The organism is Paenibacillus hemerocallicola (assembly GCF_006265175.1).
Lineage (GTDB): Bacteria > Bacillota > Bacilli > Paenibacillales > NBRC-103111 > Paenibacillus_AB > Paenibacillus_AB hemerocallicola.
Window position 1 is genome coordinate 1 of sequence record NZ_VDCQ01000051.1, and the last position, 57,407, is coordinate 57,407.

Annotated in this window: 53 protein-coding genes and 1 pseudogene; 34 read left to right on the forward strand and 20 right to left on the reverse strand. The window is 56.2% G+C overall.

The annotated features are described in order from the left end of the window. Positions 1-471: eCIS core domain-containing protein (locus FE784_RS28075; RefSeq protein ID WP_218103826.1), on the forward strand; the 471-nt coding region annotated here is incomplete at its 5' end. Positions 472-573: 102 nt separating this feature from the next. Next, positions 574-840, forward strand: a complete 267-nt coding sequence (locus FE784_RS28080) for a DUF7667 family protein (RefSeq protein WP_342779141.1) — start codon at positions 574-576, stop codon at positions 838-840. Positions 841-860: 20 nt separating this feature from the next. On the opposite strand, the gene FE784_RS28085 is transcribed toward FE784_RS28080, so the two are convergent. From FE784_RS28085 to FE784_RS28110, 6 genes are all read right to left on the reverse strand, one after another. Next, positions 861-2,423: an MDR family MFS transporter gene (locus FE784_RS28085; protein ID WP_139605572.1), complete on the reverse strand. Its 1,563-nt coding sequence runs from the start codon at positions 2,421-2,423 to the stop codon at positions 861-863. 61 nt (positions 2,424-2,484) lie between these two features. Then, the gene (locus FE784_RS28090) at positions 2,485-3,219 is read right to left on the reverse strand and encodes a polymer-forming cytoskeletal protein (protein ID WP_176706579.1); all 735 of its coding nucleotides are present in this window, start codon (positions 3,217-3,219) and stop codon (positions 2,485-2,487) included. A 22-nt stretch (positions 3,220-3,241) separates the two neighbouring features. After that, a complete protein-coding gene (locus FE784_RS28095; RefSeq protein ID WP_139605574.1) occupies positions 3,242-3,976 on the reverse strand; it encodes a hypothetical protein in 735 nt (244 codons plus the stop codon). 19 nt (positions 3,977-3,995) lie between these two features. Continuing rightward, a complete protein-coding gene (locus FE784_RS28100; RefSeq protein WP_218103827.1) occupies positions 3,996-4,619 on the reverse strand; it encodes a YhbD family protein in 624 nt (207 codons plus the stop codon). Between the two features lie 549 nt (positions 4,620-5,168). Beyond that, positions 5,169-5,597 carry an NUDIX hydrolase gene (locus FE784_RS28105; protein WP_139605576.1) on the reverse strand — a complete coding sequence of 143 codons (429 nt, stop codon included), beginning with the start codon at positions 5,595-5,597 and terminating at the stop codon, positions 5,169-5,171. Between the two features lie 35 nt (positions 5,598-5,632). Further along, complete coding sequence (locus FE784_RS28110) at positions 5,633-6,613, reverse strand: YpdA family putative bacillithiol disulfide reductase (RefSeq protein WP_139605577.1); 981 nt, start codon at positions 6,611-6,613, stop codon at positions 5,633-5,635. 241 nt (positions 6,614-6,854) lie between these two features. Here FE784_RS28110 and FE784_RS28115 point away from each other — a divergent pair, with 241 nt between their 5' ends. From FE784_RS28115 to FE784_RS28125, 3 genes are all read left to right on the forward strand, one after another. Then, positions 6,855-7,928 (forward strand): Gfo/Idh/MocA family protein, encoded by a 1,074-nt coding sequence (locus FE784_RS28115; protein WP_139605578.1) that lies wholly within the window; start codon positions 6,855-6,857, stop codon positions 7,926-7,928. 333 nt (positions 7,929-8,261) lie between these two features. Continuing rightward, positions 8,262-9,128, forward strand: coding sequence for a DUF695 domain-containing protein (locus tag FE784_RS28120; protein WP_139605579.1), 867 nt, complete (start codon positions 8,262-8,264; stop codon positions 9,126-9,128). A 16-nt stretch (positions 9,129-9,144) separates the two neighbouring features. Beyond that, positions 9,145-9,723, forward strand: a complete 579-nt coding sequence (locus FE784_RS28125; RefSeq protein WP_139605580.1) for a histidine phosphatase family protein — start codon at positions 9,145-9,147, stop codon at positions 9,721-9,723. A 439-nt stretch (positions 9,724-10,162) separates the two neighbouring features. Here FE784_RS28125 and FE784_RS28130 read toward each other — a convergent pair whose 3' ends face one another. Further along, positions 10,163-11,179, reverse strand: coding sequence for a LacI family DNA-binding transcriptional regulator (locus FE784_RS28130; protein WP_139605581.1), 1,017 nt, complete (start codon positions 11,177-11,179; stop codon positions 10,163-10,165). Positions 11,180-11,427: 248 nt separating this feature from the next. Here FE784_RS28130 and FE784_RS28135 point away from each other — a divergent pair, with 248 nt between their 5' ends. The 13 genes and pseudogenes from FE784_RS28135 to FE784_RS28195 all read left to right on the forward strand — a co-directional run bounded on the left by FE784_RS28135 (position 11,428) and on the right by FE784_RS28195 (position 21,111). After that, complete coding sequence (locus FE784_RS28135) at positions 11,428-11,754, forward strand: UxaA family hydrolase (RefSeq protein ID WP_139605582.1); 327 nt, start codon at positions 11,428-11,430, stop codon at positions 11,752-11,754. Continuing rightward, entirely contained in the window at positions 11,751-12,914 is a 1,164-nt protein-coding gene (locus FE784_RS28140) for a UxaA family hydrolase (protein WP_139605583.1), read from the forward strand. Before FE784_RS28135 ends, FE784_RS28140 begins: the two co-directional genes overlap by 4 nt. Before the next feature lie 41 nt (positions 12,915-12,955). After that, positions 12,956-13,750 carry an SDR family NAD(P)-dependent oxidoreductase gene (locus FE784_RS28145; RefSeq protein ID WP_139605584.1) on the forward strand — a complete coding sequence of 265 codons (795 nt, stop codon included), beginning with the start codon at positions 12,956-12,958 and terminating at the stop codon, positions 13,748-13,750. Positions 13,751-13,767: 17 nt separating this feature from the next. Next, a complete protein-coding gene (locus FE784_RS28150; RefSeq protein ID WP_139605585.1) occupies positions 13,768-14,430 on the forward strand; it encodes a cyclase family protein in 663 nt (220 codons plus the stop codon). Between the two features lie 2 nt (positions 14,431-14,432). Then, complete coding sequence (locus FE784_RS28155) at positions 14,433-14,648, forward strand: hypothetical protein (protein ID WP_139605586.1); 216 nt, start codon at positions 14,433-14,435, stop codon at positions 14,646-14,648. Continuing rightward, the gene (gene rbsD, locus FE784_RS28160) at positions 14,645-15,031 is read left to right on the forward strand and encodes a D-ribose pyranase (RefSeq protein ID WP_139605587.1); all 387 of its coding nucleotides are present in this window, start codon (positions 14,645-14,647) and stop codon (positions 15,029-15,031) included. Before FE784_RS28155 ends, rbsD begins: the two co-directional genes overlap by 4 nt. 44 nt (positions 15,032-15,075) lie before the next feature. Continuing rightward, positions 15,076-15,849, forward strand: coding sequence for an SDR family NAD(P)-dependent oxidoreductase (locus FE784_RS28165; protein WP_139605588.1), 774 nt, complete (start codon positions 15,076-15,078; stop codon positions 15,847-15,849). 125 nt (positions 15,850-15,974) lie between these two features. Beyond that, entirely contained in the window at positions 15,975-16,610 is a 636-nt protein-coding gene (locus FE784_RS28170; protein WP_139605635.1) for an SGNH/GDSL hydrolase family protein, read from the forward strand. A gap of 2 nt (positions 16,611-16,612) precedes the next feature. Beyond that, a pseudogene (locus FE784_RS28175) lies at positions 16,613-16,849 on the forward strand (Bax inhibitor-1/YccA family membrane protein); the annotation flags it as partial. Between the two features lie 163 nt (positions 16,850-17,012). Continuing rightward, positions 17,013-18,536: a spore germination protein gene (locus tag FE784_RS28180; RefSeq protein WP_139605590.1), complete on the forward strand. Its 1,524-nt coding sequence runs from the start codon at positions 17,013-17,015 to the stop codon at positions 18,534-18,536. Positions 18,537-18,551: 15 nt separating this feature from the next. Further along, the gene (locus tag FE784_RS28185) at positions 18,552-19,748 is read left to right on the forward strand and encodes a Ger(x)C family spore germination protein (RefSeq protein ID WP_139605591.1); all 1,197 of its coding nucleotides are present in this window, start codon (positions 18,552-18,554) and stop codon (positions 19,746-19,748) included. Positions 19,749-19,755: 7 nt separating this feature from the next. Continuing rightward, positions 19,756-19,986 carry a hypothetical protein gene (locus tag FE784_RS28190; RefSeq protein ID WP_139605592.1) on the forward strand — a complete coding sequence of 77 codons (231 nt, stop codon included), beginning with the start codon at positions 19,756-19,758 and terminating at the stop codon, positions 19,984-19,986. 12 nt (positions 19,987-19,998) lie between these two features. Continuing rightward, on the forward strand, positions 19,999-21,111 hold the full coding sequence (locus tag FE784_RS28195) for a GerAB/ArcD/ProY family transporter (RefSeq protein WP_139605593.1): 1,113 nt from the start codon (positions 19,999-20,001) through the stop codon (positions 21,109-21,111). A 90-nt stretch (positions 21,112-21,201) separates the two neighbouring features. Here the strand turns inward: FE784_RS28195 and FE784_RS28200 are convergent, their stop codons facing one another. From FE784_RS28200 to FE784_RS28235, 8 genes are all read right to left on the reverse strand, one after another. Beyond that, entirely contained in the window at positions 21,202-22,014 is an 813-nt protein-coding gene (locus FE784_RS28200) for a LutC/YkgG family protein (RefSeq protein ID WP_246132227.1), read from the reverse strand. Further along, positions 22,011-23,504: a LutB/LldF family L-lactate oxidation iron-sulfur protein gene (locus tag FE784_RS28205; protein WP_139605594.1), complete on the reverse strand. Its 1,494-nt coding sequence runs from the start codon at positions 23,502-23,504 to the stop codon at positions 22,011-22,013. The genes FE784_RS28200 and FE784_RS28205 overlap by 4 nt, the downstream gene beginning before the upstream one ends. Further along, positions 23,501-24,232, reverse strand: coding sequence for a (Fe-S)-binding protein (locus FE784_RS28210; protein WP_139605595.1), 732 nt, complete (start codon positions 24,230-24,232; stop codon positions 23,501-23,503). Before FE784_RS28210 ends, FE784_RS28205 begins: the two co-directional genes overlap by 4 nt. Positions 24,233-24,432: 200 nt before the next feature. After that, a complete protein-coding gene (locus FE784_RS28215; RefSeq protein ID WP_139605596.1) occupies positions 24,433-25,152 on the reverse strand; it encodes a FadR/GntR family transcriptional regulator in 720 nt (239 codons plus the stop codon). Between the two features lie 169 nt (positions 25,153-25,321). Next, positions 25,322-26,002: a C40 family peptidase gene (locus FE784_RS28220; protein ID WP_139605597.1), complete on the reverse strand. Its 681-nt coding sequence runs from the start codon at positions 26,000-26,002 to the stop codon at positions 25,322-25,324. 168 nt (positions 26,003-26,170) lie between these two features. Next, positions 26,171-27,889, reverse strand: a complete 1,719-nt coding sequence (locus tag FE784_RS28225) for an ATP-binding cassette domain-containing protein (protein ID WP_139605598.1) — start codon at positions 27,887-27,889, stop codon at positions 26,171-26,173. Beyond that, positions 27,886-29,631 carry an ABC transporter ATP-binding protein gene (locus tag FE784_RS28230; protein ID WP_139605599.1) on the reverse strand — a complete coding sequence of 582 codons (1,746 nt, stop codon included), beginning with the start codon at positions 29,629-29,631 and terminating at the stop codon, positions 27,886-27,888. Before FE784_RS28230 ends, FE784_RS28225 begins: the two co-directional genes overlap by 4 nt. Positions 29,632-29,910: 279 nt before the next feature. After that, the gene (locus FE784_RS28235) at positions 29,911-30,720 is read right to left on the reverse strand and encodes a helix-turn-helix domain-containing protein (protein ID WP_139605600.1); all 810 of its coding nucleotides are present in this window, start codon (positions 30,718-30,720) and stop codon (positions 29,911-29,913) included. 312 nt (positions 30,721-31,032) lie between these two features. Here FE784_RS28235 and FE784_RS28240 point away from each other — a divergent pair, with 312 nt between their 5' ends. The 4 genes from FE784_RS28240 to FE784_RS28255 all read left to right on the forward strand — a co-directional run bounded on the left by FE784_RS28240 (position 31,033) and on the right by FE784_RS28255 (position 36,840). Continuing rightward, on the forward strand, positions 31,033-32,505 hold the full coding sequence (locus tag FE784_RS28240) for a glycoside hydrolase family 88 protein (RefSeq protein WP_176706580.1): 1,473 nt from the start codon (positions 31,033-31,035) through the stop codon (positions 32,503-32,505). An 86-nt stretch (positions 32,506-32,591) separates the two neighbouring features. Next, positions 32,592-33,938, forward strand: a complete 1,347-nt coding sequence (locus FE784_RS28245; protein WP_139605602.1) for an extracellular solute-binding protein — start codon at positions 32,592-32,594, stop codon at positions 33,936-33,938. A 203-nt stretch (positions 33,939-34,141) separates the two neighbouring features. Further along, the gene (locus FE784_RS28250; RefSeq protein ID WP_139605603.1) at positions 34,142-36,328 is read left to right on the forward strand and encodes an ABC transporter ATP-binding protein; all 2,187 of its coding nucleotides are present in this window, start codon (positions 34,142-34,144) and stop codon (positions 36,326-36,328) included. Between the two features lie 2 nt (positions 36,329-36,330). Next, on the forward strand, positions 36,331-36,840 hold the full coding sequence (locus FE784_RS28255) for a DUF1854 domain-containing protein (protein WP_139605604.1): 510 nt from the start codon (positions 36,331-36,333) through the stop codon (positions 36,838-36,840). A 761-nt stretch (positions 36,841-37,601) separates the two neighbouring features. Here the strand turns inward: FE784_RS28255 and FE784_RS28260 are convergent. Further along, entirely contained in the window at positions 37,602-37,847 is a 246-nt protein-coding gene (locus FE784_RS28260; protein WP_139605605.1) for a hypothetical protein, read from the reverse strand. Positions 37,848-38,157: 310 nt separating this feature from the next. On the opposite strand from FE784_RS28260, the gene FE784_RS28265 reads away from it, so the two are divergent. The 5 genes from FE784_RS28265 to FE784_RS28285 all read left to right on the forward strand — a co-directional run bounded on the left by FE784_RS28265 (position 38,158) and on the right by FE784_RS28285 (position 43,378). Next, entirely contained in the window at positions 38,158-38,901 is a 744-nt protein-coding gene (locus FE784_RS28265) for an amidohydrolase family protein (RefSeq protein WP_246132228.1), read from the forward strand. Positions 38,902-38,928: 27 nt separating this feature from the next. Next, complete coding sequence (locus FE784_RS28270; RefSeq protein WP_139605607.1) at positions 38,929-40,266, forward strand: ABC transporter substrate-binding protein; 1,338 nt, start codon at positions 38,929-38,931, stop codon at positions 40,264-40,266. Between the two features lie 21 nt (positions 40,267-40,287). Then, positions 40,288-41,172 carry a carbon-nitrogen hydrolase family protein gene (locus tag FE784_RS28275; protein WP_139605608.1) on the forward strand — a complete coding sequence of 295 codons (885 nt, stop codon included), beginning with the start codon at positions 40,288-40,290 and terminating at the stop codon, positions 41,170-41,172. A gap of 14 nt (positions 41,173-41,186) precedes the next feature. After that, entirely contained in the window at positions 41,187-42,437 is a 1,251-nt protein-coding gene (locus FE784_RS28280; RefSeq protein WP_139605609.1) for an aspartate aminotransferase family protein, read from the forward strand. A 62-nt stretch (positions 42,438-42,499) separates the two neighbouring features. After that, positions 42,500-43,378: an amidohydrolase family protein gene (locus FE784_RS28285; RefSeq protein WP_139605610.1), complete on the forward strand. Its 879-nt coding sequence runs from the start codon at positions 42,500-42,502 to the stop codon at positions 43,376-43,378. A gap of 313 nt (positions 43,379-43,691) precedes the next feature. Here the strand turns inward: FE784_RS28285 and FE784_RS28290 are convergent, their stop codons facing one another. Further along, positions 43,692-45,044, reverse strand: coding sequence for an extracellular solute-binding protein (locus tag FE784_RS28290; protein WP_176706581.1), 1,353 nt, complete (start codon positions 45,042-45,044; stop codon positions 43,692-43,694). 180 nt (positions 45,045-45,224) lie between these two features. Here FE784_RS28290 and FE784_RS28295 point away from each other — a divergent pair, with 180 nt between their 5' ends. Next, positions 45,225-46,103, forward strand: a complete 879-nt coding sequence (locus FE784_RS28295) for an aldo/keto reductase (RefSeq protein WP_139605612.1) — start codon at positions 45,225-45,227, stop codon at positions 46,101-46,103. A gap of 9 nt (positions 46,104-46,112) precedes the next feature. Here the strand turns inward: FE784_RS28295 and FE784_RS28300 are convergent, their stop codons facing one another. Both FE784_RS28300 and FE784_RS28305 read right to left on the reverse strand, forming a co-directional pair. Further along, positions 46,113-47,717, reverse strand: coding sequence for a sensor histidine kinase (locus FE784_RS28300; protein ID WP_139605613.1), 1,605 nt, complete (start codon positions 47,715-47,717; stop codon positions 46,113-46,115). Next, the gene (locus tag FE784_RS28305; RefSeq protein WP_139605614.1) at positions 47,714-48,397 is read right to left on the reverse strand and encodes a response regulator transcription factor; all 684 of its coding nucleotides are present in this window, start codon (positions 48,395-48,397) and stop codon (positions 47,714-47,716) included. Before FE784_RS28305 ends, FE784_RS28300 begins: the two co-directional genes overlap by 4 nt. A gap of 122 nt (positions 48,398-48,519) precedes the next feature. Here FE784_RS28305 and FE784_RS28310 point away from each other — a divergent pair, with 122 nt between their 5' ends. From FE784_RS28310 to FE784_RS28335, 6 genes are all read left to right on the forward strand, one after another. Continuing rightward, positions 48,520-49,500 (forward strand): carbohydrate ABC transporter permease, encoded by a 981-nt coding sequence (locus FE784_RS28310; protein ID WP_139605615.1) that lies wholly within the window; start codon positions 48,520-48,522, stop codon positions 49,498-49,500. A 127-nt stretch (positions 49,501-49,627) separates the two neighbouring features. Then, positions 49,628-50,482, forward strand: coding sequence for a carbohydrate ABC transporter permease (locus FE784_RS28315; RefSeq protein ID WP_246132229.1), 855 nt, complete (start codon positions 49,628-49,630; stop codon positions 50,480-50,482). A gap of 42 nt (positions 50,483-50,524) precedes the next feature. Further along, on the forward strand, positions 50,525-51,676 hold the full coding sequence (locus FE784_RS28320; RefSeq protein ID WP_139605616.1) for an efflux RND transporter periplasmic adaptor subunit: 1,152 nt from the start codon (positions 50,525-50,527) through the stop codon (positions 51,674-51,676). Between the two features lie 13 nt (positions 51,677-51,689). Further along, positions 51,690-53,108, forward strand: coding sequence for an ABC transporter permease (locus FE784_RS28325; RefSeq protein WP_139605617.1), 1,419 nt, complete (start codon positions 51,690-51,692; stop codon positions 53,106-53,108). Continuing rightward, positions 53,089-54,516, forward strand: coding sequence for an ABC transporter substrate-binding protein (locus FE784_RS28330; RefSeq protein ID WP_139605618.1), 1,428 nt, complete (start codon positions 53,089-53,091; stop codon positions 54,514-54,516). Before FE784_RS28325 ends, FE784_RS28330 begins: the two co-directional genes overlap by 20 nt. A gap of 265 nt (positions 54,517-54,781) precedes the next feature. Beyond that, positions 54,782-55,597, forward strand: a complete 816-nt coding sequence (locus FE784_RS28335; protein ID WP_176706582.1) for a nucleotidyltransferase domain-containing protein — start codon at positions 54,782-54,784, stop codon at positions 55,595-55,597. A 95-nt stretch (positions 55,598-55,692) separates the two neighbouring features. On the opposite strand, the gene FE784_RS28340 is transcribed toward FE784_RS28335, so the two are convergent. Continuing rightward, positions 55,693-56,742: a hypothetical protein gene (locus FE784_RS28340; RefSeq protein WP_139605620.1), complete on the reverse strand. Its 1,050-nt coding sequence runs from the start codon at positions 56,740-56,742 to the stop codon at positions 55,693-55,695. Between the last annotated feature and the right edge of the window lie 665 nt (positions 56,743-57,407).

Below are 57,407 nucleotides of genomic sequence, written 5' to 3' on the forward strand. Positions count from 1 at the left end.
TCGGAGGAGCTCCAGATGAAGCGCGCCCCCGAAGGCATCCAGCGCGAGGGAATCGAAGAGGAGTCGGAGGAGCTCCAGATGAAGCGTGCCCCCGAAGGCATCCAACGCGAGGGAATCGAAGAAGAGTCGGAGGAGCTCCAGATGAAACGATCCGGCGAAGGCTTCGACGCGGACGTCGCGCTGGAGCAAGAAATCGAACAAAGCCGCGGCAACGGCTCGCAGATGGATACGCACGTGCAGGCGAAAATGGAGTCGGCATTCGATACCGGCTTCGAGGACGTCAATATCCATACGGACGGCAAGGCCGATCAAATGGCCCAATCGATCGGAGCGTCGGCTTTTACGACCGGCAGCGATATTTTTTTCCGTCAAGGGCAGTATAACCCCGGAAGCCGTCAAGGCCAGGAGCTTCTCGGTCATGAGCTTACTCACGTAGTCCAACAACGGGGCGGCAATATTCCAACCGAATGAACGAATCGCTTCCTCGCCGTCATGGCGGGGATTTTTTGTGCTCGAGGGCTTTGAACGTTCCCCTTTTTGGTTACACTGCCTAGTAGGAAAAGGGGGAGCAACATGACGATGACGATACATCCCGCGCACCGGCGCATGGCCGAGCTGTGGACGATAAACCGGAAACGCAAATTGACGCAGGAGGAGCAGACGGAGCTCGATCAATGCTTGCAGGTCAACGCCAAGCTGTGCTGGGAAATGGCCTGTCTCGAAAATGCCTCGCTGCTCGCGTCGATGACTCGCGATACGGATTGGCAGCACGAGATTTGCCGCCAAATCGACGGATTTCCGTGGCAAGCGAAACGACCGGACCATCAAGGCCCGGTCTGATTGAAGGTGTGCTGTATGCCTTAAGCTTCGGATTGCACCGGCTTCTGCTCCCGTGTGGTAACGATCGGCCGTTCCCTTGACATGAGAAAGACGAACAGAAGCGACAGCGCTGCCGGAATGAGCGTCCAGCCGAACGTTTTGGCGATGGAGGAGGACAACGAGTCGGTTATTTGGTGCAAAAGTTCGGCCGGAATAGCGGAGCGAGCTTCCGGAGACAAGATCGCCCGCGGGTCTTTCAGCATTTCGGCCGAGGGCATATGCGAAGACGACTCCGCAGCGCCGCCGTTATTGCCGAACAAGGAAGCGAGCGAATCGGCAAACTTGTTTCGTTGGATGATGCCGAATATCGTGATGCCGACGGTCATGCCGAGCGAGCGGAGGAAAGCGATCGTCGAGTTGGCGGCGCCGCGCTTCGTCTCGTCGAAATGGTGGATGGCGGCCATGCCCAGCACGGAGAAGGAGGCGCCTATTCCCAATCCGACTACGATCATGAATACCGTGACGGCGAATCGGGGCGTATCCATCGTGAGCGTAGTCAGCAGTCCGATACCGGTGACGAGGATGAGGCCGGAGAAGAACATGACATTGCGATAGCCCAGTTTCATAGAGGACATCGCGCCGATCTGGCTGGCGACCACGGTACCGAGCATCATGGGGAGCAGCAGCAGGCCGGAATTGGTCGCCGTGCCGCCCTGTACCCCTTGAATGTAAATAGGGATATACACGGTCGCGACGATAAACGAAGCTCCGGAAAACATACCGATAACACAGCTGGACGCGTACAGCCTTAGTCTAAACATATCGAAAGAAACAATCGGCTCGGATGCCCGTTTCTCTATAAGCAGGAAAGAGAGGAGCAGGATGGCGAATCCCGCGAACAAGCTCAGGATGACGAACGAGTCCCATTCGAACTTCTGGCCTCCCAGCTCGAGGGCGAACATGAGGCAGATGATGGCGCCGACGAGCGCGGCCGCTCCGGACCAATCGACCTTTTGCTCGGCATGCCGGATCGATTCCTTATAGAAAAACGCCACAAAAACAAACGACAGGATGCCCAACGGCAAATTGATGTAAAAGACCCAGCGCCAATCGATGTAATCCGTCACATAAGCGCCGAGCAGAGGTCCGAATATGCTCGACAATCCGAAGACGGCCCCGAACAGTCCGCCCATGCGCCCGCGGTGTTCCGGGGAGATGACGTCGAACATGATCGTGAAGGCGATCGGCACCAGCGCGCCGCCGCCGATGCCTTGAATGGCCCGGTATAGGCTCAGCTGCACGATATTTTGCGCCGTACCGCACAGGACGGAGCCAAGCAAAAACACGATCAGGCCGAAGATGAAGAAACGTTTCCGTCCGTACATATCGGACAGCTTTCCGAATATCGGCATGCCGGCCATTTCCGCGACCATATAGGCCGATGTGACCCAAATAAATTTGTCCAGTCCGCCCAGCTCGCCGACGATCGAGCCCATTGCGGTCGCCACGATCGTATTGTCCATGGCCGAGACGAGTATGCCGATCAACAGCCCGGCCACGACTATGGCCAACTTGCTTTTGGTATTGACGCTCGTTGTGGACATGCGTTGTTCCTCCCTTGGAAACTTGCGCGGCCGATAGGTATAGACAATCGCCGATTTAGTCCTACATTTGTCTGCTCTCGATTACGACCGCGTCTATGTCCCGTCTGTACCCGTCCTTGTATTCGACCAGTCCGATATGGCAGCCCGGACCGATCGTTACGTTCGTTCCCCGAACGACACCGGCCGTCGTATATTCCAATCGTACCTCGTCGCCTTCGATCGTATCGGCGATCAGGGCATCCTTGGGGAAAATAAGAGCCTTCATCAGCTTGCCGAACGGGCTGTCGATCCCGGTTTTACGAACCGATATCGATTCGCCGCCGATTTCTCTCGCACGGCATTCCGCGTATAAATCGATGTCGATCGTTTCGGCATTGAGCAGGCCGTCGATGCGGAAGGTGCCACGCGCGCGGAATCGTTCCGCATCGCAGTTTCCATTTACCTTAAACGAGCCGTTGATTTCGACTTCTTCTCCCGTCATATCGCCGCCGACCTTCGTATGGCCGTCGCTGCGGAAATTCCGCGCGCTCACGGCTCCTTCCATTTCGGATTTGCCGTTGATTCTCAGCTTGCCGGTCCGTATCTCGCCGCCAAATGACGCGGAACCGTTCACTTCGATGATCTCGGCCGTAACTTTTCCGCGTACGGACGTTTTTCCGTTGCAGGTGAAGCCGATACAATCCAGATCTCCGTTTACGGTTCCATGCCCGTTGATCGTGACTTTGTTGAATGTTCCGCCGGAGCATCCGCCCAATACCCCGGATATGTTCAAGTCTCTGCGTATATTCATACTCATGGCCGATCTCTCCCGTATCAGGTTATACTCGTTCATAGTGTTCAACGGCCGAACCGGCATTGTTCTCGAAACGATCCGAAAATTCGATGCGCCCGATCCGGCAGCCCGGTCCCACGATGACGCTGGCGCCGCGGATTACGTTGGCGGCAGTATGCTCGACATAGATATCGTCGCCTTCAATCGTATCTGCGGACAGCACGCCTTCGTAAAAATCGGAGGGGAGGAAAAATGTGCCGAGCAGCTTTTTCAGCACATTGCCTTCGGCCCGGCGAATTCGGATTCGCTCGCCGCCGATTTCCTTCACCTCGCAGCGGCTGTGTATCGCGAGATCGACCCATCCCGCATTGACCAGGCCGGCGATGCGAAAAATGCCCTTGATCCGCAGCTGCTCCGCCTCGCAATGGCCTTTGATGTTGAAAAAGCCTTCCAGCGCGACATCTTCGCCGGCGACATTGCCGCGTACGTTCGTTTCGCCGAACGATTTGATCTCGCGGGCTTTCATGTTGCCCTCGACATCCATTTTGCCGTGGACTTTCGTCATGCCCGTATCGAGATCGCCGCTGACGTCCAGCGTTCCGTTAATCGTGCACGATGTACCCTTGAGGGAGCCGTACACTTTGGCCGTACCGTTGCAGCGGAACGCCAAACAATCGATATCCCCGCTAAATTCGGCTTCTCCGTTCACCTTCACGTCCTTGTACAGCCCTCCGCCGGACCCTCCGGACCCCATGAGGGACAAATTTTGGCGTGCTTCCATCCGTTGCTCGACTCCTTCCTTAATTTATTCTCAGCTTCAATTCCTCGCTGGCTGACGCGATGCTTATTCGCGCCACGATTTTCGTCCCCGAGTCGAAGGCGTACTCGGCGGTGGCGGCGATCATCAGAACCGACGATACTCCCATTTTGCGGATGAACACGAGACTCCAGTTTTTGTTCTCGAATTTCGCTTCGTTCTCTTGGATCGTCCGCAGCATCATGTTGCCTTCATCCAGATTGATTTCGCCCGATTGCAGCAGCTTGTCGAGCAAATAAACATGCAAGATCCGGTTGAACGGGAGGAGCGGGCCGTCCTGGAACGTTTTCCCGTACAGCTCGATCGACGTGGACGAAACAATGTTGCGTTGCATTAGCTCCTGTTTCGTCATCGACAGTCCGTCGGCAACTGGGGAAAATACGTCGGCCAGCTCGTCTAGAGACAGATCGTCCTTCATATTTTTAATTTTATCGATGCGCGCCAATATGCTCTGCCTTGGAAAAAACGTTTCTTGCCCCGTATACGTCGATTTGCGGACGAACCATTCCTCGGGAATGAGGTTTTTCCGCTTCCATCGGTATAATTGACCGTAAGAGATTCCTGTCAGCTCGAGCAATTCTTTTTTGGATATAAGCTCTTGCTCCACTTCAACACCTCCTGACGAAATGGAGTGTAACATAACATTGTTACGTTTGTAAAGAAGGTCGCGTAACAATGCTCGGGGAAAATCACCGGGAACGCACTAAATTTAGCGGCATCTCCTCGTTCTCTTTGCAGGGCAATCCTATGTACTTGATCTTTTCCCGCGATGTTGGGCGTACAAGACGTTGCCTATGTATAACGGCATTGGATTCCGTTATCGTATCGAATTTCGTTATGCTCCTGAATATAGCGGCACAGGCTTCCTTTATTTCGATCTCATGGGTTGAAAATGGGTAGGAAAAAACGGAATAGAGGAATAGCCTTTCGTTATATTGCTGTCGGCACTGCTTCTCGGGGGAATAGCATATGCCTGTTCCGCTATTTTATCGATACGCGGATCTCGCGGACGACGGCAAAGCGGCGAGCGTTCAACGATCATGCGAGGTATTTACTTCTGCATGAAAATTTGTACGTAAAAAACACTTGCCGAAGCGCAGGGCGTTATCGGCAAGTGCGGGACGGGTGCGGCACGATTTCGGCTGAGCCGATCGGGCTACCGGGTGCCTTGAAAGAAATAGGGAGCAACCCTCGTATCATGCGGAGAAAGGCGTTCCGGCAAGTAGGGGGTCAACTCGTTGGCCTCCTGAACGGTCAGCCATCGTACATCCACGATGTCGCCGTCCGGGTCGCAAACCTCCAATTGCCCGCCGATAACGCGAGCATAGAACGTAAAGAGCAGGGCATGCTGTCTGCTTCCCGCAAAATACACTTCCCGGACCGAATGGAGTCCGGCTATTTCCACGTCCAAGCCGGACTCTTCCTTCGTTTCGCGGATCGCCGCCTGCTCAAGCGTTTCGCCAGGCTCCACCGCACCGCCGGGAAGCGACCAATAGGCGGATTCCCCTTTCCGGTTATGGACCATCACAATGTTTTGCCTGGCCGAGTCGAATATAAGCGTGCTTGCCACGTCTACTCTTTTCATTGCCGCTTACGCTCCTTCAATAGGTGATGGTTTACTTAAACGCGGCCTTCTCCGCCTACGATATGGTTAGCGATCATCGTACCGTGGTGTCGTCCCGTCTCGATGAAAATTTCGTTCGCTTCGGAGCCTGCTGCGATTACGCCGGCCAAATAGAGTCCTTTCACGTTCGTCTCCATCGTGGCCGGATCGAAGAACGGCTTTTCCGCTTCGCCTTCCATCCGGATTCCCGTCGATTTCAGAAACTCGCGGTCCGGGCGAAAGCCGGTCAAGGCGAGCACGAAGTCGTTGTCAGCCGTTTCCGTCCCTTCCTCGCGTTGGATCGTAATAAACGTTTCGTCGATCCGGACGACCCGGGAGCGGAACAGCATCCGGATGCGCCCTTTATTCACGAGACTGTCGAACAGGGGACGCACCCAGGGCTTCACGCTGGGCGACATCGCTTCCCCGCGATATACGACCGTTACCTCCGCACCGACGCGGACCAGCTCCATGGCCGCGTCGACGGCCGAGTTGTTGCCGCCGATAATGGCAACCTTCATACCGGTGTACGGGTGGGCTTCGCGGAAAAAGTGGCTCACCTTGGACAGCTGCTCTCCCGGTATGCCGATCATGTTCGGATGATCGAAATATCCCGTCGCCAGAATGACGTGCCGCGATTCGTAGCTGCCGGACCGTCCCGCGCGGTCCAGACTGGACAGCCGGAAACGTTCGTCAAGCTTGGATATAGCGGTCACCTGTTCATACGGGCGAATCCGGACGCCGCGCCGCATGGCCACCGTCCGGTAATAGTGGAGCGCCTCCGCGCGGGTGGGCTTTTCATTCGGCGTATTGAAAGGGAAGCCGCCGATTTCAAGCAGCTCCGGCGTGCTGAAAAATTGTATGTATGTAGGGTATAAGTAAATCGAATGCACAACCGATTGCTTCTCGATGACGAGCGGATCGATGCCGGCATTTTGCAGCTCGAGAGCGGCGGACAAGCCGCAGGGGCCTGCGCCGACGATGATGACCTGTTCCATAGTGTAGGGCCTCCCGTCAAATGGGTGTAGTTGGTTTTTATTATTGTACCATAACGAAGCGGCTGAAACGATTTCGAACCCGAGTACGCGATCGATGAGCACCTACACCAATCACAGTCAATTGCGTCGGACAGTTTGTTCAATCACGATAAAGACATTGCTGCCGAATCATGGTAGCATGGAACATGACATGTAAAATGCAAAGAGCTTTCGCATCGAAAGCCATTAGGAGGAGAGCCGCATGCAAAAAAGCGACGGCATGAACTACGCGCCGGAAGGAAAGCCGCAGCCGGTATGCAAGCCGGGCCAATTTACGTTCGCGGCCATCGCGCTCGATCACGGTCATATTTATGGAATGTGCAACGGCTTGACGAGAGCCGGAGCGACGCTGAAATGGGTATACGACCCGGATCCGGCGAAGGTGGCGGCGTTTCTTGCCAAATTTCCGCAGGTACGGGCGGCGGAGTCGGAAAGCCAGGTTCTGGAGGATCCGGAGGTGCGTTTGATTGCGGCCGCGGCCGTTCCGTCCGAGCGATGTGCGCTCGGCTTGAGGGCGATGGAGCACGGCAAAGATTATTTCACCGACAAAACTCCGTTCACCAGCTTGGAGCAATTGGCAGCGGCGCGGGAAATGACGAGCCGTACCGGACTTAAATATATGGTTTATTACAGCGAGAGGCTGCATGTGGAAAGCGCTGTCTACGCCGGCCGATTGATCAAGGAAGGCGCGATCGGACGAGTCGTTCAGGTGATCGGCACCGGTCCGCACCGGTTGAACGCGCCGACTCGGCCGGATTGGTTTTTCCGCAAGGAGAACTACGGAGGCATTTTGTGCGACATCGGCAGTCATCAGATCGAGCAGTTTTTGTTTTTCTCCGGCTGCAAGGACGCCAAGGTGGCGCAAAGCAAAATCGCCAATTATAAAAACAAGCAGTTTCCCGAGCTCGAGGACTTCGGCGATGCGACTCTGATCGGCGACAACGGGGCGACGAACTATTTCCGCGTAGACTGGTTGACGCCCGACGGCTTGGGTACATGGGGCGACGGCCGAACGATCATTCTCGGCACGGACGGCTACATCGAGCTGCGCAAATATATCGACATCGCCAGAACGAAGGAAGGCGACCATCTGTTTCTCGTCAACCACGAGGGCGAGAAACATTTCGCCGTGCACGGGCAGATCGGCTATCCGTTCTTCGGCGAACTGATCCTAGATTGCCTGAACCGTACCGAAATCGCCATGACGCAAGCGCATGCCTTCAAAGCGGCGGAGCTTTGCTTGATCGCGCAGCGCGATGCAGTACGCGTAGAGTAGACATTTACAAAACGATCGCGGATGTCCGGAGCCGGCTGATTAGCCGGTTCAGGGCTTTTTTTGCGTCCATTCCGAGTAAGTCGCCTTGTCGCGACTCCTCCGTTTAACTTCCGTGAGTCTATTCAACTGCGGAGCCCGATTCCATACCTAATTTACAAAGGCGTGGGTATTCCCGGCAACTGCATTTTTTTGACTATTTACAGGAAAGAGCGCCTCGAAGTAGAATTATTTTATTGATTCGGCAAAAAGCTTTTTGATTAAGCGGTTATGCAATAAGCGATTTTCCGAACGAAGAGACGCTTTCGGTTACCGGATGCAGCAGGGGATGAACGAATGGGGAAGCAGTGGGACTACTTTCATCGCATAACCGAACAGCGGGAGCACATGAGCGTGCTCGTCGACGCCTCCTATTCCGGCACGGCGCCGCTCCCGGGCTTCACGCGACTTCTTTCCGTCGTCGTCAACTTGTACGCGATCGCCACGGACAAGGAAGAGCGCGATATTGCCCAGGCGAAGCTCGGCATATTGGAAAGACGGCTGGAGGCATTATTTTCCGAACATATTCAAGCTTTATATATCGGCCGAATCAATACGGAGACGCGACTGGAGTTTTATTATTACGCCGAGCCCGGCGGAGAGCCGCACCGGAAGCTGGCGGAGACGGTCATGGCCGATTATCCGAAATACCGCTGGGTGGCGTCGGAACGCGACGATGCCGAATGGACGTTTTACACGTACTTGAGACCGAATGATATCGAGAAGCTGTACGCGAAAAACAACATCTTGCTGCAATCTTTATCGCAGAAGGGCGATCGGCTGGACATTGCGCGCGACGTGTTCCATTGGCTCCGGTTCGGCAGCAGCGAAAATTTGCGCAGTGCGGCCGACTCCGCCAAGCGTCTCGGATATAGCGTCGTCAATTCCGATATGGATGCGGATAAACCGACTTATCAGCATACTTTGATAATAAGCAAAAATCAGTCGCTCGGCGTCGAGGTCATGAACGAGTCGGTCAAGGAGCTGTACGATCTCACCAATACGTTCTCGGGCAAATACGAAGGATGGGGGACGGATATTCGTCAGAAGCTGTGGCGCAAGCTCAAGAGCGGAATCAATGGAAAGCGGATTGCCTATGCGGGTTTGCTGCTGCTTGCCGTGGCGCTGATCGCCGTCCCGCTGATTATGGCCAAATACATTTGACAAGGAGGGGCGATCGTTGACCGTAATCGGATTGGTTAGACATGGCATAACGGACTGGAATGCGCAGATGAGGGCGCAAGGCCATACGGATATTCCTTTGAACGAGGAAGGAAGACGGCAGGCGGAACGGCTTGGAATTAGGATGAGCGGCGAGACATGGGACTGCGTATACAGCAGCGACTTGGGCCGGGCGGTCGAAACGGCTCGCAAGGCGGTGGAGCGCCACGGATTGGAAGTGACGTTGGAAGTCCGGCTGCGCGAAGTGTATCTCGGTGAAATCGAAGGCTCTACGGAAGAGGAACGAATAAGCAAATGGGGCGACAACTGGCGAGAGCTCGATCTGGGAGAGGAATCACGGGAAGCCGTGGCGGAACGGGGGATTCAGGCAATTAACGAGATTGCCGATCGCCATCCGGGCAAACGCGTCCTGATCGTCAGCCATGGCGGATTGCTCGGACTTTCGATAAAGCGGCTTATCCCGCACGTCGACACGTCCGCATTTCTACGTAATACGTCGTTGTCTCTTGTGCGGCGTACCGAGGACGGACGATGGGAGTGCGATTTATACAACTGCACGAAGCATTTGCAGGATTAACGGCAGGGAAGACGCCTCGCAGATCGAGGGGGCAAAATGGATGATTGAGGGATATGCCGGCATAATCCGCATTCTACCTGGAGGCTTCTAGATGAAGCGGGTGCAACGTGTTGCCGTATGCCGTATGCCGTATGCCGTATGTCGTATGTCGTATGTCGTATGCCGTATGCCGTATGTCGTATGTCGTATGCCGTATGTCGTATGCCGTATATAGAGGAACTGTATTCCGCTATTGTCCCGAATTCCGCCATACTCTTGAGGATAACGGAACAGGCTTCTGTTATCTCGATCTTTCGGGAGAAAAAGGGGAGTGAACAGCGGTATAGCGGAGCGGTTTTCCGTTATTTTGTGATCGACACGGGTATACGTGTCTATAACATACGCCAGTTCCGCTATTTGATCGATTGCGGTCTTGCAAGCCCCTGCCGAGGCCGCCGGCTTACGCTCTCTTTGACTCAGGCGCTGAGGAAGACCCCCGAATAATCAGCTCGGAAGGAAGCACGACCCGCTTCCATTCGGGTGTCGTCGCTCCTTTGATCCGGTCGATCAGCAATTGGATGCCCATCGCGCCGAACTGGTAGGCGGGCTGGGAGACGACGGTAAAGAACGGATCGATGACCGACGCGCCGAGATCGTCGAAGCAGACGACGGACATTTGATCCGGGACGCGGATCCCCAGCTCGAGCAGCTTGCGGATGAGGCCGACGGCGATAAAATTGTTGCCCGCGAATACCGCGGTAGGCGGCTCGGGCAGCTCGAGCAGGCGGCGGAGCGCAGCTTCGTCGGCAAATTGCTTGTAGTTCATTTCCAGAATAAGCTCGTCATCCGCCGGAATGTCGTTCAGCTTTAACGCCTCCCGGTATCCGGCAAGCCTCTCTCTGGCGGTCGATACGGTCAGAGAGCCGTTTATGACCGCGATACGCCGGTGACCCTGGGCGATGAGATGCTCCACGAGCTTCCTCGCGCCCTCTTTGCTGTCGCCGCTCACCATATCGCAGTCGATGCCCGGTACATAGCGGTCCAGCAGCACGAAAGGAATTTTATGTCTGCGCAGCGTCTCCAGATGAGGGCCCGACAAATCGGATGCGGCGGAAAACAATACCCCATCCACGCGCGTCGACAAAACCATGTCGACGTATTCTTTTTCCTTAGACAAGCTTTCGTCGCTATTGCCGAACAGCAGCTTGTAGCCGAGGCGCATGGCTGCGTCCTCCGCTCCGCGGGCGACCGTCGTAAAGAACGGGTTCGTAATGTCGGGAATGAGCAGCGACAACATTTTCGTTTCCTGCAGGACGAGGCTTCGCGCCATCGAATTCGGCACATAGTTCATTTCTTCCATAATCTTTTTGATGCGAACCCGCGTCTTTTCGCTAATTTTTCCCGTATTGTTGATAACCTTCGAGACAGTCATGGCGGAAACGTTCGCCTGCTTCGCTATATCGTAAATGGTAACCAAGGCTGGCCTTCTTTCTAAAATGTAATTCCGATCAAGTGGAGTTACCGACAATTCAAGTGAGGAGGCCTTGCGTCTCATGCAAATTCACCAGAATACGTCGGGCGTTTCGCCGCACGGGCTGGATTATCGGGAATATCGCCGTATAGCCTATTGTACAGGAACAAAACGATTGACAGCAACCCTAAAGCTTGTTATGTTAGGGTTATCGGTAAACTTAATAAAGCGTCACCAGAAAAAGGAGTGAAATCATGGCAGGTAACATCGAAGCCGGAGCGGACGTGCTGGTCATGGATCCCGCGGATCATGTAGCTACAGCGATACGGGATATCGCCGCCGGGGAAGCGGTTCACTATGTCGTTCAAGGGAAGCGGGAAACGGTATCCGTCTCGGAACCCATTCCGTTCGGGCATAAAATCTCGATCGTCGATATTCCCGCAGGGGAGAAAGTACGAAAATACGGGGAAGTCATCGGACAGGCGACGATCGCCATCGCCGAAGGCTTTCATGTGCACGTGCATAATATCGAAGGCATCCGCGGACGCGGAGACAAAGCGAAGGGAGCGAATGCGTCATGAGCGGAACGTTTCTCGGATACCGCCGAACGAATGGGGACGTCGGCATACGCAATAATCTGTTGATCATTCCGACCGTCATATGCGCGAACCAGGTGTGCACCCGGATTAACCAGCTCGTTCCGGATACGGTAGCGATCCCGCATCAGCACGGGTGCAGCCAGATCGGCGCGGACAAGCAACGAACGTTCGACGTATTGGCCGGCACCGGCAAAAATCCGAACGTCGGTGGCGTGATCGTCATAAGCCTCGGCTGCGAGGTGATCGACCCGGAAGCGCTTGCGGAGGAGATTAGAGTTACCGGTAAACCGGTAGAAGTGTTCGATATCCAGTCGGTCGGGGGCTCCGTGAAGGCGATCCAGCACGGTGCGGAGCTGGCCAGACGCATGAGAGCGCGGCTGGACGAAATGGAGCAATCGGCCATTCCATTCAGCGAGCTGAAAATCGGCGTGAAATGCGGAGGGTCGGACGCGACCTCGGGTCTGGCCTCCAATCCGGCGCTCGGCGTGGCTGCGGACAGTCTGATTCAAGCCGGGGGAACGGTCGTCATAGGCGAGACGACGGAGATCATCGGAGCCGAGCACGTGTTGGCCGGCCGGTGCCGGACACCGGACATTTCCGATCAGCTGTACCATATCGTCGACCGCTTCGAGAAGGAAGTGGAGCGTATGGGCGCGGATATGCGCGGAGGCAATCCGAGTCCGGGCAACATCGCCGGCGGCTTGTCCACGATCGAGGAAAAATCGCTCGGCTGCATATCCAAGTGCGGCACCGCCCCGATCGAAGGTATCATCGAATACGCCGAGACGATTCCATCCAACGGACTGTACTTCATGGATTCGCCCGGCAACGATATCGAATGCGTATCCGGCATGGCTGCGGGCGGCGCTCACCTTGTCTGTTTCACGACCGGAAGAGGGACGCCGACCGGCTCGGCGGTCATTCCGGTTATCAAGATAACGGGAAACAAAAAAATGTTCGAACGGATGACGGACAATATGGATGTCGACGTGAGCGACATGCTGGCGGGCACGTTATCGCTGGAAGACGCGGGCGAAATCATTTGGCGGGAAATCCGCGAGGTGAGCGACGGCAAGCTGACGAAGGCGGAAGTATTGGGGCATAACGAATTCAGCATCAACCGGATCGGACCTAGCCTGTAAACACGCAGGCGATATAGAGAACACGGGGAGGAAGAAGCGATATGGCAAGGTTGTCTAACCGGGTAGCGCTCGTAACGGGAGGAAGCCGGGGGATCGGGGAAGCGGTCGTCATCCGTCTCGCGGAGGAAGGCGCGAACGTAGCGATCAATTACACGTCGGAGCGTTCCCGCGAGCTGGCTGATAAAGTGAAGGAGCAGGCGGAAGCGCTTGGCGTGAAGGCGATCGTCGTCCGTGCGGACGTCGGCAGCAAGAAACAGGTCGAAGCGATGTTCGAGCAAATCGAGCGGGAGCTGGGACCGGTGGACATTTTGGTGAACAACGCGGGCATAGCCCCGTTCGAGCCGTTTCTGAAAATAAAGGAAGAAACATGGGACCGTACGTACAACACGAACGTCAAGTCGATATTTTTATGCTCGCAGCGGGCTGCCGCTGGCATGACCGAGCGGCGTTACGGCAAAATCGTCAACGTGCTGTCGACGGCGAGTCTCATGGTGACGAGCCCGGTCATCCCGCATTACCAATCTTCTAAGGCGGCTGCGCATATGCTGACCAAAGGGATGGCGATCGAGCTGGGCAAGTACAACATTAATGTAAACGCCGTCGGCCCGAGCACGGTAGACACCGACATGTGCACCGATTTTTTGGCCGATCCCGAGCTTCGCCGCAAAGAAGTGGAGGCGAATCCGATGAAACGGCTCGGCACGGCCCGCCAAATCGGGGATGCCGTCGTCTTTCTCGCCTCGGATGAAGCGATGCAAGTAAACGGACATCTGCTGATGGTGGACGGCGGATTGACGGTGAAAGCGGCCCAGCCGGACGATCATATGGAGCGCTAAGGAGGACACGAACGACGATGCGGATCGTACGGATGGTGGATTTGTCGCAGGAGTTGTATCATAATTGCCCGGTACTGCCGGAGTTCGAGCCTCCGAAGATGGACTATTTGCTTGTCGGAGCGCGGGACGGCTGGACGCTGGAGCGGATCACGATGAACCTTCACACAGGCACGCATATGGATGCGCCCGCTCATCTCGGCGATTTCGCGTTGACGCTGGACCGGATTCCGGTGGAACGCTTCCAAGGCAAATCGCTTTATGTGCCGTTGTCGCACAAAGGACCGGGCGAGCCTATTACGGCCGACGAGTTGAAGCCATACGCGGACCGGATGGATGACGTGACGGTCGTGCTGCTGTATACCGGCTGGGGAGAGAAGCGCGGCTGGACGAAGGAATGGGTGTACGGCTCCCCGTACTTGTCCAACGAAGCGGCGCGGCTGCTCGTAGCGAGCGGCGTCCGGGGCGTGGGCATCGACCATTTCAGCATCGGAGGCACCGGCGAAGAAAACGAGGAAACGCACCGTATATTGCTTGGCGCGCATGTGTGGGTCGCGGAAGGGCTGCAGTTGGACGATCCCGATCTAAACGAAGGGAACTGGCACATTATGGCGATGCCGGTCAAAATAAGGGACAGCAGCGGCGCGCCGGCGCGCGTCGTTGCGTTCCGTACGGAGGGATAAACTTGTCGGCAACGGCCAGATGGGAATATACAACCGCCGAAAGAGCCGAGCAGCTTAACGCGCTGGGCTCCGAAGGCTGGGAGCTCGTCGGGGTGACGGTCGTGGAGGGGATCGAGCGTTTCTACCTGAAACGTCCGCTCCCTTCCTTGCGCGAGCAAATTACGCTCGATCAGCGAAAGCAGGTTTTGGCCGGCCCCGGGGGAGGAACGGAAGGATGAAAAAGACCGGCATATTGCATCCGGCACTGAACCGCATTTTGGCGGAAACGGGACATACGGATATGCTGACCGTATGCGACAGAGGCTTTCCCGTTCCGAACGGTCCGGAACGGCTCGATTTGGCGCTCGTCGACGATTTGCCGACGGTGCTTGACGTATTGTCCGCAATCGACAAAGAGTTCGTCATCGATCGGATCATCGTGACCGACGAGATGAAGGAAGCGAGCCCGGAACGTTATGAGCTGCTGCAGACAACGTACCCGCATATTGCGTTTACGTCGCTATCCCATGTCCGCTTCAAGGAAATATGTCCCGAATCCCGGGCGGTGATCCGGACAGGAGATAGCGCGCCATACGCGAATATAATTATAGTATCCGGATAATTCGGAGCAGCAAGCCAATTCCGTCATTCGGGAGGAGAAGCGATATGAGATTGCAAGATAAGGTTTGTATCATTACGGGAGCGGGGTCCGGGATCGGTCAGAGCTCGGCTCTGCTGTTCGGCCGCGAGCAAGCGATCGTCGTCGTGGGAGATATCGATCGCGAGAACGGAGAGGAGACGGCTCGTCAGATCGTGTCCGCAGGCGGCAGAGCGGTATATATCCATGCGGATGTGACAAGCCCGGAGTCGGCGAAGGCGCTCATCGACGAAACGATCCGGCTGTATGGAAAAATCGACGTGCTGTTCAACAATGCGGGGATAAGCGGAGTAGGCATGCTGCATGAAATCGAGCCGGACGCTTGGGACCGGGTCATGAACGTCAACATCAGAGGCGTGTATTTGCCTTCCAAGTATGCGCTGCCGCATATGATGGAGCGCAAAGCCGGTTCGATCATCAACATGTCCTCGTGCATCGCCGAGATCGGACTCGCCCTTCGGGCTTCCTATGCCGCCACGAAAGGCGCCGTCCTCGCTTTGACCAAATCGATGCAGGTCGATTATGCGCCTTACGGCATAAGGGTCAACGCTTTGCTGCCGGGAACGATCATGACGCCGTTCGTCGAAAATTATTTGAAAAATTCGTACGACGACCCGGAAGCGGCCGTGCAGTCGCTCAAAAAAAGGCAGCTCAGCGGCGATCTCGGCAGACCGGACGACGTCGCCAACGCGGCGCTGTTCCTCGCGTCGGACGAATCGAAATTCATGATGGGCTCCCCGCTGTATATCGACGGCGGCGTCGTTTTCGGCAAAAACGCCTGATATCATTTGCGTAAAACCGTTTACATGTCAAGACCGATGGAATAAAATGGGGTTTGGAACATGCGAAAACGAAACGTACCCGCAGGGTGCGGAAATAGGGGTATCGGAGGGGTTTGCAGGTGAGTCTGCGCATCAAGCAAGGAGATGTCGTGCTGTTTCAGGGCGACAGTATTACGGACGCGGGAAGAAACAAGGAGCTGCCGAACGATTTGGGCAAAGGTTACGCGCTCTTGACGACGGCATTGTTTTCCTCGGCTTATCCGGAGCTGCAGGTGAAGTTCCTGAACCGGGGAATAAGCGGCAACCGGGCGAAGGATCTGCTGAATCGTTGGGAAGCGGACTGCATCGAGCTTCGTCCGAACTGGGTATCGATCTACATCGGAATCAACGATACGTGGAGAAAGTATGACCGGAACGATCCGACATCGGCGGAGCAGTTCGAGAAGCAGTACCGCGAGCTGCTCGTCCGGACGAAGGAGCAGACGGGAGCTGGCCTCATTATGATCGAGCCGTTCGTGCTGCCCGTACCGGAGGACCGGAAAACGTGGCGGGAAGATTTGGACCCGAAAATTACGGTCGTCCGGGAGCTCGCGAGAGAATTCGGAGCGCTTCTCGTTCCGCTCGACGGGCTGTTCGCGCAGGCGTCCATGCTGGCGCCGCCCGCCTATTGGGCACCGGACGGCGTTCATCCGTCTCCGGCCGGACACGCTCTTATAGCAAAAGCTTGGCTGAAGACGATCGGGGCGGCTTCGGCTCTGTAGCGTTCGGCATGTCGGTACCGTTCATTTATGAAACGGGATGGCTCGGAATTGGCATAAGCCTGTTTATAGTCATCGTTGCGGCACTGAATCTTGTACTGGATTTTGACTTTATCGAGTCGGGCGTCAACCTAGGAGCGCCTAAACATATGGAATGGTACGCGGCTCTCGGTCTTATGGTCACGCTGGTCTGGCTGTATATTGAAATATTGCGACTGCTTTCCAAACTTCGGAGAAACTGAATGCAAAGGAATCGGAAGAGTGCCGGGATATAGGGCACTCTTTTTTGTTCGTGCGACATTTCCATTTCACGTACCAAGCCATTGATGTAGGCGCCTACATAAGATAATCGTCAGCTGGATATGATAGGAAATACAAAACTTTCGTTATGCCGAGGTTCCTCCTATGAGTCAGTCACAACAAACGCAAGGTAAAAAGCAGCCGTTGGATTGCCGGTTGGATGCGAATGTGGAAGCGGTCAGAAGCGCGATGGGCGACAGTCAGGATCTGATCATCAAAGCATTCACGTGTCTGGACGGTTGCCGGATGGCTTTGCTGTACGTGGAAGGGCTGGCGGACAAAGCGTTCATCCACGACTCCATTCTCATCCCGCTCCTGCAGCATGCTCAGTCGGATGCACGATCAAAGTACGCCGACAATGTCGACCGGCTGCATGGTTTGATAAACGAGCTGACGGCGGGCGATGTAAGCCTATGCGCCGATATGGATACGCTGCTGGTCCGGATGCTTTCCGGCGACGCTATCCTGCTGTCGGACGATTGCAACGAATCGTTACGAATCGCGGCTGCGGGCTGGGAGGACAGACCCGTCGGGGAGCCGACCTCCCAGGCTGTCGTTCGCGGACCGATGGAGGCATTCACCGAAAATATCCGCAAAAATACGGCGCTTATCCGCAGAAGGATCAAAGATCCGCGTCTATGGTTGGAAACGCGTCAGATCGGGACGGTGACCCGCACGGATGTTTCCATCATGTACTTGAAGCATCTGGTCGACGAGAACGTCGTCCGCGAACTTCGCCGCAGGCTGGATCGGATCGATATCGACGGTATACTCGAGGGCGGTTATATCGAGGAGTTTATTCAGGACAAGACGCTTACGCCGTTTCAGACCGTGTACAACAGCGAAAGACCGGATTCGATCGCGGCGGGTTTGCTTGAAGGCCGAGTCGCGATATTGGTCGACGGAACTCCATTCGTCCTGTTGGTGCCGGCGCTGTTCATCCACTATTTCCAAGCTGCCGAGGATTATTACCAGCGCGCGGATATTAGCACGCTGCTCAGGGTTATTCGGGTCTTATCGTTTTTTCTCGCGCTGCTGGCGCCGTCCTTCTATATCGCGATCACGACCTATCATCAGGAAATGCTGCCGACCAGTCTGCTGATCAGCTTGGCTGCGCAGCGGGAGGGCGTCCCTTTTCCGGCATTTATCGAAGCGCTCATGATGGAGGTCACGTACGAGATATTGCGGGAAGCCGGGGTACGGATGCCGAGAACGGTAGGACAAGCGGTCTCCATCGTTGGAACGCTCGTAATCGGGCAAGCGGCGGTCGAAGCGGGAATCGTTTCGGCGGTGATGGTTATCATCGTCTCCATTACGGCGATATCGAGCTATGTCATTCCATCGTCCGGCATGTCCATTTCCGTCCGCATGATCCGATTCGTGCTGATGGGACTTGCCGCCTCGTTCGGCTTTTACGGAATATTGGTCGGGCTTATCATTCTCGTGCTGCATTTGACCAGCCTCACCTCGTTCGGCGTGCCATACATGAGCCCATTGGGGCCGTTTGAGCCGCAGGACCAGAAAGATACTTTGTTCCGCATCGCCTGGCCCAAAATGCTGACGCGACCGCGGTCCAACAAGCCCGAGCAATTATACCGCCGTCGCCGCAATCTGAAATCCAAACGTTAACGTGGAGGAACAGCCGTGAGAAGATTTGGCTTGCGCATGTTGATGGCCATGATGCTGGTGTCGCTGCTCACGGGCTGCTGGAACCGGAAGGAACTGAACGATTTGGGCATTCAGTTGGGCGCGGCGATCGACAAAATCGGCGACCAATACCAAGTAGCGGTTCAAGTAGTCGTTCCCGGCGAGGTAGCGAACCGGAACAACCGAGTCGCATCCCCGGTCACGATGTTTAAGGCATCGGCACCGTCGCTATTTGCCGCTTTTCGCAAGCTGACGGAGACGAGTCCGCGGAAAATTTACGGCGCCCATATCCGGGTGCTCGTGCTGGGCGAATCGGTAGCCAAGGAAGGCATTGCCGGAGCGTTGGATCTGCTGCTTCGGGACCATGAGATCCGGTCGGATTTCTATGCCATGATCGCCAAAGGCGTCCCGGCTGAAAGGGTGCTCAAAGTAATGACTTCGCTGGAACAAATACCGGCGAACAAGCTGTTTCATTCGTTGGACACCTCGGCCAAAGCGTGGGCACCGACGACGACGGTTACGCTGGATCAATTGATCGAGAAAATGCTGACGGAAGGCGTTAACCCCGTCCTGACCGGAATACGGGTTATCGGCGAGATACAGAATGGGGAAAAGAAATCGAATGTCGAAGAGATCGATTCGGAGGCCAAGCTGCTTTTTACGGGGCTTGCCGTGTTGGAGAAGGACCGGCTCATCGGGTGGTTGAATGAACAGGAAAGCAAGGGCTACAACTATATTACGGACCAGGTAACAAGCACTGCCGGATTCGTGACTTGCCCGAGCGGAGAATTGCTGACTCTGGAGACGATACATTCGCATACGGAAATGAAGGGCAAAATCGAAAACGGGGAGCCGGTCGTCCAAATCAAGCTTGTGGACGAATCGAACATCGCGGAGGCCGCTTGCAAAATCGATCTGAGCAATCCGGAAACGATCCGGATGATCGAAGCAGAGCAGAAGCGTAAAAAAATCGAGTTGATGGAGAACGCCGTTAATGTCGTCAAAAGCAAATACAAAACCGACATCTTCGGATTCGGACAAGCGATATACAGGGCGGATCCGAAAGCTTGGAGCAAATTGAAAGCAAACTGGGTGGAGCATTTCGTCCGGATGAAAATCGAATACGACGTTCAAGTGCATATCCGCAAAATCGGAATGACCGAAACGCCGCTGCAAAACGAATTGAAGGAGTAGATCGCGCATGTGGAAAATATGGGCCGTCCTCGCAATCGCCGCTATTGCCGGCGTAATCGAAATGCCGTCATTGGTCAGGCGTTCGGCGAAGGAAGCGGCCGTCTATGGAATCATGCTTTCCATAGGCGCGGTGCTGAGTGCCGCCGCGATTCAAATGGCGGACTTGCCCAGTCCGTTGAACGTTTTGGCGTACGTATTCAAACCGGTAAACGTTTGGCTCGGCAAAGTATTCGGATAAAGGACGTGTCGTATGGCCGCAGAGGAACGAATCAGCACGAGGCAGTTGGCTACACTTCTCATTTACGCGACTATCGGCGACATGCTGCTCGTGCTTCCTCCGGTCATTGCGGGCGCGACGAAGCAGGATGCCTGGATCGCCAGCTTGCTCGGACTTATCGTAGGCCTTGCAATCGCCTCGATCCTGTTCCTTTTCGGAAAAATGCTGGGCGACAAAGGGCTGATCGAACAAAACAGAATGATGCTGGGCAGCTTGGCGGGCGGTATCGTTTCCGTGCTGTACTTGCTTTATTTTTTGCTCAATAGCGCGGTGATGGTCCGGGAAACGGCCGATTTTTTGACTACCGTGCTATTTCCGGAGACGCCGCTGCGGGCGATTCACGGTTTGGCGGTCATCGTTCTGGTCTTTGGGGTCAAGGCTGGTATCCAGTCGATTGCGCGGACCGGAGAAGTGTTTTTGCCGATATTCGGATTTTTGTATATGGCGCTCGTTCTGCTGCTCCTTCCGCAGGTCCAAAGCGAGAGGCTGCATCCGATCATGGCGGCAAGCTATCCCGAGCTTCTGCGTGGAACGATGATGGCCGCGATCTATCCGTTCTGCGAATTATGCGTCATTCTGATGATTATGCCTTCGGTGACGAAGCGCAAGCATATGGCGCGGGACTACGGCATCGCCGTCGCCATCGGTGGCTTGTGCAGCTTCGCAATCGTCCTCTTGTCGATTCTGGTGCTTGGAGGCACTATGACGGCACACTATAATTATCCGGCCTATATTTTATCTGGGAAGATCAGCATCGGCCATTTTGTGGAACGATTGGAGGCGATTCTTGCCGTCAATTTGATTTTGTTGACCTTCATGAAAACCGTTATGTACTTCTACGCCTTTGTGCTGGGGACGGCTCAGCTGTTCAAGCTGGGCGATTATCGTCCGCTCGCGTTTCCGACGGGAATGATCGTGTTCGGTCTGGCGTTCATCATTTGGCCGAACGTCGTGTATTACAAAGACTTCTTATTCGAATATTGGGCCGATGCGGACGTCGTGGTCGGCTTGCTCCTGCCGCTCGCACTTGCCGGACTATATAAATGGAAGGCCGGCACGAAGAGGGGGAAGCCGGCGAAAGCCTGAAGCTGGAGAAGGCAAGGAGTCTTTTTTGATCACTTTCTCAACGACAGGAAGGAACGGACTGATGTGTCCGTTCCTTTTTTCTTTTTGCGGTCAAGATTCGAGGATTACGGCATACACTTTGCCCGGACCGTGTATGCCGATCGTCAAGTCGTTCTCGATATCGGCGCTGCGGCTCGGTCCGGTAATCAGGTTGATCGAGGATGGCATGGACGCGGCCTCCGGGTAGTCGCGGCGGATCGACTCGAACGCCTCGCCCATCCGCGTGACGAGCTTGTCGGCGCGGATGACGGCGAACAGCGTGTCGGGCATGAGGCTGACCGAGCGGCCGTGTCCGCCCTGGGCGAGCAGGACGAGCGTGCCGGTGTTGGCGATCGCGTAGTCCGCCCAGACGATGCCGAGCCGGCAGCGCTCGGTCGCACGCAGCAGCGGGCTGCGGCGGCTCCAAGCCGTGGTGTCGCCGTCGCCCGCCGGAGCATCCGCGACGGCGCTGGCGCCGTCCGCGCGCCACGGCACGACGGCGACGCCGTCCGCGGCTAGCGCGGCATCCAGCGGCAGTGCGGCGAGATCGGGGTGATCCCAACGGGTCACCCGATCGATGCCGCGCTCCTCGCAGATGCGCCGCGCAAGCTGGGGCACGGCCTCGGCGGCGTCGGCCGCGCGGACGGTCCAGACGGTGCCGGTCAGCGCCGTCCAGTTCGCGCCGAACTGGTCGATGCGCTCCTGCACCGTCGTCCGCACGGCGGCGTACGGCTCCGGCACGCCGACCGCCGTTCGTGCCGGCGGGGCGGTCATCGGCGCCGGCCGACCGAGCCGGTTCGCGATGCGGCGCATGAAATCGTCGCGGCCTTCGATCGTGCCTTGGGACATAAGCTTGGAGCTTGCGGTATCGGGTGTCGCGCTCATGATCGTGGCTCCTTTTCGTTCGGTTTATCGGCCAGTTCACGCTGCAGGTTCTCCCAGCGATCGCGGAACGACTGCTTCGGCTTCATCGGAAGGAAGCGCGATTGCGTCCAGCCGGAGAGCGGCGCAGGAGCCCGGCGGATCGCTCCGCCCCGCAGCAGCGGCTGCTGCATGTAATAGGCGGCTTTGCTCGCCATTTTATATAACGTAACGTTGCCGAATGCGGTGGCGAACGATTTGAACGCGATCCGCTCCGCGGCCGGCGTCATCTTCAGCTTCACTTTGCGGTGCCGCAATTGGACGAGCATGTCGTGCAGCGGTATTTTCACCGGACACGCTTCATAACAAGCGCCGCACAAGCTGGAGGCGTAGGCGAGCTGGCCGGCTTCCTTGTAATCCTGCTGCAGCAGCGGGGTCAGGACGGCCCCGATCGGACCGCTGTATACGGAGCCGTACGTGTGGCCGCCGACGTGCCTGTATACCGGGCATACGTTCAGACAAGCCGCGCAACGGATACAGTGCAGCACCTCCTGGAACTGCGGGTCGCCGAGCTGGGAGGAACGGCCGTTGTCCAGCACGAGCACGTGCAGCTCCTCCGGTCCGTCCAAATCTCCTTCGCGGCGCGGGCCGGTCAGAAACGACGTATAGGTCGTAAGCTTTTGTCCGGTCGCGCTTCTGGCCAGCAAATTGAGCATGACTTCGACATCGGCGAACGTCGGGACGAGTCGCTCCATGCCCATGACGACGACGTGAATTTTCGGAATCGTCGTAACCATCCTGCCGTTGCCCTCGTTGGAGACGAGCGTAACGGTCCCGGATTCGGCGATGCCGAAATTGCAGCCGGTCAAACCGATGTCCGCCTCGAGGAATACGTTGCGCAGCCGTTGTCTCGCATAGTCGGCGAGCGGCCGCGTCTCCGGCGGAAACCTTTCGCCCGAATGGTCCGAGAACAGGTCGGCGATTTGCTGCTTGTTTTTGTGTATGGCCGGTATGATCAGATGAGACGGCGTTTCCTTCGCGAGCTGCAAAATATATTCGCCGAGGTCGGTTTCGACCGCTTCGACCCCGATTTCCTCCAGCCGATGGTTCAAATGGATTTCCTCGGATACCATCGATTTGCCTTTGGCCACAAGCTTGGCCTCCGCCTTCTGCGTTATATCGAGAAACGCTTTGACGGCATCGTCCGCGGTTTGGCAAAAGTGGACGTGTCCGCCCGCCTTCGCCACATTGTCGGTAAATTGCGTCAAGTAGTAATCGAGATGGGAGACGACATGCTCGCGGATGACGCGGCCGCGTTCCCGCCACATTTCCCAGTTGCCGAAATCGTCCATCGCCTTCAGCTTGCCCGTCTTCAGCTTATCCGTCGTGAAGGCGACCGCCTTGCGCAAAAATTCGTCGCCGAGAGCGATTTCAGTCCGCTTCTTTAAGCCGGTGCCGATTTTCGCCAGCTGTTCCGAGTGACTATCCGTATCGTGATGCGTCGTTCCGCTCATCGGGTCGTCCCTCCTTGCTCCAGCAATTGGGCCAGATGCATTACGCGCACAGGCTTGCCTTCTTTATTCAGCCGTCCCTCGATATTCATCAGGCAGCCCATGTCGGTTCCGACAAGCACCTCCGCGCCCGTCTCCAGCACGTGCTTCGCCTTCTCGCATACCATCGCCTCGGACATATCGGCCATCTTCACCGCGAATGTACCGCCGAAGCCGCAGCAGTCTTCCCGATACGGGAGATCGATCAGCTCCATGCCGCGGACGTGACTCATCAGCTCCCCCGGCTCGCTTCGCACCCCGAGAAGCCGCATGGCGTGACAGGACGGATGGTAGGTCGCCTTGCCGTTGAAGGAAGCGCCGACATCGGTTACCCCGAGTACCTGTACTAGAAATTGCGAGAACTCGTACGTTTTCGCGATCAGGGCTTCCGCCTTGGCCCGCCATTCCGGCTCATCCCGGAACAGCTCGGGATAGTAGTGGTGAATCATGCCGGTGCAGGAGCCGGAAGGGGAGACGATGTAATCGCTGTGCTCGAACGCGCGGATCCACTGGCGCGCCACGACGCGCGCCTCTTCCTGATAGCCGCTGTTGAACGCCGGCTGGCCGCAGCACGTCTGCAGCTCCGGGAAATCGACCTCGCACCCGTACCGGTGCAGCAGGCGGACGACGCTCTCGCCTACGTCGGGGTACATCATGTCGGCCAAGCATGTAATGAAGAGCGATACTTTCATAGTCGGTTGCTCACCCTTTTTGGTTGTTATATCCTATGATCAGGTTATCAGATAACTGGTTCGATGAAAAGGATTTTTTTCGGGTTCGCCTTATGGTAGAGTATGACCAAGCATGGTGGGCGGAGGATGGGGACGGAGGTGTTCTCGTGACGGTCCGCTCCGGGCCGTTGCTCCCGGCTGGCCCGGAACAGGCAGCGGATCTACCCGTTCCGTTTCAACGCGGTCATAATCTCATTCTCGACAATTTTCAGGTGGTAGGCCATTGCCGCTTGGGCCCGTTCCGGGTCACGAGCCGCAACGGCGTCCGCGATCGCCTTGTGCTCCTGCCACAGCTGCCGGGCAATCTCCTTGTTCGCATATAAACGGACACGCCGCGTTTCCCGGATCGTAAGCGCCACTTGGGCCGATATCGTCTCGAGCAGCTTCACCATGATTGAATTGTGCGTCGCCTGCGCGAGCGTCAAATGGAATCGCATATCTTGCTCCTCGCCGACCGATTCCGTATCGAGCTCGCTGTCCATGTCGGACAAAACGCTTTCCAGTGCCTCGATGTCCTCATCCGTACGCTTGGCGGCGGCCAATCCCGCATTCGCCACCTCGAGCGAATAACGCGCCTCCAGCAGCTCGACGACCGATTCCAGACTGGTGAATAAATGCTCGAACCGGGGAACGTCCATTTCCAGTGCGTCTACGCTGCGGACGAAGCAGCCTTCGCCTTGGCGGATTTCGATCAAGCCCATTGCCTTCAGCATGCTTAACGCTTCACGCATTGTCGATCGGCCGACCTGATACAGCTCGGTCAGCTCCCGCGTAGAGGGAAGCTTGTGCCCGGGCGAAAGCTTGCCGTTGACGATTTGCTCCTTGATCTGTTCGGCGATTTGCTCATATATTTTCCTTGTCGCGATGCGCGTAACTTCCATCCTTCGTTCCTCCATCCGGCTAGTCGGTATTATTGTAGCACAGACGGCAGGAAGAAGGGAAAGCGCCAGGCATCCGGCAAAAACAAAAACGCCCGGCTGCGCGGTTAGGCGCAGCGGACGTGCGGTGGCATCGTTGGCAAGCTTCCCGATGTATTCCACGGTTGAAATGTTATAGTACTCTGCGGGCAGATACGTAATGATTGGACCAATACCCCGACGTGAGCGACGATGTGCCTACTCCGTCGAAGGATGGACTGTTATGTATGAACTGCCCGTTTCCTATGTATATGCCTACGTGACTGATCGTTCCCGAGGTGTTCGTCCAGAAGAAGACGAGATCGCCTTTTTGCAAATTGCTCTTCGATACGGCGCTGCCGGCGTCTTTCTGGTATCGGGTTCCCCATTTGAGCGACACGCCCTCGAGCCCGAATACGTATTTCGTGAATGCCGAGCAATCCATGACCGATGTCGGTCTGTTGACGCCGAAATCGTAGCTGACGACGCCTTTGAGCGCCCTGGCGTGAGCGATAATTCGGTCCGCCTTGGCCGATGCGTTCGAGGAGCCGCCTCCGCCGGATGAACCGCCGGATGAACCGCCCGATCTTACGTAATCGGTGGAGACATAGCCGGTTTTGCCGTTATATGATACTTTGTACCAATATGAGTTGACTTTACTCAAAATCTCAATCGATTGACCGGATTTGATCAATTGATAGACCGAGCTGTTGGTAGATGGCGCCGAACGGAAGTTGACACTCCGTTCTACCGTTCCCGGCGAAGCGAAGGCGCTCGTGGAAATGGTCAGCGACAAGGCGGCGATAGAAACAATGCTCACAATCTTTTTTTTCATGTCATCCCTCCCGTATTTATTGTAGCTTCACTAGAAAGGGATTTCATTGGCAAATTGTTTACATGTAAGGTAATGTGCCCCACATTTTCATCTATTGGAATATTATTGATATTTATTTTCATGAAGTCGTCGGTTTGCAAAGCTGTCCCTGCCGAGCGAGAAGCGGATTCAGGCCAGCAACCGCGAGGATGCCGGGTCGATCCGGCCGTTCCGCAGCGCGATCACTTGATCGGCGTACTGCAGCACGAACGGCTTGGCGCTGACCACGAGACAGGTGATGCCCGCAGATCGGCGGAGCGCGTCGATTCGCTCCCACATGCGGATTTCGGTTTCCGCGTCCAATGCGCTCGAGCTGTCGTCGAGCACCCACAGCTGTGCTTGGCGGGCGGCCATGCGAGCTACGGCGACACGCTGGCGTTGACCTCCGGACAATGCCGCTCCATTCGGTCCGAGCAGCGTGTCGGCGCCGTCGGGAAAACGCCGTACATCGTCTTCCAGCACCGACACCTGCAAAGCGTCGTCCAATCTTCCTTCGTCGGGGTACCCGAGCAGTACATTGTCTCTAAAGGTTCCCCCGAACAAAGCCGGCACTTGCGGCACATAGCTCGCAACGGGAGGGACGAAAAACCGTGCCGGACTGTCGACGGCCCGTCCATTCCATAGAAGCTCTCCAGAGCTTGCCGGAAGCAGGCCGAGCACGGCGCGCAGCAAGGTCGTCTTGCCGGACCCGACCGGACCGGTGACGACGGTGAACGATGCCCGCGGCATCGAAAACGAAATGTCGCGTATACCGGAAGCCGTTCCGGCGTATGTACAGGTGAAGCGGCGTACTTCGATTCGCTGCAAAACATCCTGCCGTAGCGGAACTTCGTCGCAAGCGGGAAGCTCTCCCTTCAAATAGAGGGAATCGCCGGCCGTCAGCTTTCGTACGTGATCGTCGCCCAGCAGTTCACGGATTCTGGCCAGCGCCGATTCCGTTTTGCGGAACCCGGCCGCCGTCGTACCGAGCAGACGGATCGTGCCTGACACGTATCCGAGGAAATAAAGAAACAAAGTAAAGCTTCCGACCGAGAAATCTCCGGTCCGCATTTTGGTGCCGATCGTCAGCAGCAGCAGGGCGGTGCCGACATTCACGATATTATCGTACACGGAGGCGAGGACGGTATTGAATACGGCGTTTCGTTTGCCCGCTTCGGCCCGCTCTTCTCCGACGGCGCCCAGCCTTTCCATGAATGCATTCACGGCATTGTTGATGCGGATCGCTTCATGATGACGGAACATATCGGACAGCATGCCGAGGAACCGATCGGATGTCAGCTGCTGTCGGTCGTAATGGAATGCGATTCGGCGCTTCAGCCATCGCATGGCAGCGACGGTGAGCAGAAGAGGGGAGAACAAGGCCGCCGTGGCCGTCCAATCGATAGCAGCCAGCATAACAAGGCCGCATATCGAAAATACGGCGTAGGCGAGAAAATAAGGGATGTCCCACATCAGCGATTCCGGCACGCCTACGTCGCTGCGGAGTATATTCGTTAGCTTGCCGTGGCTGACGGGCAGCGGTGTCGCACCCGGCTTCTCCAGAACGAAACGGAACAGGTTTCGCCGGAAATACGACCGGATGATTTCCGTCCAGCCGTAGCTTAAAGCCAGATCGATCGAATAAGTCAGTGCTTGGATAAGCGGTATGACAATGAGCAGAGCCGCAATTTCGTACACGATTCCGGGCGTAAGCGCCGATGCGGCGGCATAGTCGAAAAATCGTTTGATCGCTAACCCGGACAGAAGGCCCAATCCCGCGTAGCCGAAAATACGGATGAGCGTAATGACGCTGTAATTGACCGGGTAGTACCCGAATATGCGGCTCAACACTTTCCAAACGTCCTTCATCCGCCACCTCCCGCTTTTTTCCGCATGCGGGCATACTCGCTCGACGGATCGTCGGCCAGCAGTCGCGTCTCGCCGAATTCGACGGCCTTTCCGTCACGCATGACGAGCAAGAAGTCCGTGTTTGCAACGGTAGAAAGCTTATGGGCAATGATGACGACCGTCCGATCCCGCATCAGCTCTTCAATCGCTTGCCGGGTCGCGGATTCGGTGTCGGGGTCGATTCGGGACGTCGCTTCATCCAGAATGACCAGCTTCGGCCGTTTGAGAAAAGCTCTCGCGGAGGCGATCAATTGGGCTTCGCCCGCAGAGACGTTCATTCCGTCCCGGTCGATGGTCGTATCCAGTCCATCGGCAAACCGCCTCGCCCATTCGTCCATGCGCAGCATGCGGAACGTTTCCCATATCAACTCGTCGCCGACGGTTGCGTCGAACATCGTTACGTTATCCCGCAGTGTCCCCTCGAACAGCTCTACGGATTGGGGGACGTAGGCAATAAGCGTCAGCAGGCTGTCCGCATCGATGCGCCGAATGTCGGTTCCGTTTATCGAGACCATACCCTGCTGAGCCTCGCACGATCGGAATAAAAGCTTGGCTATCGTCGACTTGCCGCTGCCGGATCTTCCGATAATTCCGATTGTCCGGTTGGGCGGCAGATCCAGATTGAAGTTCCGGATGACCGGCTTCGTCTCCTCATAGCCGAACGTTACATTGTCGAATCGGACGGACAAACCTTCGAATTCCCCGATTCGCACGCCGGTCGGGCTGCTGCGGTCTTCTTCGTCGAGCAGCTCGCCGATTCGCTGCAAGGCCGCACCCGCCTGCTGCAGGTCCGATATTTCGTATACGATATTGCGAAGAGGGACAAGCAGGAGCGTTATATAGTAGTAGACGAGGAACACCGTCCCGAGGCTCAAATCCGCATTCCGCAGCGTCAACAAGCCGATGCACAGAATGGAGCCGGACAGGATGGCGGCAAGCGTCACGTCGGCCGTATTCAACGAGGTGGCAAGAATGGAGCCCGTTTGCTTTCGCGTACGGTATAAACGTCTAAGCCCCCTATAGTACGAAGCCAGCGCAAATGAATTGGCGTCCAAGGCCCGTATGTCTTCCCTCCCCGTTATCCTCTCGTCCAAATACCCGAGCATTTCGGCCGATTCGGCCAAATAGCCGCGTACGGCCGCTGTGCCATAATTGCCCATTCGGTGCAGCACGTAAAGGGCAATGACGGAAAGGACGATTACAACCGCGCCAATAACGGGATGGATGAGCAGAATGGCCGCGGCAATGGCGATGATCAGCAAATGATTGCCTATCACTTTCAAAATAAACGCCGACAAAAAGTTGTTCAGCTTCCCGACGTCCCCGTCGATCCGTTCGACCAGCTCGCCGGGAGCGTGCTTCTCGTGAAATTGCCAATCTCGCTCCAGACAAAGCCGGGTCAATTCGAGCCGAAGCCGGTTCGTGACCGTCCATGTGATGTCGCCTGCGAGAACTTGAACCGCAACCGACGCGATCTGCCGCAAGGCCGTCAGCCCAAAGAACAGGAACGCCGACATCATCAGCACGGAGGAGCCTTTGCCTTCTTTCGCCTGATCGATGAAAAGCTGGACATACCGCGGACTGTAAACTTGCAAACCGATGCCGACCAGGATCAAGGAGAATAGGACGGCGACTTTTGCTTTATGCGGGGACAAGCGGCGCAGCACGAAAAAGGTACGACTCCGGGTTGAATATAGATCCATCGGTTCCTCCTGTAAGTGATGAAATGGATTACTTCAAAAAAATAATGGAAAAATCGGGAAAAGTATAGACTTATATTTGCCGCCCGTTTATACTAATAATATGGATGTCAAGGATACCCTACTTGTGTTTACTTATGTCTGAATATTGAACTCAACGAACCCGTACATGGAATGTACGGGTCTTTTTGTCGTTTGCAGAAGATTGACTTGGGAAAGCGCATGCGAGTGATGGTACCGTTTTCCGGCATCGCCGCCGCCGACCAGTTTTAGCCAAAGCCGCTAGCCGTCCCGGCTGCTATTTGCGGCTTCGGCCTTTTTTTCCTTGCGAAGCAAAGACGGCGGCTTGCCGGTTATTTTTCTGAACACCCGATTAAAGTAGGTTGGATCGCAAAAACCGAGATAGCTCGAAATTTCGTGAATCGCCATGTCCGATTGGAGCAGCAGATCGTGGGCGACGGAGATACGCAATTGGTGAATATACCCAAGTGGAGTTTGGTTGAACACTTCTTTGAAAATATGGATGACGTAGTTGGGCGAGAGCTGGACAAGCTCGCACAGCTGGCCGAGCTTGATGTCCTCTTTATAGTGCTCCTGGATGTACCTCTCGATTTGGCGGGCGATTTTCAGCTTGTACGAGGAAATGTTTTTCCGCTCCAGCTCCTGCAGCAGCGAACCGTAAATTTCCGATATCAGGCCGTGGCATACAAATTCGTGGTATGCGCTTTTGTCGATCCACGCCTGGTGCAGCACATGAAATCGTTGTCTGAAATATTCCGCCCTATTCGTTTTGAACAGCTCGTACCCTTTCTCGTCGGCGTGGGGAGAGGCGAGCAGCCGGGAAGACGGGTCGAGCTGGAAATGGGCGACGTACTTTTGATGCGGGGGATGCGGACCGTTCGTTCCGGATCGGTACGGCCCCGGGCGCACATACAAAATATCGCCTTTGGTCAATTCGGTCTCGAAGTCGTCCAATTGAAACTGAAACGTACCCTGCACGACAAAAATAATGACATACCTCATCGATTTGATGCGGGATCTTCGCCAGTTCGGAATATTGTCGTCATAAATTACATTTTCCAATCGAAGCATACGTATCCCTCCATGTTTGCCATCCTCGGAATTCTTTAAGGTCGAGCTTACATGCGGACAGGAAAAAAAGCAATCTTATTTACAAGTTTTTAATAGTGAAATCGTTAAGTTTTTGGGATATTCCTAATGGCGTTCCGGATGAAAAAGTCTAAAATAGGATTTAACCCTATCGGGGGAAATGCCTTGTTATACCTTGCATATTCCATAGTTGTTGTGATGAAGGGAGCTGAGCGAAGTCGAACGGAGTTTTGCGATTGGATGGAATTAGTTAAAAAATACTTAAAAATTGTTAAGTTTATTGGGGGACAAACGGTGTCGAATAACGATGTGCCTGCTTATTATCCGGCGTATATCGCCGCAAACAACGCCGTCGGGACGATTCCCGGGGGCAGAAGGCTGCCGCGCGGTTGGACGGCCGTTCAGCTCGATCGGAAGGACGGGCTTTATCTGGAGTGGAAGGATGGCGTGCCTTCGATCGATTCGCGGGGTGCAGGCGGGAGCAGACTGCGGATTGCGGTAGCGCTCGACTACAGGGAGGCGCAAAGGGTGGAGGCGTATTTGGGGCGGTCGGAGGAGCGGATCGGAAGCTTCGATATCCGTTACGCTTATACGTATCAGCCGTTCGAGATCATTCTCGACGACGAACAGACCCGGGCCGCGATTCGCGAAGGCGTGACGCTGCGGATGGAAGGAGACGGGCAACCGTTATGGATATTCGACGAGCTGCAGGGCAACGAATCGCGCAAGCTTTTCGTACCCCACTTGCTTATCGGAGGCGGGGAACGGCGGATGGAGCAGTTCCTGAACAGCATCGCTTCGCTATCCTCGCTGCAGCCATTCGGATGGCTGGAGGGCTGCGTGTTGGACGGCTTGTACGCGCTGCGTCCGATCGTCGGGGCAAGTCGCATCGATCCGGTAATAGAAGCGCATCTCGGACAATATTTGAGCGCGGATGGGCAGCTTCTGTACGAAGACCTTCACGGCCAAGCCGCGGACGATGCGCTGACGACCATCGAAGCGACGCTTCCGCTGGCGATCATTGCCAAGTTCCGACCCGACCATCCGGTCGTAAAACGGGCAATCTCGTTCTGGGAGTCGCGATCGGAGGCAAGCGGCGGAGCGATTGTCGACGGCAACTCGATTACGGCGGAAGGGATGTATACGGTTGCATACCCGCAGGCGGTCATTGCCGCAAAACTGGGGCGGGCGGATTTGGCCGAGCAGGCTATAGGCCAAGCGCTGCTTCGCCGAGACACGCTGGCCAGAGGCAATCATCTGTTCTTGCGATACAATCGGATGTCGGATACGCATTATTTCCGCAGCTGGTCGCGGGCCTATGCCTGGTACATGCTCGGTATGACGCGAACCTGGCACGAGCTTAAACATTCCGAGTTCGGCCGGTTGCCGGGCGTCGGGGAGATGGAACAAGAATTGAAAAGAATAGCGGATGTCGCCATGCATTGGGTACGGCCGGAAGGACTATGGACAGCATTCCTGTCCGAGCCGGAAACCGCTCCGGAAACCTCGGGCTCGGTCGGGATCGCCGCGGCACTTGCATTGGGAGCCAATTACGGCCTGCTCGGGCAGCATCATTACGATGCGGCGGCAAAAACGCTGGAAGCGATTCGGCCGCATTTGACTCCGGACGGCATTCTATCGGGCGTCACTCAGCATAATGCGGGCGGGATCGAGCTGCAGACCTGCGGCTATCGCGTGTTGTCGCAGATGGGAATGGGGCTGCTTGCGCAGCTGTATGCGGCGGTTCAAGAGCATCGGTCCGCATAAGGCGAACCGCATTGTGCCGGGGGCGGATAGTTCATGATAAGTAAAGCGCTTTATCCGATAATTTTTAAAAAACGGAGGGTATCGGTATGAGGAAATATCGCGCAGGTGCAAGCGTTGCATGCGCGGCCATGCTGGCTGTATGGGCAGCAGGCTGCAGCGGCAATACGGACAACAATCCGCAGCAAGGGGCTGGCGCGGATTCGACCGGCAAGCAGGCGGAAGCGAAGCCGCAGGAACCGATCGAGATCGTATTGTACGGCGGGCAATCGAACTGGACCGAGGAAATGTTCGACGCTCTTTACGGGAACGCCATCAAGAAGAAGTTCCCGCATATTACCCCGAAGCTGATTCCGAACAGCAATACGCCGCTGGAACAGTTGATCACGACGGGAACTCCGTTCGACCTGATGCTCGTAACCCCGTCCGGTACGCGTCGGATGGTAATGGATTACAATCTGCATACGGATTTGTCGCAAATGATTCAAGCAAACAAATTCGATTTGAACCGGTTCGACAAAACGATTATCGATACGCAGCGCGATATTGCCAAAGGCGGTCTTTACGGTCTTCCGGCCTTTACCCAGTTTCAGGTGCTGTTCTACAACCGCACGATTTTCGACAAATTCGGAGTAGCCTATCCGAAATCCGGCATGACCTACGATGAGCTGTACGAGACTGCGGTCAAATTGAGCCGGATCGAAGGCGGCGTGAAATATTACGGACTCGGCACGAATATATTGTGGCAATACCGGACAAGTCAGCTGCCGGTAGCGCTCGTCGATCCGGCGACGAACAAGTCTGCCTTTGATGACAAGGTCAAGGTCATATTTGAAAACTGGCTGCGGTTTTTCAAAATTCCCGGATTCGAAGCGACGGATAGAATGGCGAAGGGCTCCGATTTGGAAAACATGTTTTTCAAGGAGCAGACGCTGGCCATGTATCCGCACTATACGAACGTCGCCCGGAGACTGCCCGATACGGAAGTATTGAACTGGGACGTCGTGTCCATGCCTCACTACAAGGAAGCGGCCGGGGTAGCGCCTTCGGTCGATCCGTACTACATGTATGTCATGTCCAACAGCAAGCATAAGCAAGCCGCCTTCGAGGTCGCCGCCTTTTTGACCTCGACGGAGGTTCAGGTCGAATTGGCGAAGGAAGGCTTTACGCCGGCGATCAACACGCCGGAAGTAAAGGCGGCTTTCGGTCTGAACAACAAAAACTACAAGGGCAAAAACATCAACGCGTTTTTCCCGGAGAAGTTCGCCGCGGCTCCCCCGTTCTCGCCCTATTATGCTATCGCCGATACGAGCATCCAGGCCGTATTCGCGGAGGTCGTCGCGGGCAAAAAGGACGTCAATACGGCATTGCGCGAAGCCGAGGCGACTTCGAACAAGCGAATCGAGGAGCAAATCGCCACGACCGGCGCGAAGTGACGGCATCGGACAAGCGACTGGGACATATAGATTCATAGGATCGGACGGGGCGGCCGCTTGGCCGCCTTTGCCCATTTTTCCGGGCTTCGTTCCGATCCAAAAATTTATACTACCTGAAATTGTAAATATCCATTATAATGGTGGATGTGAAAGGCGAACAAATGTTCTATGATCAATTCGGGAGAAGAGAGAGGAGTGGCGCCATGAGTGTAATCGAACGGGAGCTGCACAAGGAGAGTGCGGGTCGGCCCGATGGGCCGGTTTTGTCCGTCCGATACGACATCGGCAAGAACGGGAGTCCGGTTGAAGGGAACTTAAGCGTTTACATGGATCGGATCGAGGTGTCCGAAGGCGGACACGCGGCGAAAGCAGTCGATATCGCCGAAGTCAAGGAAGCCCGGATCGTCTCGTCCGTAGGCGGAGGTGTATTGATCGCCGATACGGAGGAAGGGCCTGTCGCGCTTGCCCGCTACACGTCGGTGTTGAACGGCAGGATGGGCTTCGCCGCCAAGACGATTCAGGCGATCGTCAAAAAGGAGGAGCTTCCCGTTCCTTCCGAGAAAGACGAGCCGAAAATTTGCCCCTCCTGCCAAAGCCGTCTGCCGGAAGGAACGAACGTTTGTCCGACCTGTATGGACAAGGGCAAAGTCATCATGCGCCTGCTCGCTTATGCCAAGCCGTACAAGGGCAGCATGATTACGGCGGCGCTGCTGTTGATGGTGGCCACCTTGATGGAGCTGGTGCCGCCTTATTTGACGAAGATCATCGTCGATGACGTCATCCAGCCTAAATCGGTCGGCTCCGCGCTGCTCCTGCTCGTCATTGGACTCGCGGCCGCCCGCGTGATGCTGTCTCTCATGCAGACGCTGCGGGGCTACATAGGCGTATGGGTCGGCAGCAAGCTGATGGGGGACATACGGCGCGACATTTACCAATCGCTTATGAACTTGTCGCTAAGCTTTTTCGACAGAAGACAGACGTCCCAATTTATCGGACGGGTGAACAGCGATTCGGAAGCGATGCGGCAATTTTTGACCGACGGGGTTATATGGATATCCGGGCAGGTGCTCATGCTGGTCGCGATCATTACGACGATGGCGAGCCTGAGCTGGAAGCTGACGCTGCTCGCGCTGCTGCCGACGCCGCTGATTTTGATCGCTTCGCTGACGATATGGCCGACGATGCGCCATTTGTGGTATAGGCAATGGCGTGCGGTCAACCGGATCAACATGCTGGTCGGGGATGCGCTGCAGGGCATCCGGGTCGTCAAGGCGTTCGGTCAGGAGTATGCGGAGAAGGATCGGTACGGCGACGCCAATACGACGCTCGTTAGTCAGACGATCCGCATGGAGGGCGTATGGCAAGGCATATTCCCGCTGTTCTCGCTGATTACGACGTCCGGCGCGCTGCTCGTCTGGTATTTTGGCGGCTGGGACGTTATTCGCGACGAAGTTTCCCTCGGCACGCTTATGGCATTTATCGCCTACTTGGGCATGTTCTTCGGGCCGCTGCAATGGTTCAGCCAGGCGTTGAACTGGACCAGCCGGGCGCTTGCGGCATCGGACCGCGTGTTCGAGATTATGGACACGCAATCCGAGGTGCCGACGTCCAAGGATGCCGTCTCGATTCCGCGGGTGGTCGGGAGGGTAGAGCTCAGCAATGTTACGTACGGCTACGAGAAGCACCACCCCGTCTTGAAAAACGTCAGCCTGAAGGTGGAGCCGGGCGAAATGATCGGTCTCGTCGGCCATTCCGGCGCCGGCAAGTCGACGATGATCAATATGATATGCCGTTTCTACGATCCGGATCAAGGCTCGATAACGGTGGACGGCATCGATCTGCGGAAAATCGACCAGGAGGATCTGCGCAGGCAGATCGGCGTCGTGCTGCAGGAGACGTTTCTATTCGACGGCACCGTCGCGGAAAACATCGCCTATTCGAAGCCGGATGCTTCGCCGCTCGATATTATGCGCGCCGCGAAAATCGCCAACGCTCACGATTTTATCGTGCGGATGCCGGATGGATACGACACGAAGGTAGGCGAACGCGGGCATCGGTTGTCAGGAGGCGAGAAGCAGCGGATCGCCATAGCCCGCGCAATCGTGCACGATCCGAGGATACTTATTCTCGACGAAGCGACGGCTTCGGTCGACACCGAAACGGAGCGGCAAATCCAGGAAGCGATCGCTCGTCTGGTCAAAGGACGGACGACGTTCGCGATCGCGCATCGGCTGTCCACGCTTCGCGAAGCGGATCGGCTTGTCGTGCTGGACAAAGGCGGCATCGCCGAAACCGGCACGCATGAGGAGCTGCTGGAGAAGAAGGGCGCTTACTTCAAGCTCGTCGAAGCTCAGAAGGAAATCTCCAAAATAAAAGGAGTGCAAAGCTGAATATGGAACAGGTTACGGACGTGAAATACGAAATCCGGCTGCTGGATCCGGATCGCGTGCGCTTCTTCCGGGGGACGGGCGGCGTGCTGGAGATGGACTACGGAGGGGAGCGCAGTCCGGAAGTGCTGCTGTACCGGACGTATCCGTTATCCCGTCAGGAGGAGTACATTTCGGTGCGGGACGGGAAGGGCGAGGAGATCGGCATTATCGAACGGCTAACCGACCTGGATCCGGACAGCCTGGGGGAGGCGAGAATGGAGCTTCGCCTGCGCTATCTCGTGCCGCGGGTCGACCGCATCGACAAAATCAAGCAATATCCCGGCATGTGGGTGTGGGAGCTGCAGACGACGCTCGGTCCGATCAAATTGTCGATGCGCAACCTGCACGAGCATATCCAGATGGTCGGCGAAAGCCGGCTGCTATTGTCCGACATGGACGGCAACCGGTGCGAAATTTACGATACGGAGGCGCTTGATCCGCAGAGCCGGAAGCTGCTCTCCAGAGTCATGTGAGGATGGGCAGAAGGCCCGCCTTTATGGATAACGAAGCGGGTCTACCGGCATTGTACTCCGGTCGGCCCGTTTTTTTTCTACTTTACGTAATCCGCCTACTGACCGGATGCCATTTGAGGGGGCTGGTGCATCACTTTGTCGTAAATAAAGGGAGCCGGTGCATCACTTTGTCGTAAATAAAGGAACCGTATTCCGTTGTTGGACCGAATTCCATTACACTTCTGAAGATAACGGAACAAGCTTCCGTTAACTCGATCTTTCGAGGTGAAAATGAACGTAAACCGCGGATTAGAGGAACGGTAATCCGTTATTTCGCCATCGACTCCGGTATTGGGGTCAATAACAAACTCCTGTTCCGCTATTTTGTGGATTGGCGATCTCGCAAGTTCCGAATATGGCGGTTAGCCTTCCCGAGCATACAATAGATGCATTCCGATCGACCGACGGCCGTCATGCCGCGAACCACGCGGACGACCATATGCACATAGTCCGGCGCGCCAAGCGCTTTGGCCGCCTCCACGCCGGGAGGTCGATTAGCTATGGTGCCTTTGAGCCCAACCGTTAGTCTGACTCCAACGATCACGGAGCATCACAGATTGTCGCTTCCTTACGGGAAGCACTCATGGGAGATTAATCGTGCTCTGATTGTTGCACCAGCATCTTGCCTAATTTAGCCGTAGAGAGGCGCGGTGCAAAGGTTAACGAATTTTTGCTGTCATCGTTTGCCGTCTAGTTTTTCGCGTCGCACCGTTCCCGGCTAGTCAGTAGGGGCCTTGCGTGCATCTCGGAAAGGCGTAAATGTCCTGAATGTCGGTAAAGGCGTAGTGGAACGTGGCGAATTGCGCCTGATACAAATATTGCAGGATGAAAACCTCGTTGGCCTGCACTTGGCATAGCACGCCTGCGACGCCTTGGCCGGATTTGAGCGATAGGCCGACCGGCCGGCCCAGCAAGCTTCTCGCTTTTTGGTGCAGCGGGGGCTGCGGTTGCGGGAATTGCCTGTACATGGCGGAGCCTCCCTTCAGGGGCGGGATGATAGGGCATATGACAGTATATGCGGCCGTAGCCATTTAACGATGGAAAACAGTCTGCCGGCGTCTATTTATCGGAAAAGCGAAACTTTATATTGAAAACGCTTGCGGTAGCGGATATACTAATCGTAAGTAATGGTATAGGAACGGTACATATACTATTCGATACTCAGCAGCTGTACACTAAATGGAATCATATAGCTTATAGGCGGAACATGTACGGTTCTTATACCAACGTTCTTAGTATTGACACTAATGTTGATCAGAGGGGGAGTAAAGCTTGAACATGATTGATGCGCATGTGCATTTGCGGGGGCCGGATCTGGCTCCCGGCACGCTGGAGGAGGGCGACCGGCTCGGCGTGAAGTTATTTGTGTGCTCCACGGTCGTCGGCATGGGGTATTATCCGTCATTCGACAAGGTGAGCCAATCGAACGACGACCTGTATGCGGTCATGCGGCGCCATCCGGATCGGGTTGCGGGCTATTGCTACGTCAATCCCCGGCACGGCGAAGCGGCGCTGGAAGATTTCCGCCGTCGCATCGAGGACCAGCGGATGATCGGCCTGAAGCTGTGGGTCGCGACGCTGTGCGACGATCCTCTCGTCTACCCGTTCATCGAGCAGGCCATCGCCTACCGCGCGCCCATACTCATCCATGCTTGGCGCAAGACGGTAGGCCAGCTGCCGTACGAGTCAACGGCCGCGCATGTGGCGAACCTGGCACGGAGATATCCCGAGGCGCGAATCATTATGGCCCATATGGCCGGACAAGTCGAAAGCGCCGTAAATTTGGTGGAGCCTTATCCGAACGTGTACACGGACACATCCGGATCGCCGATCGGCGGTGCGGAAGTGAGCATAGCGGTAAGCAGACTCGGAGCGAAACGGGTCATCTTCGGTTCGGATTTGTACGGCGCATGCTTGGCCAGCAATATCGGCAAGGTGTTGGGAGCGGGCTTGACGACGGAACAGCTTGATCTCGTTATGGCCCAAAATATGGAGTCGCTATTGCAAGGCGTGTCTGCTTAATCCAATCGTTCCCGGGGGGATGTCCTAATGAAAAAAAGCAAACAAGTATGCGCCGTATTGGCGGCTGCGGCGGTGTTATTGGCTGCCTGTTCGGGGGATAAGGGCGGCAGCGTAGACGGGAAAGCAGCCGGAACGGATAACGCCAAGCCTGCGTCGGCGCCCAGCGAGCCCGTGGAGCTGGCCATTCACGCGACGATGAGCGGATTTACGGAAGAGTTCATGAAAACCCATATCGGATCATTCGTGGAGAAAAAATTTCCGAACGTAAAGCTGAAATATATGCCAACCATCGTAACAGCGGGAGCCGCCAGAGCCACGAAAGATTATTTGGCCTCCGGTGAAAAGTTCGACATCCTGATTACGCCGAGCGGCTCGACGCCGGGGGCGCTTCTGGACAACGAGCTGCAGCTCGATTTGACGCCGCAAATCAAGAAATTCGGCTTCGACCTGAATCGTCTTGAGCCGTCGACGGTAGAGATTCAGAAGCAGTTTGCGAACGGCGGCATATACGGCATCCCTTTTACGACCAATACGCTAACCTTGTTCTACAATAAAGACTTGTTCAGCAAATTCGGGGTATCCTTCCCTACGAACAATTCCACCTGGGATGAAATATACGAATCCGTCAAAAAGCTGTCGAGAACCGAAGCCGGGGTGAATTACCGCGGACTGACCGCCGCCTACTGGCATTTGTTCCTGCTTAACCAAACGTCGGTCCCGGGCCAGGACGCCAAAACATTCAAGGCGCTTTATACGGGCGACGCCTACAAGAAAGAAATGGAATTCATGACGGGTTTCTTCCGCTTGCCGGGTAACGATTGGAACCAAAATCCGAGCGTGGCGCAAATGGTGGACGCGTTCGTGAAAGGCACGTCGGCCATGTATGTGGGACTCGACAATACGTGGCAGCTGTACAAATTTCCGAAAGAATTGAACTGGGATATGATCAGGCTGCCGCAGCGGAAGGAAGCCCCGGGAACCGGACCGCAGACGTATCCGAACTACATGTACGTCACGAATACGAGCAAAAATCCGGATGTCGCCTTCCAGGTCGCGGCATCGCTTGCCTCCGACGAGTTCCAGGCTTATTACGTGAAGCAGGGCTATCTTCCGATTACCAAAAACAGCGCGGAGCTTATGAAGCAATACAGCGCGGATTTGCCCGACTTCACCGGCAAAAACAAAGAAATATTGTGGTCGAAGCTCGCCCCGAGCACCGGAGTGACCAAGTATATGTCGATCGATACGAAGTACGAGCAACTGCTGTTCGCCGATATCGTAACCGGAAAGAAAGATATCAACACCGCGCTTCGGGATGCCGCCGAAGCCCACGACAAGGAAATCGCCGCGGCGCTCAGCAAGTAGCCGAAGCGGGGAGGAGCTTCCATGAAGAGAGAAGTGCTGATCGGCACCGTTCAACCTAAGCTGACCGTATACAAGGCTGCCGAGGCCAAGGAAGGAAGACTGGCCAATATCGAGCGCATGTCCGATCTTATGCATAAAGCGGGCGGTCGCGGATGCGATATCGTGCTGCTTCCGGAGACGTTCACGCATGCGGGAATTCCGCTGCGGGCGGACATCATGACGGATCATGCGGAACGGTTGGACAGTCCGCTCTTCCGTGACTTATCACAGATGTGCGCGCGGTACGGCATGAATGCTGTTGTCCCTGTCTTTTTGCAGGATCAGGGCCATATATACAACAGCTGCGTCATTCTTGACCGCAAAGGAGCCGTGCGGGGCGTCTACCACAAGGTGCATCCTACCGTTCCGGAAATAAGTATAGGCGTAAAGCCGGGACGGCAGTTCATGGTATTCGACCTCGATTTCGGAAAAATCGGGGCTATCGTATGCCATGACAACAGCTTTGTGGAAAGTGCGCGATGCACGGCATTGATGGGGGCCGAGCTGATCTTTTGGCCGCATTTCCAGAGCGGATGGGGAGAGGTGATGTGGGAGGTGCAGCTGAAATCCCGGGCGATCGACAACGGGTGCGTCTTCGTCTCGTCCTCCTACAGCTGCAAATCGGATAAAAACCATTGGGCGCCCGGCATGTTTTTGGGTCGTTCCGGTATCGTGAATGACGATGGAATTATTCTCGCCGATGCGGGCCGCGAGGAAGGAATCGCGACGGCGGTCGTCGATCTGAACGACAAACGAAGGGCGCACAGCTTCTGCTATAACGATATCGTCGATTACAAGCAAGCGATGTTCGATCATCGCAAGCCTGAAGCATACGGAATGCTGACGCGTCCGAAAGAGACGCAATAGGAGAGGAAAAGCAAATGCCCGACAAAATAATAACGCAATCGCAACAATGGACGGCAAGAATGAACAGAACGATCCCGTGCGGGTCGAGCACTGGTTCGAAAGCACCTTTGTACGCTCCCGAAGAGCCGGGGGTTATCGTGAAGGGGAAAGGCTGCCGGGTATGGGATGCCGACGGCAGGGAATTTATCGACTTCCGCAACGGGCTCGGCCCCGTAACGCTCGGTTACGGATATCCGGCCGTCGATGAGGCGATCCGGCGCCAGCTGGATAACGGGATCATTTACGGTCATCCCCACCCGCTCGAGGGCGAGGTGGCCGAGCTGGTTTGCGAGCTGATCCCTTGCGCCGAGCAGGCCCGTTTTCTGAAGACGGGAGGAGAAGCGATAGCCGCCGCTGTCAAATTGGCGCGAGCCTATACCGGCCGCGATCATATCGTTCAGATCGGCTACAACGGATGGCTGAACAGCAATGCGGTCGGAGGAGCGGCGATGCCCGGACGGACGGCGCAAGTGCTGCCGGGCGTGCCTCTGGCGGTAAGCAGCCTCCATCATGCTTGCCGCTGGAACGATATCCCGGCGTTGGAGCGTTTGTTCGAGGAATTCGACGGCCAAATCGCGGCGGTCGTCATCGCCGCCGAGTACGGAACGATGGAGGCGGGAGGCGCGTTTTATCCCGCCGTGCGGGCGCTGGCCGACAAGCACGGCTCTCTGCTCGTCTTTGATGAAATCGTGACGGGCTTCCGAATCGCTATCGGCGGGGTCCAGCAATATTTCGGCGTAACCCCCGATCTGGCCGTATTCAGCAAAGGGATTGCCAACGGCATGCCGCTGTCCGTATATGCCGGCCGCAAAGAAGTCATGTCCTGCTGCGCTCCCGGCAATGTAGTCATTTCCTCCACGTTCGGAGGAGAAACGTTGTCGCTCGCCGCCGCGAAGGCGTGCATCGATATATACCGCAATCACGACGTTCCCGGCTTTTTGTGGAGGCAGGGGGAAGCGATGTGGGGCGGATTGAAGCGGTTGTTCGAGAGTAAAGGCATTCCCGCCACGATTCGCGGATTCTGGCCGTGCCCGGCGTTCGCCGCAACGGAAGGCAAGGCGGGCGGGGACGTACTGCCGCTCTTCTTCCGGCTCGCCTACAAGCACGGAGTGTCGCTATACAATGTTTCCTATGTCAATTTCAGCCACCGGGACGAGGATATTGCCGAAGCGCTTGCACGGCTGGAACGGGCATGCGACGAATATTTGGAATCGACTTCCGATTGATCGTTCCTCCCGGCGGTTCACAGAGCCTATGCAACCTATAACTTCAAGCGGAGGTACAGACGATGGCAATAAGCGAGAAACCAACATTCGCGCAAGATCACGGGTCGAACGGCAGCCGATCCGTTCATCCGGCAATGCGGCTGCTCGAGCCGTTCGAACGGGAGCGGGCGATCGACTTGACGGTATTTATGGGCCAATGGCCGACACGGCTGCAAATACGCGCGTCAACCGAAGATCTGACCAGTATGGCCGACCGTTTCGGAATAAGCGTCATGTGCGTCAGCCATATCGCTTCGATATTCGGCTTCGATACGCGGTCCGGCAATGAGGAGCTGTTCCGGGAGGCCGCCTCGGATGAGCGGCTGTGGCCGTTCGCCATTCTGAATCCGGCGGAACCGGGATGGGAGCTCGAGCTCGATTGGGCGGTCAGGGAAGGCGCGCGAGGCATCAGGCTCGTGCCCGGCTACCACGGATACGCCTTGACGTCGCCGCAGGCCGCGGAGCTTGCGGACCGGGTCGCGCGGCATAAGCTTCCGCTGCACATATGCGTACGGCTGGAGGACGATAGGCTCGTTCACCCGAGATTTCCCGTCAAGCCGGTATCGTTTCACGAGCTCGCAGAGCTTCTCCGCCTGACCGGCGATACGCCCGTCGTGTTGAGCGGATTGCGCGCTCACGAATGGAATAGCGTCAGCGAGCATTTGAACGCGGGCCATAACACGGATCGCATACTGCTCGATTTGTGGTTCACCAACGGACCCATAGGGGCCGTTGCTTCGCTTGGCCGCGGCAGCTTGGGCAATCGGCTCGGGTACGGCTCCTGCGCTCCGATTCAAGTGCCGGAGGCGACCGTGCTGCAGCTTGCCGCAGCCGACATCGGGGCGGACAAGCGCGCGGCCTTATGCCGGGGCAATGCCGCCAGTTTGCTCGGAATCGATTAAGTGTAGCTTCGCAAGCAAAGCCCCCGACCGCGAGCGGTTAGGGGCTTTTGCGTTATGCGTTTTGCGTGCGAATGAACGGGTATTGCAGCTTGATTTTGGTGTGATCGCCATGGTGCAGCAGCTGGGATTCGGGGTGTTTGCCCGAAAATAAGAGTCGCAAACGTCTGCAATTATCCCGAACGGACTGCCATTAACGAAGATAAGAGCCTCTTGAGACCAAAATTACTTCGCGAATTCTCGCACAAATGCCGAAGTAACCGCTATCTCCGCCAAGAAATCGGAGAAGCAGGACGAGGCGAGCCTTATTCGGCGATTAGAAATGTTCGGCGATCGTGCGGGCATCCTCCAGGCCAAGCCAGAACAGGCTCATCTCGGCCATCAGATCGGTATGGTCGACCTGGTGGCCGAGCAGCTCGTGCAAAAAGTAGTTCCGGTCGATCAACCCGCCCCCGATATTGATGGCATGCATATAGGCGGGCGTCCTGGCGGCATCGTTTACGGTCCCCATGACGGACAGAAAAGGCGTATTCTCGCACAACGTCCGCTGCACGTCGGCTTGCAGCGCCATTCTGACGAATTCCGAGGACAGATGCGGATCGGCGCATGCGGCGGGCACCATCAGCAAATTCGCCTGCATGAGCGTCGATTTCGTATCGCCGAACGGCAGCGGGGCGATTTCCGGCGTGAAGTCGATTCCGCGCTCGGCCCAGGTAGACATCTCGAACAGCGTAGTCAGCGTCATAGCCGATTTCCCATAGATGAACGGATTGATCAAGTTTTTGCTGTCCGTGTATACGGTGGCGATCCGTTTGCGGTGCAGCCAGTCTTGCAGCCTGTCGAGCGCCTCGGCGATTTTCGGCCGGTGGTCTTTGTCGTCGGGGCGCATCCCGTTTTGCAGGGCGAAGACGAGCCAACGATTGAGAGACGGGTACAGGCTGAAGCCGAACCGGTCGATCCGGCCGTCGGAGATCGAAGTGACCCGCTCGGCGGCGTCCGTGAAATCGTCGACATTCCAACGGGGACCCGGATAGGGGATTCCTGCTGCCCGGAACAAATCCGGGTTGTAGACGAGACTTACCGGAGAGAAGGTGATCGGCATCGCGGTTATCGGGTGTTCCGGACAAAACGTATCGCGCAGCTTCGGGTAGACGGCATCGAGCATGTCGCCGACGACAGGCGCCAGATCGATGAAGGCGTCCCGCTTCTCCATGTTCGACAGCTGGCTTTCCCCGATCAGCACGACATCCGGGCAAAACCCCATCCGGTCGGTTTGCCTTAGCGATTCGTTAAACGTATCCGACGGCAAGCTGAGGACGTGGAGGTCCACATGCGGATATTTTTGCCGGAACGCGTCGCAGATGACATGCAGCCCGTTATCGACGAAATAGGCCGGAAAAGGGGCCGCGATCCGCAATATTTTCCGGTCGTCGCTTGGAATGGACACATCGGCGGGCACCATCGTGCCGAGACCGACCTTTTTGACGACAAGCCCTTCCTTATGCAGCTCCTCCAATGCTTTGCGCACCGAATTGCGGCTCAATCCGTAAAATTTGCACAAATCGTTTTCCGGCAGCAGGTACTCTCCGGGCTTGATCAGGCCGGTCAATATTTGTTCCTTCAACGTTTTATATAATCGGACATAAAGAAAATCGCTCGCTCTGCGCATACTGTTGGAATGAAGCTCCTTCCGGTATTTGGATATGGGTAAAGGATCGGTACATGTACTCATTATACATGTTTTTGCGGCAAGTTCCATGGAGCGGGGGAGGGAAACTGCGTAATGGCAAACCGGACTTTTATTTCCGTGAGGCGAAGCGTATAGTAAGGATCAAAGGAGGCGTGGGACATGTTGAAACGAAAAATGGGCCGGATCGGCTTCGAAAGCTCGGTGCTGCTGTTCGGCGGGGCGAAGCTGGGCAGCGTCACCCAGGAGGAGGCCGATCGTTCGATCGCATACGCGCTCGAGCACGGCGTGAACCATATCGATACGGCAGCCAGCTACGGAGATTCCGAATTGCGGCTCGGCAAATGGATTCCGGAAATCCGCAACCGAGTGTTTCTGGCCACGAAGACGACGCAGCGCGGCAGGAAGGAAGCGAAGGAGGACATCCTGCGCTCGCTCGAGCGGCTGCGCACCGACCGTCTCGACCTGCTGCAGCTTCACTCGGTCGGCACGATCGAGGAGCTGGACAAGTGCGTGTCGTCCGGCGGAGCACTCGAAGCGGCGCTCGAAGCGAAGGAGGAAGGGCTGGTGACCCATATCGGCATTACCGGTCACGGTCATTTCGCTCCGGCGGTACATCTCGAGGCTCTTCGCCGCTTCGATTTCGAGACCGTGCTCACACCGTTCAATTATTACTTGTATTCGCTGCCGGAATACCGCCAATCGTTCGATTCGCTGGTCGCCGAGACGTCAAGCAAGGGTATTCCGCTGCGGGTCATCAAGGCTGTGGCCAAAGGGCCGTGGGCGGCCGGCCAGACGCGCGATCGCGCTACGTGGTACGAGCCGTTCGGCGATCGGCGGACGATCGACGCATGCGTTCATTACGCGCTGTCGCATGAAGGGATCAACGCTTTTGCGAGCGCCGGCGATGTCGGCTTGTTCCCGGGTATCGTCGAGGCCGTAGAACGATTCGGCAAGATGGACGACGCGGAAGCGCAAGCTCTGCTGGCGGCCATTCCCGATTACGCCAGTCCGTTCGGCTCGCCGACCTCCATTGCCTGAGGGCGGCGACTACTCTTCGGCGAGCGGCAGCATAAAGTAAAACAGCACGCCGCCCTCCTCGTTGCGGACGCCGAACTCGCTGCCGTGCAGCGTCAAAATCTGCTTGACGATGGCGAGTCCGATTCCGGACCCGCTGCCGAGCTCCCGGCTTCCCGATTTGTCTACGGTATAGAACGTATCCCATATATACGGCAGGTCCGCATCCGGTATCGGGGCGCCGTCGTTGTAAACCTCGATCCGCACGGTGCCGTGCGAGCCGGGCACTCCGCTGCCCGGTCCTTCCTCGGTGCCGATGCGGATTTTGCCGTCTTCCGGCACATGCTTGATCGCATTGCCGATCAAATTGGTCAATACTTGCCCGATGCGGAACTCGTCGCCGAATACGACGGCTCCCGCGTCCTCCAGCTCGACCTCGCATACGATCCGCTTTTTCGGCTCCACGAACATTTTGTCCGCGAGCGACCCGGCCAGCGCGCCGATCCGGAACGGCTCCTTGCGAAGAATGTATTTGCCGGCCTCGAGCTGCGACAAGTCGAGCATATCTTTGACGATACTGGCCATCCGTTCCGTCTCTTCGACGATGACGTCCAAATATTCGTGACGCCGTTCCCCTTGCACGATATCGTCCCGAAGTCCTTCCGCGTAGCCGCCGATCAGGCTGATCGGCGTTTTCAGCTCGTGCGAGACGCTGGCGACGAATTCCCGGCGCAGCCGTTCCAGCCGTTTCTCGTTCTCGATGTCGGCCTTCAGCTTCTCGTTAGCCGAATTCAGCTGGCCGAGCGTATCGTTCAAGTTTTGCGACAGGAAGTTCAGCGTTCCTCCGAGGCTGCCGATCTCATCCCGCGATTCGTCGTCGCATTTCGCCGTAAAATCCAGCTTCGACATCCGTTCGGCTGCCTCGTTCAGCTTGACGAGGGGGCGAGAAATGATGCGGGAGAACGCAAAAGTAAGCAATACGAGGAGCGCGATCGCCAGCAACAGGAAATAAACGTAAAAGTCTTTAACGATTCCCGCCGCCTCGCCTACCGGCTGAAGCGATGAAACGGCGATCAGCGCGTATTCGCTCGCCCTATCGCTTCCGAGGGCGGTTACGGCTGCGATCGTGTTGGAGCTTCCGCCGCTGTTCCTGTCCACGAACGTAACCGTCTCGCCCAGATCGAGCACCCGCCGGACAAGACCCGAATCGTTCTGCCACTTGCTTCTCGCGGCCATCACCGTTTTCAGACCGTTGTCCGGTCCGGGGGTTACAATTTGCTGCCGAGTCTCGCGTTGAATGGCTTCGCCGTTCTTGTCGACCATCTGGATGATGGTCATACGGGATTGGGTGTTCAGCAGGAGTAAGCCGTCCCTTACTTGCGAGATCGCGACCGTGGCCGAGTTGCGCTTCTCGAACTCCGAGAACCGCTCGGTCAACCGGTCCACGTCCTCCGGACCTTTGTAATAGGTTTCCTTGAAAGTCTCGAGCCCGTTTTTGAGCTCGTTTATTTTTTTGCGTTCATAATACGATTCGAAAAAGCTCGACTGCACAATCATGAGCAGCGTCAGAAAGACGGTGAGGAATAACGACGTGAGCACGAACAGCTTGGTGGAAATTTTACGGAACCGTTTGATCATCGTCTCACCTCGAATTTGTACCCGTATCCTTTGACGGTGGCGATCAGTCCGGATTTGTGCTCCAGCTTCTGCCTGACGCGCTTGATATGGGTATCTACGGTACGGATGTCGCCTTCATAGTCGAAGCCCCATACTTGTTCCAGTATTTGTTCTCGGGACAGCGTGATGTTCCGGTTGCGGAGCAAGTATTGCAGCAGCTCGTATTCTTTGCGGGCAAACGGAATCGGCCGTCCGTCAAGGCGAATTTCGTGAGCATCCGGATCCATCTCCAGCCCTTCGTACCGTATCGTGGCTTCCGAATCCGCCGCCGCCTCCGTGTCCATCCGTTTGAACAGCGCCTTGATTTTCGCGAGAAGCACCTTCGGACTGAACGGCTTCGTCACATAATCGTCCGCGCCGAGGCCGTAGCCCTGCAGCTTGTCGTACTCTTCCGCCTTGGCGGTCAAGAGTACGATCCGGACGTCGGATTTCTCGCGCATCGCTTTGCATACGGCGAATCCGTCCATATAAGGCATCATGATATCCAATAGGATCATGTCGATCCGCCCGGGCTCGAACCGCTGCATCGCTTCCAGGCCATTGGCGGCTTCCACGGTTTCATAGCCTTCATGGCTCAAATAATCGACGAGCAGCCTGCGCATTTTGAGCTCGTCTTCGACGATCATAATCGTTTTCCCCATCCTGCATCCACGCTCCCGCCCCCATTGTAGCATCCGTTCACACGGTTGTCACATTGACGGATTACGATAGGATCGCAACCTTTTGCACATCCGGCAAAGAAAGGCGGGGGTATAAAAACGACATGAACAACCATTGGAGACGGCTGCTAACGCGAGTCCGGCTTGTCCGTCCCGCGCATACGGAAGCACCGGAACAGCCGCTCGGTATAAAGCCGAACAAACCCGCTAGCCGGAGCGGATTCCGGCTCCGGTTCGGCGACGGATGGACGGCCGGCCTGTTTTTGGCCCCGAGCCTGCTCGGCTTCTCCGTCTTTTTCCTCATTCCGTTCGGCATCGGGTTTACGTATTCGCTAAAGGATGCGCCGATAGACGGCTCGTTCGTCGGACTGAGCAACTATACCGAGCTGCTCGGAAACGAAGTATTTCGCCGGGCCGCGCTCAATACGCTGCTGTTTACTTCGGTCAGCGTGCCGCTGAATATGCTTCTGTCGCTGCTTCTCGCGATGATGCTGAACCGCGGCATTTATATGCGGAACTGGTTCCGGATCGGCTTTCTCGCTCCGCTCGTCATTCCGGTCGCCTCCGTCGTGCTCGTCTGGCAAGTGCTGTTCGACTTGAACGGCAGTCTGAACGGATGGCTGGGGGCGCTAGGTTACGAGCCGAAAGACTGGATGGAGAGCGGCATGGCTTTCTGGGTCGTCGTCGTCGTTTATTTGTGGAAAAACGTCGGCTACAACATGGTGCTGTTTTTGGCCGGGCTGCAAAACATTCCGGCCGACTATTACGAAGCCGCTTCGATCGACGGGGCGGGCCGGTTTCGAAAGTGGCGTTCCATTACGATCGTCTGCTTGACGCCGACCTCGTTCTTCGTCTTCATCATGTCGATCATCAATTCGTTCAAGGTGTTTCGCGAAACGTACATGATCGCCGGGGAATACCCGCAGGAGCGGATTTACATGCTGCAGCACTACATGAACAACATGTTCAAATCGCTGGACTACCAGAAGCTGACCAGCGCCGCATTTCTGATGGCGGTCGTCATCGTGGCGCTCGTGTTCGTCCTATTCAGGGTGGAGAGGCGTTTCGCCAAATCGCTCGGATAAAGATCGGGGAAGGAGGGGGACCTTGCAGCCGGATATGGAATCGACTTCCGCGGGCGCATACGGGGTTAAACGGTTCGGACAAGGCCGGAAATCGAGGCGGAGGATCGGAGCCGGGGTGCAGAAAGTCATGCTTACGGCCATATTGCTCGGATTGTCCGCATTGTTCATATTTCCGATCGTCCTGACGCTCACGAATTCGCTGATGGCCGAGAGCGAAATTTCCGTCAACTTCTATGCGATATCGAACAATAAAGAAAACGCCGACGACCCGCGCGTCGCGGGTACATACGTCAACCTGAAATGGATTCCCGACAAGGTGACGCTCGCGCAATATTATGACGTACTCGTCAAAAAGCAGCAGTTTCTGATCATGTTCTGGAATTCGGTCCGCATCGTCGTCCCGATTATTATCGGACAGCTGGCGGTAGCGGCATTGGCGGGATACGCGTTCTCCCAGCTCCGGTTCCGGCTGAGGGAGCCCATGTTCTTCGCATATATCGTGACGATGCTCATGCCGTTCCAGGTCACGCTCGTCCCGAATTTCATCGTCGCGGATAAGCTCGGACTGCTGAATTCGTATATGGCGATCGTGCTCCCGGGCATATTCGGAGCGTTCGGGGTATTTCTGATGCGGCAGTTCATGCTCGTCGTGCCGTACAGCTACATCGAGGCGGCCCGCGTGGACGGGGCCGGGCATATCCGCATTTTCACCACGATCGTGCTTCCGATGTGCAAGCCGGGAATGGCCGCGCTGGCGATACTCGCGTTCGTGGACAACTGGAATATGGTGGAGCAGCCGCTCATCTTTCTGCAAGATCCGATGAAGCAGCCGCTGTCGGTCTATTTATCGGTTATCGGAGAAGGCGAGCGGGGCATCGCGTTCGCGGCGTGCGCCATATATATGGCGCCTATGCTGCTCATCATGCTGTACGCCGAGCAATACTTGATCGAAGGCATCCAGCTGTCCGGCATCAAAGGCTAGAAGATCAGAACGATATACAGAAACGGAGGAGAACGATCGGTAATGGAGACGGTGGATAGTATGCCCCAGTCAACAGGCTCGTCCCGGAGAAAACGGACCGTCGGCAACGTCATCGCCGCGTTCGCTCTCTTGATGGTTACGCTCACGCTGTTTTCCAATACGCTGCTCAATTTCTCGCTGCCGCAGGTGACCGTCGAGAAACCGGCTCCCGGCTTCTTGTCTCACGAGGTGACGGGCACGGGAACGGTTGAAAATGCCGAAGTCGCGGAGCTGAATCTCGATACCCGGCTGACCGTCGATCAAGTGTTTGTCAAGGTCGGGGACTATGTAACCGCGGGGCAGACGCTCGTCACGTTCAGAACGGAGGAAACCCGCGACTCCTTGCTGGACGAAGAAGCCCGCTACGAGCAAAAAAAGCTTTCGATCGGCAAGCTGCAGGACAATTTGATCGAAGCGAAGAAAGCCGGCAACGAGCTGCAAAGCCGGTCCATCGAACGCGATTTGACCAGCGCCGGGCTGGAATTGCAAATTCAGGAACGGAAAATCAGGCAGCTCCGGGCGAAGCTCGCGGAAGGGGCGAAGCTCGTATCGACTGTTGACGGGAAGGTCGTCGAATTGAACGCGACGGAGGGGCTGGTCCCGCAAACGGGCCGCGCGATCGCACGCGTGACGGATCAATCGAAAGGGTACAGCTTCAAAACGACGATCGATGCTACCAAGGCGAAGTATGTAAACGTGGGAGACGAGGTGGACGTTATCGTCGCTTCGCTCGGCAACGCGAGAGTGAAGGGCAGGCTGAGCGAGGTGAACGATCCCGTGTCCGGCACGGGCGGCCAGTCGACCGGTTCCGGTTCCGCATCGGAGCGCAAGGAGCTCGTAGTCGAATTGTCGGATACCCGGCTGAAGGGCGGAGAGTCGGGCGAGCTGTTCGCGGCCAAACGGATGCCGCAGTCCAGGCAGCTCGTATCGAACGCGGCCGTACGCGAAGACGATAGCGGCAAATACGTGCTCTTGCTGAAGGAGAAAAAAGGACCGCTCGGCAACGAATTTTACGCTCAGCGGGCTGCCGTCACAATCGGGGATTCGGACGACGGTAAAGCGTCGATCGAGAGCGGAGTCACCATGCACGATCAGCTGATCGTGTCGAGCAGCAAGCCGATCGGCGAAGGAGATCGCGTCATGATGGCGCAGTAAGGAGGAAGTCGGCATGAAGCGGACGCGTCTGACGTCATGGATCGTTTTCGCCGGGGTGCTGCTGCTGGTCGCCTGCAGCGGATTATCCGAATCGCTGCTGGCGGAGTGGCGGCAGGAGAGCGGCGAGAAAGGACTCGGCAAGCTCGCAGTCGGCGTCGATCTGGCCGCAGACCCGACCGGCTCGGCGGGCTTGACGATCGCGGAAGCCGACAAGCTTGCGGGCAAGTGGGAAGGGGCAGTCGCCTATTCCGCTCGGAAGCTGTCGACGGTTGCCGCAGGGGAGAAAAGCGTCTCCGCGGATGTGATCGGTGTCGGAGGGGCTTATGCGAGCTTCTCGAATATTTGGCTGTACCGCGGCGGCCTCATTACCGAAAATTCGATCGCGGAGCATTCCCGCGTCGCCCTCGTAAGCGCCGGGCTGGCGGAGCGGCTGTTTGCCGGCCGCGATGTTGTCGGAATGAGCTTGCGGCTGATGGGATCGACCTTTACGATCGTCGGCGTATACGAACAGCAAGGAACGATTCTGGATTGGATGACGGATAACGGCAAGCCGGACATGCTTATTCCGATTACTACGATGGTCGAACTGGACGGAGCGGTCAAGGTGGCCGCGATCGAGCTGGAAGCGGGCGCAACTACGGCCTTGACCGGGACCTCCGATGTCCAGAAAGCTTTGACGGGGATCGGCAAGCAGCCCTCCCGATACAAAATCGTCAATTATGTCGCGGAGCGGAATTGGGTCGGCCAGAAGCCGAAGCTGCTGCTCGCCGCCGCAGGAGTCGCGGCTTTGGTGCTGTGCGCGCGGCTCGTCTTCGGCCGGATCAAGCGGTCGGCCGGACTTATGCGTCGGGGAACCGCCGCAGATGATTGGCCGGATGCGGTTCGGCGGTACCGGAAGGAGCTTGCCTTCGATACGTTCGCTATCGTTTCACTGGCCATTTGCGCAACCGGCGTGTGGCTCGCGATCCGTTACAAGTTTTATATTCCGGCCGAGCTCGTCCCCGACGTGCTCATCGATTGGACGTTTTACCGCGACATATGGCTGGAGTGGTGGCGGGAGCAAGTAAATGCAATGGGTTATGTCGCTTCCCCGGGCGAGCTTATGTACGAACGCGTGAATATGCTCGTGTCCCGTCTTACGGCCGTCGGCATTTTGCTGGGATTGCCGCTGCTATGGATCGGCACGCGAGAATGGTCGATGCTCCGGCTCGCGGCGGATCGGCGTATCGTCCGTTTATCGCTTTATTTCGTCGTCGCTCTATTTATTGCCGCCGCTGCCGCACGATGGGCAGGTACCGATTACGAAGTGCGCTGGCGGGAGCTTGTCGTGCTCGGAAGTTTGTTCGGCTTGGCCGCACTGGCGGTACCGCCGGCAGGAAGCCCAACTACCATTCGAAAGGGTGAAGGCAACGATGTGGAACAAAACGTTTAAAACCGTGATTGCGAGTGGAGCCATTTTGTCGATGGCCGCGCTGTCTGCTTGCGGAAGCAGCGGCGGCACGAAGCCGGAAGGAGCCGAAGGAGCGGCTGCGGCGGATAGCGGCAAGCCCGCGGCGGGCGGTCCGACGACCGTTACGCTGTCGGTTATGACGTCCAACCGTTTTCTGGAATTGGCCAAGCAGAAATTCGAGGAAAGCCATCCGGACATCAAAATCGAGATCAAGGAAACGGTCGCCGCCCCGCCGTCCGACGGCAAAATGATGACGGTCAAGGCCGGAGAGAAGCCCGATCCGAAAAATTTGGAGAAATTCGTCACGACGGTCAATACGGAGCTGATGAGCGGGAAAGCGTCGGACATCATCGTGACCGACGGGAGCTTTCCGTACAAAAAATATGCCGACAAGAAGCTTTTGGAAAATATCGGCGATTTGATGAAACAAGACTCGACTTTCAAACGGGACGACTATTACACCAACATTTTCGACGCGATGGTTTACAAAAACGCGATCTATGCGCTGCCGGCCAAGCTATCGCTTAATTGGCTCATAGGCAACAAGCCAGCTCTCGGCGGAGCCGCCATCGACGATGCGAAATGGACCTGGAAAGATTTCAAATCCATCGTCGAGCCGCTCACCCATGACGCCAACAAGGACGGGGTGCAGGACGCCTATGCTCTCGTCAATACGGATGCGGCGGCGCTGTTCTCCTGTATGGTCAATTCGGGCTTTGGCCAGCTTATCGATTGGTCCGGGAAAAAATTCGACACCCAGTCGTTCACGGACATGCTGAAGCTCAGCAAGTCCATGGCCGACGCCAAGCTCGTGACGAAGGAGGGAATGGACCGTTCGACCGTGCTGTTCAACAGCTTCTCGCCGAAGCAATACGAGGACATGGTTCTCATCTTGCAAGCGCAGTTTGACGGAAAAGGCGCATTGTACAATGTACCGGGCTTTAACGACACGCGCGGCCTTTCGTTTACATCCGATGCGCTCCTCTCCGTGAACGCGAAGTCGAGCCATAAGAAGGAAGCGTGGGAATTCATCAAATTCATGCTGTCCGAGGAGATGCAGCAAACGCGCGACCTGGGCGGCTTCGCGGTCAACAAGAAAGCGAGCCTGGCCCGCCAGGAGCAGTTGAAGGAAATCGGAGCGGGCAACGGCAAGATGCAGATGAAACTGATGAACAAGGACGGTACGGAGTTAAAGCTTAGAACCCCCGAGCAGCATGAAATCGACCGGATCGAAAAAGCGTTGAACAACGTCCGGCTTTATGCGGAAACCGACCCGAAGGTAATTGCCATTATCGAGCAGGAAACGGCTTCGTATTTCACCGGACAAAAGTCGGCAGAGGATGCGGCCAAGTCGGTACAGAACAAAATCAATACGTATTTGCAGGAATAAGGTGACGGACCCGCGGGCGACTGCGGGTCTTTGTCGTGTCGGGTGCAGCAGGGGAACGTTCCGTCGGGATAAAGTGCCGCTGCGCCCTTCATCCATTAGCCGTAACGCCGTTCGGGTAATGAAATACGGTTCATAAATAGCAAGTAAGGTTCACTGTATCATGGAACGATGATGAAATTATTAGGATCTCCTCATTACATCTACCCCGAAGCATGATATAAAATGAGCCTATACCGACGATCAAATGAAAGGAGACTGCACACCGATGGTGCCGAATACTGTGGAAAAAACGATGAGCCTGCTTGGCGATGCACTCGAGGCGAGAATGCCCGGATGGATCGAATCGGTGTACGTCTATGGCTCCGTGGCGCTTGGCGCATACGTCGAGCATTCGAGCGATATCGATTTTATCGCGATCGTTCGCGGCCGACCGGACTCCGGGCACATCCGGATGGTGGAAGAAGCGCACGAGGAGCTGGAGCGGGCGATGCCCGGCTCGGATATTATGGGGGCGTACTTGACCCGCGAGCAGTTGGGCCAACCGGCGGCCGAAATCGGCGCCGTACCGGCCTATTTCGAGAAAAAGCTGCATATCGACGGAAAAGGGACGGACTTGAATCCGGTCACTTGGTGGATTCTCAAACGGAACGGCATATGCGTCTATGGCAGGGAAATCTCATTTGCCTTCGAGACTCCGACGGAGCCGCTCATCGATTATGTGATCCTCAATATGAACAGCTACTGGCTGGGGTGGGTGAACCGGTTGGCCGCCCGAATCGAGTCGACGGACTCATCGGAGCGGGACATTACCGCCGACAGGGTCGACAAGGCGGTCGAATGGTGCTCGCTAGGGATGCTCCGGCAGTTGTATACGATTCGGGAACGTGACGTTACGAGCAAGCTGGGCGCCGGCGAATTCGGTCTAAGAGTGATGCCGGAGCACTGGCATCCTTTGATCCGGGAAGCGATGGCCGTCAAGCGCGGAGAGCCGGATCGCCACTACGCGTCGCAGCGGGATAGGCTGCGGGAGCTGGTGGAGCTGTTGCGGCATATCCATTTGGAATGCAATCGCGGCATTTAAAGTGAAGAAGCCCCCGGCCCGAATTGAGGAAGGGGGATAGCTTCGTTGGGAGTGTTTCTGGCGAGAAACACTCCCATTTGCTTCTACTGGCGCCACTATCGTTTCGCCGCAGGCAGTTCTCCGATGAAGTAAGTCCCGGACGCTTCGTACGTTTCGCCCGGTTGGACCGTGTGGTTGTCGTACACTTGCGGATACAGCTTCTGGATCGATTCGTTCCGGTGCTCCAGCCATACGACGGAGCCGCTCCTGCGACGTCCGGCTTGGCCGTACCGGAATGTGGCGGCGATATCGCGGACCGTCATCGCCGCGATCGTGTCGTGCTCGCCATCGGGTCCGTCCGGCGTATGTACGACCGCGTAGCTCAACGAACGATCGTCCTCGATCAAGTTCGTTTTGCTCCGGTCCGTCGCCGTAGCCTCGTAAACATGACCGAGACCGGTAGCCAGCTTGTCGATAAACGTGCCGACTGCGGGAAACATCATGCCGTAGCCGGCCGCTATGGACACGGGACGCAGCCATCTGATGACGGAATGGACAGACACCCCGTTGCGATCGACGGTATGCGTGCAATCGATTTCTGCGAGCGGAGCGGAAGGCTCGTCTGGATGGACGCCGATCATGCGCTGCTCGATCCGGACGGATTGCACGGGACGGAAAGCTTCGTCTTTCGTCCAGTCGGCATTCTCGTCGTCGTCGAAAAAGATGCGCTGCGATATCGCGAAAACCGTTCCGACTTGGTTATGCTCGGGCAGCCATTGATGCTTGCAGCCGGAATCCGCAGGCGAGACGCAGATGGCGTATTCCTTGTTGCTCCATGGCTGCAGTATGTCGAACCGTTTGACGGCGGCAAAGCCTTGTCCGCCGGTGGTAAGAGCGACCGGCTCCAAATCGGAGACGGCCCCGTTCCGGAACAAGATGAAATCGTCGTTGCGATTTTTGCCGAAGCCGTAATGCGCGCAGCGGCTCCCTTTGAATGGAACGAGCACTTCGGCGATACGGTCCCCCGTCACCTTCGCGTATAGTGTATCGGGAGTGTCATTATGCTCCTTGAGCAGTTGGACGAAATCCGTTTGCTCCGGTCCGCCGGATTCGATAGAGGTGGAGGCGATCGTTTGGCCAATTAATGGCGAAGTCGAATTGTTCACGTTAACATCACTCCTTTGCGTCTATCATAACCTCTTTCGGAACAAGTTTCCATATAAAGTATATGAGAGGTAGTTGGAAGGAGAGGTAGTTGGAAGGAGAAGTAGTTGGAAGGAGAGGTAACTTCCATCCTCTTCCGGCCGCAAATGGAAAACGTACAGTTATTTTTCGGATACAGAGCCGTTCACATCGGATAAATGGAAAAAGTACATTTATTTATCCCGATATGGCGCATCACCCCATCATACCGGCGAAATAACTGTACTTTTTCCAGTTCAAGTTTGTTTTCGACGATCGAAGACAATTTTAGATGCATGTTTTCCATCTATTCTCCCCATCTATTCGTCTCCATCTATTCGTCTGTCGGACGGATGCTCCAACCATTAGATCCGTTACGCTGGGGGAAAGGAAGCGCGGGAAATATGGACGAGACCAGCAGCCGAGAGTATTGTGGTAACCGCTTCCAAAAATTCTGTTCGTTACTGTCACTTCTTGTCTGGATCAAGGAGCATACGCCATCATGTACCGGAATGTGCTTACGTACCAGAATATGCTTGCGTACCGGAATATGCTTACGTACCAGAATATACTTGCGTACTGGAATGTGCTTGCGTACCGGAATGTGCTTGCGTACCGGAATGTGCTTGCGTACCGGAATGTACTTGCG

What these genes read in the sequence shown, in the direction of transcription:
- FE784_RS28265 (WP_246132228.1), top strand. Translation starts at nt 38,158, where the DNA reads ATGATTGATGCGCATGTGCATTTGCGGGGGCCGGATCTGGCTCCCGGC.
- FE784_RS28110 (WP_139605577.1), bottom strand. Translation starts at nt 6,613, where the DNA reads ATGGAACAGGTCATCATCGTCGGCGCAGGCCCCTGCGGCTTGTCCGCC.
- FE784_RS28310 (WP_139605615.1), top strand. Translation starts at nt 48,520, where the DNA reads ATGAACAACCATTGGAGACGGCTGCTAACGCGAGTCCGGCTTGTCCGT.
- FE784_RS28140 (WP_139605583.1), top strand. Translation starts at nt 11,751, where the DNA reads ATGAGCGGAACGTTTCTCGGATACCGCCGAACGAATGGGGACGTCGGC.
- FE784_RS28190 (WP_139605592.1), top strand. Translation starts at nt 19,756, where the DNA reads ATGTGGAAAATATGGGCCGTCCTCGCAATCGCCGCTATTGCCGGCGTA.
- FE784_RS28305 (WP_139605614.1), bottom strand. Translation starts at nt 48,397, where the DNA reads ATGGGGAAAACGATTATGATCGTCGAAGACGAGCTCAAAATGCGCAGG.
- FE784_RS28120 (WP_139605579.1), top strand. Translation starts at nt 8,262, where the DNA reads ATGGGGAAGCAGTGGGACTACTTTCATCGCATAACCGAACAGCGGGAG.
- FE784_RS28165 (WP_139605588.1), top strand. Translation starts at nt 15,076, where the DNA reads ATGAGATTGCAAGATAAGGTTTGTATCATTACGGGAGCGGGGTCCGGG.
- FE784_RS28215 (WP_139605596.1), bottom strand. Translation starts at nt 25,152, where the DNA reads ATGGAAGTTACGCGCATCGCGACAAGGAAAATATATGAGCAAATCGCC.
- FE784_RS28180 (WP_139605590.1), top strand. Translation starts at nt 17,013, where the DNA reads ATGAGTCAGTCACAACAAACGCAAGGTAAAAAGCAGCCGTTGGATTGC.
- FE784_RS28135 (WP_139605582.1), top strand. Translation starts at nt 11,428, where the DNA reads ATGGCAGGTAACATCGAAGCCGGAGCGGACGTGCTGGTCATGGATCCC.
- FE784_RS28090 (WP_176706579.1), bottom strand. Translation starts at nt 3,219, where the DNA reads ATGAGTATGAATATACGCAGAGACTTGAACATATCCGGGGTATTGGGC.
- FE784_RS28235 (WP_139605600.1), bottom strand. Translation starts at nt 30,720, where the DNA reads ATGCTTCGATTGGAAAATGTAATTTATGACGACAATATTCCGAACTGG.
- FE784_RS28200 (WP_246132227.1), bottom strand. Translation starts at nt 22,014, where the DNA reads ATGAGCGCGACACCCGATACCGCAAGCTCCAAGCTTATGTCCCAAGGC.
- FE784_RS28270 (WP_139605607.1), top strand. Translation starts at nt 38,929, where the DNA reads ATGAAAAAAAGCAAACAAGTATGCGCCGTATTGGCGGCTGCGGCGGTG.
- FE784_RS28205 (WP_139605594.1), bottom strand. Translation starts at nt 23,504, where the DNA reads ATGAGCGGAACGACGCATCACGATACGGATAGTCACTCGGAACAGCTG.
- FE784_RS28195 (WP_139605593.1), top strand. Translation starts at nt 19,999, where the DNA reads ATGGCCGCAGAGGAACGAATCAGCACGAGGCAGTTGGCTACACTTCTC.
- FE784_RS28225 (WP_139605598.1), bottom strand. Translation starts at nt 27,889, where the DNA reads ATGAAGGACGTTTGGAAAGTGTTGAGCCGCATATTCGGGTACTACCCG.
- FE784_RS28115 (WP_139605578.1), top strand. Translation starts at nt 6,855, where the DNA reads ATGCAAAAAAGCGACGGCATGAACTACGCGCCGGAAGGAAAGCCGCAG.
- FE784_RS28095 (WP_139605574.1), bottom strand. Translation starts at nt 3,976, where the DNA reads ATGGAAGCACGCCAAAATTTGTCCCTCATGGGGTCCGGAGGGTCCGGC.
- FE784_RS28080 (WP_342779141.1), top strand. Translation starts at nt 574, where the DNA reads ATGACGATGACGATACATCCCGCGCACCGGCGCATGGCCGAGCTGTGG.
- FE784_RS28230 (WP_139605599.1), bottom strand. Translation starts at nt 29,631, where the DNA reads ATGGATCTATATTCAACCCGGAGTCGTACCTTTTTCGTGCTGCGCCGC.
- FE784_RS28280 (WP_139605609.1), top strand. Translation starts at nt 41,187, where the DNA reads ATGCCCGACAAAATAATAACGCAATCGCAACAATGGACGGCAAGAATG.
- FE784_RS28295 (WP_139605612.1), top strand. Translation starts at nt 45,225, where the DNA reads ATGTTGAAACGAAAAATGGGCCGGATCGGCTTCGAAAGCTCGGTGCTG.
- FE784_RS28085 (WP_139605572.1), bottom strand. Translation starts at nt 2,423, where the DNA reads ATGTCCACAACGAGCGTCAATACCAAAAGCAAGTTGGCCATAGTCGTG.
- FE784_RS28300 (WP_139605613.1), bottom strand. Translation starts at nt 47,717, where the DNA reads ATGATCAAACGGTTCCGTAAAATTTCCACCAAGCTGTTCGTGCTCACG.
- FE784_RS28335 (WP_176706582.1), top strand. Translation starts at nt 54,782, where the DNA reads ATGGTGCCGAATACTGTGGAAAAAACGATGAGCCTGCTTGGCGATGCA.
- FE784_RS28285 (WP_139605610.1), top strand. Translation starts at nt 42,500, where the DNA reads ATGGCAATAAGCGAGAAACCAACATTCGCGCAAGATCACGGGTCGAAC.
- FE784_RS28325 (WP_139605617.1), top strand. Translation starts at nt 51,690, where the DNA reads ATGAAGCGGACGCGTCTGACGTCATGGATCGTTTTCGCCGGGGTGCTG.
- FE784_RS28145 (WP_139605584.1), top strand. Translation starts at nt 12,956, where the DNA reads ATGGCAAGGTTGTCTAACCGGGTAGCGCTCGTAACGGGAGGAAGCCGG.
- FE784_RS28330 (WP_139605618.1), top strand. Translation starts at nt 53,089, where the DNA reads ATGTGGAACAAAACGTTTAAAACCGTGATTGCGAGTGGAGCCATTTTG.
- FE784_RS28105 (WP_139605576.1), bottom strand. Translation starts at nt 5,597, where the DNA reads ATGAAAAGAGTAGACGTGGCAAGCACGCTTATATTCGACTCGGCCAGG.
- FE784_RS28260 (WP_139605605.1), bottom strand. Translation starts at nt 37,847, where the DNA reads ATGTACAGGCAATTCCCGCAACCGCAGCCCCCGCTGCACCAAAAAGCG.
- FE784_RS28320 (WP_139605616.1), top strand. Translation starts at nt 50,525, where the DNA reads ATGGAGACGGTGGATAGTATGCCCCAGTCAACAGGCTCGTCCCGGAGA.
- FE784_RS28255 (WP_139605604.1), top strand. Translation starts at nt 36,331, where the DNA reads ATGGAACAGGTTACGGACGTGAAATACGAAATCCGGCTGCTGGATCCG.
- FE784_RS28150 (WP_139605585.1), top strand. Translation starts at nt 13,768, where the DNA reads ATGCGGATCGTACGGATGGTGGATTTGTCGCAGGAGTTGTATCATAAT.
- FE784_RS28250 (WP_139605603.1), top strand. Translation starts at nt 34,142, where the DNA reads ATGAGTGTAATCGAACGGGAGCTGCACAAGGAGAGTGCGGGTCGGCCC.
- FE784_RS28275 (WP_139605608.1), top strand. Translation starts at nt 40,288, where the DNA reads ATGAAGAGAGAAGTGCTGATCGGCACCGTTCAACCTAAGCTGACCGTA.
- FE784_RS28290 (WP_176706581.1), bottom strand. Translation starts at nt 45,044, where the DNA reads ATGCGCAGAGCGAGCGATTTTCTTTATGTCCGATTATATAAAACGTTG.
- FE784_RS28315 (WP_246132229.1), top strand. Translation starts at nt 49,628, where the DNA reads ATGCTTACGGCCATATTGCTCGGATTGTCCGCATTGTTCATATTTCCG.
- FE784_RS28220 (WP_139605597.1), bottom strand. Translation starts at nt 26,002, where the DNA reads ATGAAAAAAAAGATTGTGAGCATTGTTTCTATCGCCGCCTTGTCGCTG.
- FE784_RS28245 (WP_139605602.1), top strand. Translation starts at nt 32,592, where the DNA reads ATGAGGAAATATCGCGCAGGTGCAAGCGTTGCATGCGCGGCCATGCTG.
- rbsD (WP_139605587.1), top strand. Translation starts at nt 14,645, where the DNA reads ATGAAAAAGACCGGCATATTGCATCCGGCACTGAACCGCATTTTGGCG.
- FE784_RS28210 (WP_139605595.1), bottom strand. Translation starts at nt 24,232, where the DNA reads ATGAAAGTATCGCTCTTCATTACATGCTTGGCCGACATGATGTACCCC.